The organism is Pseudomonadota bacterium (assembly GCA_013285465.1).
Lineage (GTDB): Bacteria > Pseudomonadota > Alphaproteobacteria > Micavibrionales > CSBR16-224 > CSBR16-224.
In genome coordinates, this window is record CP053449.1 from 1,288,417 (window position 1) to 1,346,087 (window position 57,671).

Below are 57,671 nucleotides of genomic sequence, written 5' to 3' on the forward strand. Positions count from 1 at the left end.
CCCTCTGGAAGTCGAGGAAATCGGCTGGAATGAGGCTTTAACCCATGGTATTTCCCTGATAGAATGGCCCGACCGCCTTGGCCCTTACTTGCCGGAGGATTATTTGCGTCTGCGCCTTGATTTTTCGGACAAAGGGGAGGATTTGCGCGATATCAGTGTCACGCCCTGCGGCGTATATAAAGACCGCCTAGCAACCAACTGGAAAATATAGTAAAAATGTCAAAAACATCCGATCATATGCCGACACAAGCCGTTATTCTTGCGGCAGGTTTCGGCAAGCGCATGCGCCCTTTAACGGAACACTGCCCGAAACCGCTGCTGGAAGTGGATGGCAGGACGATGCTGGATCGTATCTTCGATGCGCTGGTTGAAGCGGATGTGCGTGATGTGATCGTTAACACGCATTACCTTGCAGAACAGGTAGAAGATTGCTGCCGACGCCGCAAGGATGTGAATATTCGTACCTCCTATGAAACGGAGATACTTGAAACGGGCGGCGGCGTTAAGAAAGTTTTGCAACATATTGATAAAAATCCGTTTTATGTTTTGAACGGCGATGTCATCTGGCAGGATTTTCCCGGTCATGCACCCGCTTTGCAAGGGCTGGCCGGCACATGGAATCCGGAAAAAATGGATCTGCTGTTGATGGTGTATCCGCGTGAAAAGCTACCGGAAGGCAGCGGTTTGCAAGGTGATTACGAGATAGATGATGCGGGCAGGCTGCAGCACAAAATCGGCGGGCCGTATGTATTCGCAGGACCGCGCATTGTTTCCCCGGCATTATTTGACAATACGCCGGAGGGCGCTTTTTCCTTCCTTGACCTGTTTCACAAGGCGCAGAATGCGGGCAGGCTTTACGGTTTTATTCATCAAGGCGCATGGCATCATGCCGGAACACCGGAAGACCTCGCCGCGATCAACGCAATTTACCGCAACCCGCGAAAGATGGCGGCGACATGAGCACAGCCTCCTTCCACGCGATGATTGATATGCAGCGCGGGGCAGGGCGTCTGCCTGTCTTTAACATTCCCGCAGGTGTGTCTTTTGTCGATAGGCTGGCACAAACCATGCTGGACTGGGCGCAGGATGATGCCTTATCCCTGTCGCAATATCTGGTGCTATTGCCCAGCCGCCGCGCCTGCCGCAGTCTGCGCGAGGCTTTTCTGCGCCTGACGGATGGCGCGCCGCTGATCCTGCCGCGCATGCAGCCGATCGGCGATGTCGATGATGAAGGGCTGGATGTCCTGCTATCCGCAACATTGGCCGAACAGCCAGATGCGCCCGCTGATTTTCTGGATATTCCGCCTGCGATTACCCCTTTGCACCGTCAGATATTGCTGGCACGCACCATTCACGCCGCCAAAGGCGGGGCAGGCGGCATCGTACCGTCCTATGAACAGGCGCTTTCCCTTGCGGACGAGCTGGGAAAACTGCTGGATGAGGTGCAGACGGAACATCTCAGCTTTGACGGGTTGCAGGATCTGGTTCAGGAAGAAAAATTCGCGCAGCATTGGCAGTCCACCCTGACATTTCTCAGCATCCTGACCGAACACTGGCCGGATATTCTGGCCGAGCGGGAAATGATCGATCCCGCCGCACGCAGAAACCGTTTGCTGGAGGCACAGGCACAGCTGTGGCAGCAACAGCCGCCGCAGCAAAAACTGGTGATCGCCGGTGTCACGGGCTCCATTCCCGCCGTGCGCGATTTGATCAAAACCGCTGTGGCGCTGCCGGATGCGCTTATGGTTCTGCCCGGATTTGATCCTTTAATGTCCGCAGAAGACTGGCAGCATGTCACGGATGAACATCCGCAATTTTATCTGAAATTATTGCTGGAACATCTGGGTATGCCGGGCAGTGATGTTGCACTTTGGCCCGGAACGGCAGCGGATACGCCGACGGCGCGGCTGATTTCCGAAACAATGCGTCCCGCCGTCACGACAGACCGCTGGCGCGGGCTATCCAATCGCGATATCGATGAAAACGCGCTGGCCCATATCCGCAAAATCGACTGTAAAACCGCGCAGGACGAGGCGCTCGTCATTGCACTTGCCATGCGCGGCGCATTGGAAACGCCGGAGAAAACCGCCGTTCTGATTACGCCTGACCGCAATCTGTCACAGCGCGTCTTGGCCTGTCTGGAGCGCTGGGATATTGCCTGTGACGATTCCGGCGGAACACCGCTGTCGGAAACGCAGGTCGGGCGTTTTTTGCTGCTGGTTGCCGCCGCCGCGCAGGAAAAAGACAGCCCTGTCGCCTTGCTGGCCTGCCTGCGCCACAAGCTGACACATGCCGGTTTAACGCAAGAGGAGATAGATCTCTGGCGCAATTTGCTGGACAGGGAACTGCGCAAACACACGCTGCTGAATATCACAACGCGGCTGGAAGAGCTGGGAGATCACGGTGATCTGCCTTTGCGCGGCTGGCAGCATGTACATGATTGTCTGGAACATTTGCGTCTTCTGACCGGTGGCACGGCACACAGTCTGCCCGCATGGTTTGACGCGCATCTGGCGGCTGCCGAGCAGCTTGCCGCAACGCCGGAGGAGGCGGGAGCGGAGATTTTGTGGCGCGGCGAAGACGGCGAGGCTGCCGCAAGATTTTTGCAGGAAATCGCGGAGTTATCCGGTGACGTGCCGGATTTGAATGATGCGCAATATGTCGCATTGCTGCAAAATTTGATGAAAAACACCGTCATACGCCCGCGCTATAATCTGCATCCGCGTCTTGCTATTCTGGGACAGATGGAGGCACGCCTCTACAGCGCCGATCTGGTCATATTGGGCGGATTGAATGAAGGCGTCTGGCCGCATGACCCCGGCCATGACCCGTGGATGTCGCGCCCGATGCGCAAACAATACGGCTTGCCGCCCGCCGAACGCCGCACGGGAATGGAGGCACATGATTTCGCGCAGGCCGTTTCCGCGCGGGAGGTTATCATTACCCGCGCCCAGAATATCGAAGGCACACCGACCGTGCCTGCACGCTGGCTGCTGCGGATGGAAACCGTCTTGAATGCCGTCGGATTATCATGGCCGGTTCAGCGCGATATTGCGGGATATGCCGAAATTCTCGACAGACCGGAGCAAACGCTGCCTTGTGCGCGTCCCGCGCCGTCGCCGCCGGTTGCCGACAGACCGCGTAAACTATCCGTCACCAAGGTCGAGGCATGGATGCGTGACCCTTACAGCATTTATGCGCGTTACGTTTTAGGTCTGGAGGCACTCGATCCTTTGGAGCGCGACCCCGGTGCCGCGGAACGCGGGCAGATCATGCATAAAATTCTGGAGGATTTCGTGCGTGACCATTGCATGACAGGCGTGCCGGACAATGCTTATGATCTGCTGCTGGAATACGGGCAGCGGGAATTTGAAAATATGCGCCTGCCTGATGATATTTACGTGTTCTGGTGGCCGCGCTTTGAAAGATTGGCCGATGCGCTGGTCCGGCATGAACGCAAATGGCAGCGTGAAGCCGTTCCCGCATTGGTCGAAGCCTATGGCGGGCGTGATTTTGATGCGCCTGCCGGCGTTTTCAGACTTTCGGCACGTGCCGACAGAATCGATACCATGCGTGACGGCAGCGGCGCGGCGATTATCGACTATAAAACCGGTACGGCACCACAGATCGGCGATATCGTCGCCGGATTTTCACCGCAATTGCCGCTGGAGGCTTTACTGGTTGCCGGCACGGCCTTTTCAGGGCTACCGTTATCGGAAACGGCGGAATTGTTGGTCTGGCAGGTTTCAGGCGGGCATCCGCCGTTTCAGGCAAAGAACTATAAGGCTGACGATATTCGCCGCGCCATTGATAATGCCGCGATCGGTTTCCCCGCATTGGTGGCGGCTTTTGATAACCCCGACACACCTTATTACGCCGTGCCTGATCTGGATAAAGCGCCTGCCTATAACGACTATGCGCATCTGGAGCGTCTGGGCGAATGGGGATATGTTGAGAAACTGTAAAAAAAAGTGTAGATTGTACTGATTCTGTAAAAAATAGAGACGGATATCGGAAAGACTTAAGACGTGGCTGGCAAAGACGAGAATAAGAAAAAACCGAAGGATGCCGAAAAAAAGCATGCCGCCAAAGCTTTTGGGGAATCCCATACGCCTCATGACGAGACTTTGGAAGAACAGGCTGCAAAAACCGGCAGCGCCGTCAGCCTTGAACAGTTTAAAAAACGCGCCCGCGACGAGAAAATCCGTCAGGATCACTTTGAAAACCTGTCCGCCTTTATCCAAAACAAGGCGGCACAGATTTCCGCGCATTTTCTGCTGCCCGCCGGATCAAAAGTTGCTGATATGGGCTGCGGTACGGGAGAGATCACCTATGCGCTGGCGCTGCTGAATCCGCGTGTGGAGTTTCTGGGGATTGACCGCGACCCGAAATCCATCGAAACCGCAAAAAAGAATTATGATCTGTCCAATCTGGCCTTCCGCTGCGAAGCCATTGATGTCTCCAGCTTCCGTGACGAAGGGCTGGATGGCATCATCAATTCCAATATTCTGCATCAGGTCTATTCCGAACACGGCTACAGCATGCAATCGGTGACCCAAACGCTGGAAGCGCAGATTAAAAAGCTGAAACCGGGCGGTACGATGCTGATCCGTGATTACATGATGCCGCCGGCAAACGAATTTGCATTGCTGGAATTCCCGTTATCACATAAAAACGGCAAAAACGCCGTCGACATGTCCGATGCGGATTTGCTGATCCGCTTTGCGCAAACGGCACGCCCCTTCGATTCCGCCGGCTGCGAAGGCTTCTTTCTGGAAGAGCTGCATGAATTGCTGCGTGAAGATACGCGTTTGTTCCGTCTGCCGCGCAAATGGGCAATGGAATTCCTGTACCGTAAGGATGAGCGCGTACGCTGGGAAAAAGAGCTGGGACAGGAATATACTTTTTTCACCTATCAGGATTACCGCCGCGAATTTGCCCGCCTTGGCATGCGCATGGTCTATTCCGCGCCTTACTGGAACCCCTGGGTAATGGAGAACCGTTATAACGGTAAATTCCAGCTTTATACCGAAGACGGTAACCCGCTGCCGCCGCCCGCCACCAATTATTTTATTATCGCGCAAAAAGCGGGCGAAAAAGGCAGTCTGCTGTTGGAAGAACGCCGCCCGCTACAGGACAAGCCGTCCCATCTGGATATTGTCACCGTGCGCGATACGCGTAGCGGTGAATTGCATGAAATGGTGCGTGAGCCCGACGCCTATGCCGATATTATTCCCTACCGCCTTACCGAGGACGGGCGGTTGTTGATTTACGTTATCAATGGCGCGCCACGGCCTGTCGTGAATGCCGTGACCCGCGGCAATACCAATCTGGATGGCAAAACATGGTCCGGACATTTAATCGAGCCCATCACCATGTCCGTTGACGAGTTCGGCAGCAATGCCGCCGCTAATAAGCTTGCCATTCTGAAATTTGTGGAAAAACAGATTAACCTGAATCCCCGACCGCATGGCGAGGTCGAAGTCGGCCTGCCGTATTTCCCGTCACCCGACCGCATTGATGAGGCCATTGAGCCCGTCTATGTCGAAGTGCGCGCACCGAAAAAGTCGAGCTGGCGTTATCTGCCGCCGCTACAGGAAGGGGACCCTTCCTATAGCGCCTGGGGAAGGATTTGCGAACTTGAGGCAACGGATATTCTGCATGCCGCACAGGTCGGCGTGCTACCTGATCCGCGGCTTGAAATCCGTGTTTTTGAACTTATGATGCGCCTTGGCCTGCCATTCCCGAAATGGGTCGGCGAGCAAATGCCGACCAGGGGGAAAAAGCGCAGCACAATCATCGCAGAAGACGGCGTCGCAATTCTGGACGCCATCGACAAAAAAACATTCGTGGAAAGCGATGCCGCCGCCGAACATTTGCGGGCGATCCGCTCCGTATTTGTGGAGGAGGGACATACGCAGGGCACAACACGCGGACTGACCTCGCAAAATGTCGAATTCATCGTGACCGATGACGGTATTGAAAATATCGCCATCGTCCTGCCCTTGACTCATAACTGGGATGACGGCTTGCTGGTGGCGCTGGACCCGCAAATGCTGCCCGCACCGCAGCGGATGGGAGCCTCCGGCGCGATGCTGACCGCCCCGAGCTTTGTCCTGCCGAAAGATGTGCGCAATGTGCAGGAAGCCAAAGCCTTTATTGCCAAGAAATTCAATCTGGAACCTGCAGATGTCAAACAACTGGGACAAAGTTACTTCACCCATACCGGTGTAACACCGCAAAGAGTTTACCCTTTTGCCATCATGGCGGATGCCCAAGCCAGCTTACCGCCCCGCTGGAAATATTGCGCCGCAAAACGGGTGTGGATTTTGATGTATTGCTTCGGTTGTTTCAGCGGTGATTTGCTCAAAGGGCTTGCCCGCACACATATGCTGCTGGATCAAGGGCATGGTCTTGCGCCCACCCGCCGTGCGGAACTTGGAAAAACCCGTGATTTCCGTCTGTCGCTGGAAAAAGAAGAGCTCTATCAGGCCGGCATTAACAGCCCGCACCGTATTCCCTCGCGCATTTTGGGTGAAAAAAGCTATCAAGGACATATTCATCTGGATAAAACCAAAACCGTCAATTTGTCGCAGGAGCTGATCAATGCCAGTATTCGCGTTGATGTCGGCGAAAGCCTGACGGCAATTCGCGATGCTTTTGTCTCGCTGACGGAAACAAAAGATGTTCGTGCGCTGGATAAAGATATTCACGGCGTGAAAGAACAGCTGCTGAAAAACAAACCGCTGGCTGCCCCGAAACGCAACGAGCCCGGCAGCGGGCCAAGCGGCGGGTAAGGAGCTGATTGATGACGGCGCAGGGTGTTCCGCAAATTTTTGACCGCAAAACATTGCGCACAAAACGTGACCGTGCTGCGGCACAAGCCGGCGCGCACGACTTCCTGCACCGGCAGACCGCCGAAGCACTTTATGAAAGACTGCTGCCTGTCAAAACGCCGCTGGCCGATCTGTTGGTATGGGGCGGTCATTCCGGCAGGCTGTGCCGGATGCTGGCGGAGAAAGCTGATACCAAAAATATCATCTGGGCCGATTTATCACGAAAATTGCTGCAAAGCCATAATCCGGAAAATTTGCCGCAAAACTGCCGGATTGTTGCGGCGGATGAGGAGTGCGTTCCTTTTCCGCAGCATTGTTTTGATGCCGTTCTCAGCAATCTGACCCTGCACAGCGTCAATGATCTGAAAGGCGCGCTTATTCAAGCGCAGCGTATTTTAAAACCTTCCCGTCCGTTTATGGCGGCGGTTTTCGGCGGCGTAACGCTGGCTGCCTTGCGTCAGGATCTGTTACGTGTTGAAACGGAGCATAACGGCGGTGCCGCACCGCGCATCTTCCCCTTTGCCGATATCCGTGCGATGGGCAATATGATCAAGGCGCTCGGCTTTGCCGAACCTGTGATGGATAGCGAGCGTTTTGACATCAGTTACAGCAGTCTGGAAGATGCTTTGGCCGATCTGCGCGGCATGGGTGAGGGCAATATCCTGACAAACCGCCTGAAAAAGCCGCTGACGCGCAATATGCGCGATATTCTGGCGCAGGATCTGCTGCGCCAAGGCTCTCTCACCGTCGAAGTCGAGATTGTCTATATGATCGGCTGGTCGCCGAGCAGGAAAGGCACTGCCTGAAAGAAGGACTAGTGCAGTCTGAATTCAGCATCGGAGAAAGCAAATTCCTCCGGCTTGATCAGCTCTTTATGTGCCACCACGACAGAATGCAGTTTTCCCTCAATTTCACGCGCCCAGAAATCCAAAAAACGCTTTAATTCGGGAAAACGGGGCGCCAGATCATATTCCTGCCAGATATAACTTTGCAGCAGCATCGGATGATCAGGCAGGTGATACAGAATTTCTGCCGTTGTCAGGCGGTAATCTTGCAATTGGAGCTCAAGGCTTGTCATATTCTTATAACTCCCTATATATTTATCCGTAATTCTTATTATATTCGATTGCTTTTCTATCAATCCTACTAACAATATTACCAAAAAAAACTTTAGAAATCATCTATTTTATGCAGGGAAGGGAGGCAAGAGACTGTTTTTGCAAGAAACTTTTTTAAGGCCAAATATAAAAAAACAGGGCATAAAGCCCTGTTTTTCCTGTACTGTGCCTATATTTTTGTGGGTCTTACTGGCCACGCATTTTGCGTTGAACTTTCATCATCAGACCCGGCATTTTCTTGGCCATGGTCATTTTTCCTTTGATGCCGCCGTCATTGGCTGCGGCTTGAAGCTCTTTCATATCCGCACGGATTTCCTCATCACTGCAAATAGCAACGAAAGCTTTCTTCTGGCCTTCCGGCAGTTTTTCATTCGCCTGTACGATTGCGGCAAAACCATCCATCTGCTCATCAAATGATTTGTCCTGCAATGCGGCAATCTGTGCCTGCTCTTCTTTGCTGAACAGGTTATTTACCATCTCGGACAGTTGTTTCGGATCAAACATGTTTTTATTCCCTCTCATCGTAAAATATTTATGCGAGCCTTTAATCTGTAGCTCCTCTAAAAACCTGAAGTTAACATATCATTAATATTTTACTATGTCAAATAAAAAGCACGGAAAGTCCGGGCAAGAAAAAGCGGGATGCCCGAAAGCATCCCGCTTAATCTGTTCAATCCTTAGATATTAAGGATTAAAGGCCGAATTTCTGACGCATTTTCATGGCCAGCTGCATGCCTTTTTGCATCAGCTGCGGCTGCGACAGTTTGCCTTCTTGTGCAGCTTCTTCGATGTCCTTCATATCCTGACGGATTTCGGGGTCGCGAATAGCTTGCGCCATAACTTTACCTTGCGGGATTTTCGCGTTGTTTTCGAAAATCTCAGCCAGACCGTCCATTTTTTCTTCAAACGGTTTGCTTTCCAGTTCGACGAGTTTTTGTTGCTCTTCTTTGCTGAAAAGCTGGTTAAACAGTTTTCTCATATCTCCGGGATTCATAGCGGCTCCTCCTTAAAAATGGGCTGTGGTTTCGTTTTATTTTCCTTATTTTGGAGGGCAGATTAGCATATGGCATAATCACCCGCAAGGATAAAACATAAAATAATTTGATAAGGAGGGCACAGGAATTCTAAGACGCGTTGCTGGCAGCATCGGGAAGGGCGTGAGCGGAAACGGTTTCCGCCTCCAGATGGCGGTTTTGCGCCGCGGTTACAAAAAGCTGTGCCGCGCCACTATAGGCCGCATCCGGTGCAAGCGTTTCGGCAACCAGTTTCTGCACATTGTCACTGTTTTCACCCGCGGCATTATGCGCGATGGCTTTTTTGATATGCACGGTATGTGCAATCAGTTCCGCGCCGCCCATCTCAAGACATTTTGCCGCATAGACCTGCTTGATCGTCTCTTGTTCGACAATGAAGAAAATATCGTATTTCAGGGCAGGGGGCATATGTTTGGTCAAAGACAGCAAAACATCCACATCGGCGCAGCGCAGATACTGGGCGCGGTCAGCCTGCAGCCAAGCCTGTAAATACGCACCGGCAGAAGACAGATCCCGGCTTTCCGCCTGCTGCTTGCCCGAGGCCACGTAATCATCCAGAAAACGGCCGCCGTCAATCACCATCCGGTGTGCGTCCTCCAGCAGTTTATCAAAACGGATATAATTCACGCCGCGGAAACGGTAGCCGTCGAACTCTTTATAAAAAGGACCACGGTCAAGCGCGATAATATTTCCGAATTGATAACGCGCGGTCTGTTCCGATGTCTTCAGCGCTGCGCAAAAACGGATATATACACCGGCAATATCTTCCGCAGACAGGTGCTCCAGCATCGGATGTGCCAGTTCTCCCACATCACTTCCCGCACCGTCCATTGCAGGCTGGGGCAGACCGATTCCCTTAAAGCCTTCCTGAAGCGCCGCAGCAAGCGCTGTATCATCATCCTCCGCCGCCAATAATGCCTTGTCCAGCAGCAACTCCAGTGACAGGCGGTACATTTGTGTCGCCGTCAAAAAATGCGCCAGCCGTGCCTGTGCCGTTTCACCGGCACCGATATCCCAGATATTGAAATATTTATCGGAGACCAATATGTCCGCAGCAGAGCCGATAGTGCTCTGAATATTCTGCGCATCCGCATGGACGGGGATGGGCATTGTCAAAGGAGTGCGGTCATGCCGTCTGCCGCTGCCCTCCAAAAATTCACCAAGTGTAAAATAATAAGACATGTGCTTCTTAAATCTTTTGTTTTGTGGTTTCTTTATCTCCGCACGCCGGTCCTCATAATATGCTAGGCGAAAGCCTTACGATATTGTACCCTTGAAAATAGAAGAATATCAAACAGAACATCAGTTTTCTAGAATATGAGCGGTTCCGGCTTTTTCATCGATAAAACACTGACGGCGGAGACAACAAGCAAATTCTCCACGCGTTCCCGTTTTCTTATTGTTGCGGCAATCAGCATCCTCTATGGCGTGATTGCTCTTGCGATTGCCGCATTTTTTCTGAATATGAGCAGCCACTCCCTGATGGGGGTGACCGCTGTCTATATTTATGGAATTCTCGGCGGGTTGGCGATTTTGATGCTGAAACGCATTTTTGCCCGCGCCGAACAAAACCGCCAGATTCTGTTCGATGTTCTTGATCGTAGCCCGGATGCCCAGGCGATCACGGATCGTGACGGCAATATTCTTTACGCCAACCAGACATGGAAAAATCTGTACGGGGAAAAAGACGTTCTGGCTTATCAGGATGTTGCGGATATTTTCTTTCGTCCTCACAAGCTGCGTCAAACCCTGCAGGCCTATTTCACCAAACATGACGGCACACCGCCCGCGCAACAGGATTTTTCCTTTGTCGGGCGTGCAACGGATAATACCCGCTGGCTGAAGGTGATTGTTCACCCGATTACGGACTGGCCCGATCATAACCAGTGGTTTGTGCATGACGTCACCCATGAATATCAGGAACAGCAGGTTTCCGAAGAACAGTATCAGGAAATGAAAAGCCTGTTCTCCCATCTGCCTGCGGGGCTGTGCATTACGAATGAAGATGGAATTATTATTCAAATAAACAATAAGTTAAATGATTTTCTTAATGTTATAGACAAAAAAGTAAAGTTCCATGATCTCTTTGTCACGCCGCCCGAGGATAAAAGCGCACCATATTCTTTGTTTAAAGACGGCCGCAAAATCCAGTCCGGCCATTACAAGATAAAATCCGACAGCGGCGCGGAAAAACATGTCTTTTTGCTGCATTGCATTGTGCCGCAGAAAAACGGCGCCATACGCGGTTATACCGTCTTTTACGACCCGGCAGAGCAGACGGTCGCGCGGAAGCAGGGAAATGCCGAAAAACTGGCCGAGGATATCGGGGGCTATTTTCAGGAACTGTTTACAGCGGCACCTCTGGGGATGTGTACGGTTACCGCCGATCTGGAAATCACGCATTGCAACAGCGCCTTTACGCATCTGTCCGGGCGTGAGAACTGTCTGAACATGGCGCTGTCCTCCTTTGTGGTCAAAGATCAGCAGAGCCTGCTGCAGCAATGGATTGGACAGATTGCCGAAACGGACGGACGGGAGAATGCGCACGCCCTTGAAATCGGCTTTTTGCAGGAGAAGGGGCAATTGCCTGTCTGTGTTTATGCGCATAAAATCACGGAAAACGAGCTGGCGCTCTGTTTTGTCGATTTGACGCAACAGAAAAATCTGGAGCAGCAATTCAGCCAATCGCAAAAGATGCAGGCTGTCGGCCAGCTTGCCGGCGGTATTGCACATGACTTCAACAATCTTTTGACAGCGATGATCGGTTTCTGTGATCTGCTGCTGCTGCGCCATAAACCGGGTGATCCGTCCTTTGCCGATATTATGCAGATCAAACAGAATGCCAATCGCGCCTCCAATCTTGTCCGGCAATTGCTGGCGTTTTCGCGCCAGCAGACCCTGCAGCCGAAAGTGCTGGATTTGACGGATGTGCTCAGCGATTTGTCGCATCTGTTGCAGCGTCTGATCGGTGCCACAATCCAGATGAATATTAAACACGGCCAGAACCTTTGGTCGGTGAAATGTGATGAAGGGCAGCTGGAGCAGGTCTTGATCAATCTGGCTGTTAATGCGCGCGATGCCATGTCCGGCGGCGGTACGCTGGACATTATCACGGAAAACTACAGCAATGGCAAAATGGAAAGCCTGGGCGAGGATGAATTCCTGCCGGTCGGGGACTGGGTGCTGATCAAAGTCCGCGACACCGGTACCGGTATACCGCCTGATGTTATGCGCCGGATTTTCGAGCCGTTTTTCTCGACCAAGGAAATCGGTTCCGGAACGGGACTGGGACTATCAACGGTTCACGGAATTGTACACCAGACCGGCGGTTACTTGAGCGTCGACAGCGTTGTCAATGAAGGCACGACCTTCACGATTTATCTGCCGCGCCACCAGATTCAGGACAAAGGCGACAGCGCCGAGAAAGCCGAAGCCGAGAAACCCGTTAAAGACGAGGCCTCTGAAGATTTGACAGGAAGTGCAGCTATCCTGCTGGTCGAAGATGAAGATGCCGTGCGGACTTTCAGCTCCCGCGCGCTCAGCAACAAAGGCTATAAAATCGTTGATGCCCCGCATGGCGAAGCCGCGCTGGAGCTGTTGGAAAATATGAAGATCGATATCGAATTGCTGGTGACCGATGTCATTATGCCGGAAATGGACGGCCCGACACTGGCGAAACATTTGCGGCGGCTTTATCCGAAGCTGAAAATCATCTTTATGTCCGGCTATTCCGAGGACCGTTTTAAAGAGGAATTCGGCAAAAATACGCATTTCCTGCAAAAGCCGTTCACGCTGCAGCAGCTGGCGAAAAAGGTAAAAGACGTGCTGGAAGAATAGTGCGGCTGCCGCCTTAAAAAAATCCCTTGCATTTTTTTGGAAACAGGCGTATTTTCGCCTTAAGTTTTATACGTCATGTATAAAGCCTATCTCCTGAAATTGACTGCTGGATTTTGGAGGTGAGCTTCTCGAAAGCTCGCCCTTCACGCTTGGCACATTCAGGATTTAAACAATATGTTTGGAATAAAGATGAAAACGACACCGCTTGAAAAACGCATTGCCCGCATCGTTGAGCCCGTTCTGGAAGATATGGGATTTGAACTGGTGCGCGTCCGCCTGATTGGCGGTATGCATAACCCGACCCTGCAAATCATGGCCGAACCGCAGGCGGAAGACGGTATTATGGGTGTTGAGGATTGCGCGGATATCAGCCATGCGCTCTCCGCCGTACTGGATGTCGAGGATCCGATTGAAAACCGCTATACGCTGGAAGTCAGCAGTCCGGGGCTGGATCGCCCGCTGACACGCCCGAAAGATTTTCTGCGCAGTACCGGTCTGGAGGCACGGATCGAGCTTGATCCGCCTTTTGAAGGCCGCAGACGTTTCAAGGGCCGCATTATGGCGGCAAATGACAAGGAATTCACATTGGAAACGGAAGAGGGCGAAAATCTGGAGATTGATTTTGCCGCCGTTTCCCGCGCAAAACTGGTTCTGACGGATGAATTGCTGGCAATGGCAAAACAGCAGCAGGAAGCCGCACAAACAGAAAAACAACAAGACGAAACACAATAAACAAACCAACGCAAACAATAAGCAAAAGAGGACGAAAATGGAAATATTACAGGTTGCAGACGCCGTTGCGCGTGAAAAAGGCATTGAGCAGGAAGTTGTTCTGGCCGCAATGGAAGAGGCCATTCAAAAGGCAGGACGTTCCAAATACGGCCATGAATTCGACATTCGCGTGACCATTGACCGTCAAAACGGCGATATCAAACTGTTCCGTTATCAGGAGGTCATCGAAGATGATGCCGAAATGGAAAGCGAAAGCGCCCAGATTTTCCTGAAAGACGCTCTTGTTACGCATCCTGACATTAAAGTCGGCGAGTTCATCATCGAACCGCTGCCGCCGCTGGATTTTGGCCGCGTTGCTGCGCAAACCGCGCGTCAGGTCATTATGCAGAAAGTCCGCGAAGCAGAGCGCGAGCGTCAGTTCGAAGAATACAAAGACCGTGTTGCCGAAATCGTCAACGGTGTCGTCAAACGTGTGGAATACGGTAATGTGACCGTTGATCTGGGACGTGCCGAGGGTTATATCCGCCGCGACGAAACCCTCCCGCGCGAACATTTCAAAAACGGTGACCGCGTCCGCGCCTATATCTATGAAGTCCGTCAGGAACAGCGCGGCCCGCAGATTTTCCTGTCCCGTACGCATCCGGCTTTCATGGCGAAACTGTTCCAGCAGGAAGTGCCGGAAATCTATGACGGTGTCATTGAAATCAAAGCCGTTGCCCGTGATCCGGGTAGCCGTGCCAAAATCGCGGTACTGTCCTATGATAACTCGATTGACCCGGTCGGTGCCTGCGTCGGTATGCGCGGAAGCCGCGTACAGGCGGTTGTAAACGAGCTGCAAGGTGAAAAAATCGACATCATTCCCTGGACGGAAGATGTCGCGTCCTTCGTTGTCAGCGCACTTGCGCCTGCACAGGTCGCAAAAGTCGTTCTGGACGAAGATACCCACCGCATGGATGTGGTTGTTCCCGATGAACAGCTTAGCCTTGCCATTGGCCGCCGCGGCCAGAATGTCCGTCTTGCCTCCATTCTTAGCGGATGGGACATCGACATTATGACCGAGGCTGAAGAGTCCGAGCGCCGCAATGCCGAGTTTAAAACACGCTCCGCTCTGTTCATGGAAGCGCTGGATGTGGATGAAGTGATTGCGCATCTGCTGGTTATTGAAGGCTTCTCGACGATTGAGGAAATAGCGGAAACCGACATTAACGAACTGGCCCGCATTGAAGGCTTTGACGAAGATGTTGCTGCCGAGCTGCAAAACCGTGCGCAAATCTATATCACGCAGAAAGCGGAAGAGTTTGAAAAGAGCTGCAAAAAGCTGAAAATCGCTGAAGATTTGATCGGCGCACAAGGCTTGACGCGCGAAATGATCATCACATTGGCCGAAAACGGGATCAAAACGCTGGAAGATCTGGCAGATCTGGCCTCGGATGAATTCATCGAATATATCGGTGAGGAAAAAACCGATCAGGATCATGCGAATACCGTCATCATGGACGCACGGAAAGCTGCCGGATGGTTCGCTGATGAGGAAGAAGAGGCTGCGGCGGAAGAAGGCGAAGACTCCGCTCTGCTTGAGGATGCACCGCAAGAAGCATCCGGCGCCGCATAAGCCGGCCCGTAAAACTGCCGTTTTCCGCCCTGTTTGCAAAAGGACGGGGCGGGAACGGTTCAGATTATTTACTGGTTTTTGACGATGAAATGGTGTAGTGCTATAAAACTGAAATCCGGTTTTTCCGCATAAAACGGGGAACGGATGAAAAAAGAATGAAGTATTTTAAGGATTTGGATTGCTGATGGCTGCTGAAAGCAAGGAAAAAGAACGCAAGAAACTAAGCCTGTCTGACAAAGGGACGCTGAGCCTCAAAACCACGCCCCAGGCTCTGCAGGATAAAACATCCGCGCCCGCGAGAGGCGTGGCGGTGGAGGTGCGGCGTAAGCGTACTGCAGGAGGCGCGTCGCAATCCGACCAGAATGAACAAAAAGATCATCACCTGACCGATGAAGAGCGTGAAGCCCGCCTGAAAGCATTGCAGGGTGCCGATAAAAAGGACGCCTCCGAAGAAGCCGCTGAAAGCGCTTTACCCAAGCCGCCGCCGATTGCCGAAGCGGCCCGCAAGAAGCAGGAAGACGACCGCCGCCGTCAGGAGGCGCAGGAAGCGCGTGAAAAAGCCGCGCTTGAAAAGCAACAAGCCGAAGAGGCAGCCGTCGCACCGAAATCGGAGGCTGAACGCATTGCCGAGCAGCAGGCTGCCGAAACAACACTTGACCGCAAGGCCACAGGACGTAAAACCGCCGGCTACCGTGTTGAGGAAGAGGCAAAAGAAACCGATGAAAGCCGTGAAAAGAAAAAACTGGCTGCACCGGTCAAACGCAATGACCGCCGCCGTGATACCGGCCGTTTGACGGTCACGCAGGCACTGAATAAGGACTTTGACGGTACCGACCGTATGCCCAGCCTTGCCGCACAGCGCCGTGCCCGTGAAAAAGAACGGATGCGGATGAAGGCTGAAAAGCAAAAAATCGAACATACCAAACAGGTGCGCGAAGTCACCATTCCCGAAGCCATCACGGTGCAGGAACTGGCGAACCGTATGGCCGAACGCGTTGGTGATGTCGTCAAGAAACTCATGGAAATGGGTGTCATGGCCACAGCCAACCAGCCGATTGATACGGATACGGCAGAACTGATTGTCGAAGAATTCGGTCACCAAAGCAAACGTGTTTCGGAATCCGATGTTGAAGAAGGCCTGATGGGTGAAGAAGATGATCCGGCAACGCTGAAACCGCGCCCTCCGGTTGTGACAATCATGGGGCATGTCGATCACGGTAAAACCTCTTTGCTGGATGCCATCCGCGAGGCTGATATCGCCGTACATGAAGCCGGCGGCATTACCCAGCATATCGGTGCCTATCAGATTACGATGGACGGCAAACAAAAAATCACCTTCCTTGATACGCCCGGCCACGCCGCCTTTACCGAAATGCGTGCACGCGGTGCGGATGTGACGGATCTGGTTGTGCTGGTCGTTGCCGCCAATGACGGTATCAAACCGCAGACGATTGAAGCGATCAGCCACGCGAAAGCGGCAGGAAAGCCGATTATTGTCGCGGTCAACAAATGCGATCTTGAAGATGCCGATCCCGACAAAGTCCGGCAGGAATTGTTGCAATATGAAGTTCAGGTAGAATCTTTCGGCGGTGAAATCCAGTGTATCGAAGTCTCCGCGAAGACCAAACAAGGCCTGAAAGAGCTCGAAGAAGCCATTCTGCTGCAATCTGAAATACTGGAGCTGAAAGCCAATCCCGACCGTTTGGCCGTCGGTGCAGTGGTTGAATCCAAACTGGAGCAGGGACGTGGTCCCGTTGCAACAGTTCTGATTCAGCGCGGCACGCTGAAAGTCGGTGATATTTTCGTTTCCGGTCCCGAATGGGGGAAAGTCCGCGCTCTGACCAATGATCACGGCAAAAAACTGAAAAAAGGCGTCCCCGGTCAGCCTGTCGAAGTACAGGGGCTGAACGGTTTGCCGAATGCCGGTGACGATTTTGCCGTTGTGCAAAGTGAAAGCCGCGCCCGTGAAATTGCCGAATTCCGTACACGCCGCAACCGTGCCTTGGCGATCGCCAAGACCAACCGGACGGGGCTGGAGCATCTGATGCACCATATGGAGAAAGGCAATGTCAAAGAGCTGAATGTCGTCATCAAAGCCGATGTACACGGTTCGGTCGAGGCCATTATGGGCTCGCTTACGAAACTGACGGAGGACAATCAGGAAGTCCGCGTGAACATCCTGCACGGCGCAGCCGGCGGTATTACCGAATCCGATGTCACGCTTGCCCATGCTTCGGATGCACTGATTCTCGGCTTTAATGTCCGCGCCAATGCGCAGGCACGGGAGCTGGCGCGCAAAGAAGGCGTAGAAATTCGTTATTATTCGATTATTTATGAAGCAATTGACGATATCAAAGCCCTGTTGAGCGGTCTGTTGTCACCGGAAATTCGCGAAAGCCAGATCGGTTACGCCCAGATTCGTCAGGTCTTCCAAGTCAGCAAAGTCGGTAAAGTCGCCGGTTGTATGGTCACGGAAGGTATCGTCAAACGCGGTGCGGGCGTCCGCCTGCTGCGCGATGATGTCGTTGTCCATGAAGGCAAGCTGAAAACGCTGCGCCGCTTCAAAGACGAAGTCAAAGAAGTGCGTGAAGGTTACGAATGCGGTATGGCGTTCGAGAACTATGACGACATGAAAGAAGGCGACGTCATCGAAGTGTTTGAAAAAACCGAACATGCGCGCGAGCTGGAATAATCAGCTTTCTTAACTTTTCTTTTCATAAAAATCAACATGTTACGGGCAGGTTGAAAAAAACTGCTTGCGCATAATTTTCATTTTGCGCCATAATCACATGTTGGATCAACTTTAGAAAGGGCCAAAGCCAATGGTTATCTTGTTTACAAGACCCCTTGGACATTGACTCTTCTCCGCATTCCGCCCGTTTAAATTCTGTAAATTTTTGCGGCGCACCCGAACCGGAGAGGGCATGTTCAAACGACAAAGGATATTCCTTTGCAAAACATTGTTGCTTTTCGGAAAAGGCGCACCGCTGTCAGTTATTTTTGTTTAACAAAAAAACAATTATAGGCGTTCCGTCATTTCAAATAGCGAAAAGCTTTTGAAAGAAGATTGTATTTAGACGAACCAAAAAATACGGGTGTATTAAGCTATGTTGGAAGAAACAGAAGAAGAAAAACAGGAAGAAAGAGAACGCCTCGCGACTCCGGTCAGCGCGTGGGACACATGGTGCTATTTCTGGCGCTATATGATGTCAACGCCCGGCTGGGTGTTTACGGCGGTGACGCTTGTCATCATTGCCTCGGTCTGTGATATCGTCGTGCCGGTCTTTTCGGGGCTGATCGTCGAAGCACTTGCCGAAGGATATGCGGGAACGCCGGATCAGCTGCGCCCCGCCTTATGGGCACTGGCGGGCTATATCGGCTTTAACGTGTTGCACCGCGTCTTCTTTTTCGGAAGCGAGATGATCTGGATGCGCATTATCTCCGACAAGATGCATACGCTTGTCGCCGATGCGCACAGGAAAGTCCTGCGTCTGAGCACGGATTGGCATGTGAACAGCTTTGCCGGCTCGACCGTCCGCAAAATTACGCGCGGTAAATGGTCGTTCGACACCTTTAACGAAGCGGTGTTCACAGGGCTGTTGCCGACTTTGCTGGTTCTGATCGGTCTGTCGGTCGTCCAGTTCTCGCATTGGTCAACAATGGGGATGCTGTTCGTTGTCGGATTCTCGATCTATATCAGCCTGAGTGTGCTGATGGCGACGAAATTCGCGGCTCCTGCGAACCAGGAGTTCAACAAAAACGACTCCCATCTGGGCGGCTGCCTTGCCGACTCGATCACCTGTAACGCGGTGGTCAAAGCCTTCGGCGCGGAAGACCGCGAAGATGCCCGTCTTGACGGTGAACTCAGCACATGGGCACGCTTGCTCAAACGTGTATGGTTCCGCTTTGTCGTTGTCGGTACGGTGCAGGATTTCTATCTGTCAGCTTTGCTGGCCGTGATTATTACGCTGGCAATCCTGCGCTGGGGAGCAGGCATCTTTACCCCGGGTCAGGTCAGCCTTGTTATTGCAAGCTGTATGATGATCCGCGGTTATGTCCGCAATATCGGTAACACGATCCGTGTCATCCAGAAATCCATCAACGAGATGGAAGACGTGGTACGGATCGACAAGATGGAGGTTGGCGTCGCCGATAACGACGGTGCCGAAGACCTGAAAGTCAAAAAAGGCCGCATTGTTTTTGAGGACGTAACATTCCGTTACGAAAATCAGAACAAGGAGACCTATAAAGACTTCAATCTGGAGATCAAACCGGGTGAAAAAGTCGCTCTGGTCGGTCATTCAGGTAGCGGTAAAAGTACCTTCGTCAAGCTGTTGCAGCGTCTGTACGATCTTGAAAAAGGTCGTATCCTGATCGATGGTCAGGACATTGCGGATGTCACACAGATGAGCCTGCGCAGTGCCCTTTCTATGGTGCCGCAGGAGCCGATGCTGTTCCACCGCACGCTGGCGGAAAATATCGCCTATGGTCGTCCCGGTGCGAGCGAGGAGGAAATCGCCGAGGCTGCGGAAATGGCCTATGCGCATGAGTTCATTAAAGAATTGCCCGAGGGCTATCGCACACTTGTCGGTGAACGCGGTATCAAGCTCTCCGGCGGTGAGCGTCAGCGTGTTGCCATTGCCCGTGCCATGCTTGCGGATAAGCCGATTTTGATTTTGGACGAGGCCACATCAAGCCTTGATTCACTGTCGGAATCGCTGATCCAGAAGGCGGTGGAAAAACTGACAGATAACCGCACGACCATTATGATCGCGCACCGTCTGTCCACCGTCCGCAAGGCTGACCGTATTCTTGTCTTTGCAAAAGGCAAGATTATCGAGCAGGGCAGCCATGACGAGCTGATCAAGCGGAAAAACGGTCACTACCGTAAACTGCTTGAGATACAGGCTGCCGGTTTCGAGACTCCGGATGAAGACGACGCATCCGCCGGTCTCGTGGCCTAAGACGGCACGCATACCGCAAAATAAAACGCCCCTTCTGCCATAACGGGAGAAGGGGCGTTTCTTTTATCTGTTTCAAAATGCTTAAAGGTCGGACGGGCCTTTTTTATTTTTATTGCGGCGGTCAATATGCCGTATTTGCGGCGTATTGTTTTGCTGCGGTGCTGCGGGCTTGGCCGCAGGCTCATCGCAAATGATGCGTCCGACATTTTTACTATGTCCCGCTTTCAACAAGGCGCTTTCATGCGCCTCGGCAACATTCAGACTATGGCCTGCACGGACTTTACAGCCCGCGCCAAGCGCGCTGCCGTTAAAGCTGTGACCTGAGACCGCATAGGAGTTCGCGCCAAGGCGGCCAAGGCTCATACTATGCCCTGCGTCCAGCTGGGCATTCTCGCCGATATCTCCTGCGGTCAGGCTGTGACCGGAGTCAATTTCCGCATCATTGCCGATGCTTTGCGCTTGAAAACTGTGTCCTGCTTCAGCCTGCAGACTGTTGCCCGCCGCTTTCAATGTGATTTTGTGATCGGAATAAAGGGTGACATTATTGTTCGTATAGCCGTCAACCGTCAGATTGCTCTTATCAGAGCCGCCTCCGGAGATATTGCCGATGGATACATTGCTGAAATTACCGCTGATGCGGATATTTCCGCCAACGATATCGCCGCCGGAAATCGACACATTACCATTGCCGCCATCTTCAACCTTGATCGTGGCACCGTTTTCGACATCTCCCTTAACATGCAGACCGCCGTTTTTGATTTTAACCGTTGCGCCGGCACCGATATTCCCCGTCACTTCGACAGGCCCGTCATGGCTGAATATATCGCCTGCGGCAATCTGGTCGATGATTTTTGTCTCTTTTTTCGGGGATTTGCCGCCGCCATTGCCGTCGACGCGCTTGCCGTTGATATAAATGGCCATTTCACTCTCCATTTGCTGTAAAATTATTGTCATAATTTATACGCGAAGGGGATGGACTTGTCAACAGGGATTGTGATTTTTGCCCTCATGCTGTATGACTGAAGGCGCAAAAACAAACGGTAAAGAGAATATAAAGACAATGAAAAAACTGGATCTCAGCAAAGCGCGCGTCTTGACCGGTGTCAAACCGACCGAAGCGCCGCATGTCGGCAACTATATCGGTGCCATCCGCCCGGCGATTGAGCTGGCGGCGCAAGCGGCGGAATCTTATCTGTTTATCGCCGATTATCACGCGCTGAACATCATCCGCGATGCAACAGAGCTGAAAGATTACACTTATCTGGTCGCCGCCTCATGGCTGGCACTGGGGCTGGACCCTGCGCGCACGGTTTTTTACCGCCAATCCGATATCCCCGAAATTTTTGAAATCACGACGATCCTCTCTGCCGTCACGCCGAAAGGCTTGATGAACCGCGCCCATGCCTATAAAGCCGCCATTGATAAAAACAAGGAGGCCGGAAAAACAGGGAATGATCTTGATCTTGGCATCAATATGGGGCTTTACACCTATCCGATTTTGATGGCTGCCGATATTTTGACGCCGCGCGGCACAGTCGTTCCCGTCGGCAAAGACCAGATTCAGCATGTGGAAATGACACGCGATATCGCCGGTTCCTTCAACCATATCTTCGGCGATGTGCTGACGCTGCCCGATTTTTATGTGCAGGAAAGCACGGGGCTGCTGCCCGGAATTGACGGCCAGAAAATGAGCAAAAGCTACGGCAATCATATCCCCGTCTTTATGGACAGCAAAAAACGCCGCAAACTGGTGATGAAAATTGTCACGGATTCCAAACAGCCGGACGAGCCGAAAAATGCGGATGAAAGCATTATCTATCAGCTATATTGCCATTTCGCCAATGATGCGGAAAAGGCGGAAATGCGGCGCGGCTTTGAAGAAGGCGGCATGGGATACGGTGATGCAAAACAGCAATTATTCGAAGCAATTGAGCGCGATCTGGAAGAGCCGTCAAAATTGTATAACGAGCTGCTGGCCGACCGCCCGAAAATCGACAAATGGCTGGAAGAGGGGGCGGAAAAAGCCCGCGAAACCGCACAGAAAACACTGCATGACATGCGTCATGTCATTGGTCTGTCTTAATTCCGGTTGTTAGTGAAGGTATTTTTTACGGTACCGGTTGCAGGCGGCAACAAGATTGTCATACATGACTTTTTCCAGCTCGCCGCCGTTTTCACGGACATTATTATCCAGAATATGCTGTACGGCATCATGATGCGCCATCACAATATCGATGGCATCCTGATTAAAGACTTCCATGATTTCAAGGAAATTCACCAGTACATCGCAGATTTTGGAAATCAGCGGAAACTGGAACATGGCCCCCTGCGCATTCAACTGCATGGCAGGGTAGAGCATTAAAAAAACCGCATCTTCCCAATTGAGCTCAGGGTCTTTTGCGCCTTCAACGCCGTTTTCCAGCAGAACAAGCAATTTGCGCGCCAAGGGCACAAAATCAATATCATTGTAATCAATGAACATCTGGGCGCGTTCGACACGTTCGGAGGCGCAACCGCCCCGACCCAGCTTATCCTTAAGCTGGTTCTCCGGCATCACAAGCTGTGTGCCGTGCTGTTCTGTCCCTGTTCCTTTTTTCATACGCCCTCATTCATTCGCTTCTGCACGAATGCCTGTTCTCATATACATGACATACATGTATATGTATGATTTTGCTACACTTCTGTTCCATATTGTGATAGAAAACAAAGCAGTTTCATACTATTTTAGTATATATAATAAAAGTTACAAAAGCATAAAGTTACGAAACGGCGTCAAAAAATGGCCTATGATTTCAAATCAGTACGTGTACTGGTTGTCGAGAGTTCACCCCCGCTTTTCCAGCTGATCAAAGGCGTATTGGGGCTTTTCGGCGTGTCGGACATGAATGTCGATTCTGCTTTCACGGTGGAGGAAGGCTTTGAAAAATTTATCCGTAAAAATCACGATCTGCTGATTGTTGACTGGATGGATACACCGGATAGCGGTATTCGGCTTGTCCGCAAAATCCGTACACATGCCGATTCACCAAATCCTTTTGTGCCGATTCTCATGACGGCAGGTTCCGGCCACTCCAACCGCGTCATCAAATCGCGCGATGCGGGCGTGACGGATTATCTGGTCAAGCCGTTTTCCGCCCAGATGCTGGCCAAACGTATCGAACATATTGTTGAAAAACCGCGTCCCTTCGTCTTTTACACTGATGAAGACGGTAAGCCCGGATATGTCGGTCCCGACAGGCGTACAAAACAGCAGCCTTTCGAAGGGGAGGAGCGCCGCCAATCCGTCGACCCGAAAACCCAGGGCACACCGCCGCAGAAAAAGACCTCCTGATACCCGCATGCGCTGCCGGCGAAGAACATGAAATGATTCGCAATTCCGGCGCATTTTTGTTATAACGTCGGGGCAGTATTCTTTATGCTTTAAGCACGATAAACAGAAAAGGACAATCGGCAAGATGAGCTGGACAGACGAAAGAGTCGAAACACTGACAAAAATGTGGAAAGACGGCCGCAGCGCCGCTGAAATCGCCAAGGAACTTGGCGGCGTAACGCGGAATGCGGTCATCGGTAAGGCTCACCGCCTCGGCCTGTCCGGACGGTCTTCTCCGATCAAGAAAAAGGCGAAAGACGACACAAAAAAAACCGCAAAAACGACGACCGCGAAAAAAACCGCTGCCGCGAAAAAACCGGCGGCAAAGAAGAAAGCCACTGGCGAGAAAAAAGTTGCGAGCGCCGCACAACAGAAAATTATTGCCGAGGCCATTAAAGAGGCCGTTGCCGAAGTTGACCGCGAGCTGGAAGGCGGCGTTGCGCTGCTGGATCTGACGGAAAAACTGTGCCGCTGGCCGATCGGTGACCCTCAGGAAAGCGATTTCCATTTCTGCGGCCTTGCCAGCATGCCGAACCTGCCTTATTGCGAAGAACACGCCGCAGAAGCCTATCAGACACCGCGCAAGCAACAGGGATCGAAAACCCGCGGCGCATTGAAGCTTGTCGGCGATGCCAAAGCCGGCGCGAAAGGTGACGACGATGATGACGATCTGGATGTCGATGATGTCGATGTTGATGCGATCGACGATATCGATGATGATGACGATGATGATACGGATGCCCTGAAAAATGCCAAATAACGCAGTATCGGCAGAAAAGATTGTTGTTGCGGCACTTTATAAATTTGTGTCATGGGACAAACTTGCCGATAAACAGCGTGATATCCGCAAAATCTGCACCGATAACGGCGTCTTCGGTACATTGCTGCTGGCAAAAGAGGGGATTAACGGCACAATTGCCGGATCACGGCAGGGCATTGATGCCGTTCTGGATTTTCTGCACAATTATCCCGAACTTTCTGATCTGGAGCATAAGGAATCCTTTGCGGCGGAGATGCCTTTCTATCGCATGAAGGTTCGCTTAAAAAAGGAAATTGTCACCATCGGTGACCCGGATGTTGATCCGAATAAATGTGTCGGCACCTATGTCACGCCGAAAGACTGGAATGATATTATCAGCGACCCCGATACGATTGTCATTGATACCCGGAATGATTACGAGGTGCAAATCGGCAGTTTTCGCGGCGCTATAAACCCGAAAACCGGTAGTTTTCGTGAGTTTCCACACTATGTGCGTAAAAATCTGGATCCGCAAAAGCATAAAAAGGTCGCCATGTTCTGCACAGGCGGTATCCGCTGTGAAAAAGCTTCTGCCTTTATGCTGGGCGAGGGATTTGAGGAAGTTTACCATCTGCAAGGCGGTATCCTGAAATATCTGGAAGACATGCCGCAGGACAGTAGCCTTTGGGACGGCGAATGTTTCGTCTTTGACGAACGCGTTGCCGTCAAGCACGGGCTGGAACTGGGTGAACACGCGCTTTGCCGTGCCTGTCGCCATCCGTTGTCGCCTGAAGATTTGCGCCATGACAGTTATCAGGACGGCGTATCCTGCCCGCATTGCGCAGGGCAGCTGACGGAAAAACAGCGCGCCGCCGCCGCCGAGCGGCAGAAGCAGGTCTTGTTGGCTGAAGAACGCGGCGAAAAGCATATTGGCGCACAATAAAACATAAAATACAAAAGAAAATCAAAATGATAAAAAAGTTTTTTAATCTTTTTTCCAAAAAGAAAAACACAGCTGCGGATTTTGATTTTGCCTTTGCGGATGTCATGACGATTGTCAAAGCGGCAGGGGACAAAACACAGGAATTGCAGGGGCATGTCGTTGCTATTGATAAGGAAGACGGCTCTCCGGTTTCCATTGCCGACCGCAAAAGCAGCCGTATTGTCATTGAGGGACTGCGCAAGCTGACGCCTGATATTCCGGTCATTTCCGAAGAAGCCTCGAAAGAAGATAACGCCAAAGCCGCAAAATCCCGTCTGCACTGGGTTGTTGACCCGCTGGACGGCACGCGCACTTATCTGGACGGTCATGAAGGCTATGGCTGTCATCTGGCGCTGATGGACGGCGATACGCCTGTGCTGGGCTTTGCTTATTTTCCCTCCGCCGATCCGGACAAGCAGGAATTTTACTACACGGCTGAAGATGGAAAAGCCTATCTGAAAACAGGTTCCGGTGACCCTGTCCGGTTGCAGGTTAGCAAGCCATCGGCCAAAGAAACAAAACTGACCGCGGCAACCGGATGGAAAGACAAAACCCTGTCACTTGACGGCACGGAACTGGATTTAAAGCGTGCTGTCGGCGGCGGGCGGCTTTGCGTTACTGCCGCAGGAAAAACCGATATCGCCGTTTTTAACGGCTGGTTCAGTGATTGGGACCTTGCCGCAGCCCATGCCATTATCAAGGCCGCAGGCGGCGATCTGCTCAATATGGAGACGGGCAAGCCGATTACCTATAGCGATAAGAACTATGCCGTACCGCCGTCTCTCGGCGGACATCCGGAGGTCGTGAAACGTCTGCTGGATCAAGGATTCCACGAGGCCGCGCGCAGCAAACCCTATGGCGGCGCGTATAAAAAACGTCACAACAAATAAGTCTTAAGAAACGGGCAGGGTGGTTTCGACCAGATGCACCCAATAGCTGGCGCCGATCGGTGCCACCGCATCATTGAAATCATAATGCGGACTGTGCAGCTGCGCCTTTTTCTCTTCATCAGCCTGACCAAGCGCGATATAGGCGCCGGGGCATTTCTCCAGAAAGAAAGCAAAATCCTCACCGCCCATGGTCGGTACGAATTTCACATCGACATTCTCTTCCCCGACGGTTTTCATCGCCGCCGCAGCCGCCAGATCGGTTTCCGCCACGGTATTGACGACAGAAGGATAGCCGCGCGTATAGCTGAAATCCGCCGTGCAATGAAAGGCCGCCGCCGTTGCTTCCGCCATTTCGCGCATGCGGGTTTCAATCATATCGCGGTTTTCCGTGCCGAATGTCCGTACCGTACCGCCAAGACTAACCGCTTCGGGCATGACATTCAGGCTGTCGCTGCCATCCGTGCGGAACAGCGTCACGCTGATAACAGCGCCCTGCATCGGGTCCGTTGCGCGGCTAACCAGTGTTTGCAATGCCATAACAAGGCTGGAAGCCGCCGTGACCACATCAATATTCTGATGCGGCATGGCGGCATGGCCGCCTTTACCGGTGATTTTGATTTTAAAACGGTCAGAGGCGGCCGTCATCGCACCGGCGCAAATGCCCATTGTGCCTTTTTTCATGGCAGGCCAGTTATGCAGCCCGTAAATCGCTTTGCAGGGGTATTTATCAAAAAAGCCTTCTTCCACCATCACCCGCGCACCGCCTTCACCTTCTTCGGCAGGCTGAAAGACGAAATGCACCGTGCCGTCAAAACTGTCCGTATGGCGGGACAAATATTGTACCGCGCCCAGCAGCATGGCGGAATGGCCGTCATGGCCGCAACCGTGCATTTTTCCGTGATGGGTGGAGGCGTAAGAAAGGCCTGTTTCCTCGGTAATGTCCAGCGCATCCATATCCGCGCGCAGGATGACTGTGGTATTTTTATCCTTCGCAGGGCCGTTTTTGCCGTGCAAAGTCGCAACAATGCCGGTTTTTGCCCAGCCGCGGGTATAAGGCACATCCCATTCGTCAAGGCGGGCGGCGATATAATCCGATGTCCAGAATTCCTCAAAAGCGGTTTCGGGATGTTTATGCATCTCGCGGCGCCAGACGGCAATATCGTCTTGCGTTTCTTTTATTGCGGAAAGAACGGACATGGAACACAGCCTTTCTTGCTATCATTCGTGGTGATGCGTGATCAGCGGAAACGGCGTCTCAACCAGTCATCGCGGTGCTTCCTGATTCCCTCTGTCAGATCAGGCTTATCCACCGAACCATAGTCACGTTTGGCCAGATTTTCAATGGTATCCTTGAATTTGTCCAGCATCGTGCTACGCTCGAAGCTGATTTTAATTTCTTCGCCTGTCTTTTTATTTTTCAGGGTCGGTTTATTCCAGGCATCCACCATATATTGCGCCATAATCGGCAGACCTTCGACACCCATACGGTACCAGTCTTTGGAACGGTCGGTCATATCCGCCGTGCCAACGGTTTTATCAGATACTTCCTGCAGGCCCTTCGGCGGCTCACATGAACGGAAGCCAAGGCGTTCCGCCGTTTTTTGAATATATTCATGCTCCATATGGGCGACAAAACAATCTTCCGGCGGCTCAACCAGATAAGCGCGCAACGTTTGCGCCACAACCATCAGGTCAAAAACACCGGGAATGCCGTTCAGCCCCGCGATACGCGTTGAGCCGATTTCAACCCATTCCGTACGCTCGACACCGTTTTCTTCCACATTATGCGCATAGGAGATGGACGTCGCGACGATTTCGCCGTCCTCATCTTCGATCAGCACGATTGAGCCGTTATCGGCGCGCTCTTTCAGCACATCGGGGTCACGGTCGCGAACATTGTGGTGTTTATTGGCTTTGTAAAAATCGAGAATTTTATCAATATCTTCCACAACAGCCATGCGAAGATAGTAGGTCGGAATTTCTTTTTTATCTTGAGCGGGTGGCGTCGGTTTTTTGTCCTGTTCCATGGAAAACCTTTCTTTACAAAAGAATAATGGCACGAAATATTATATGTCACCCTATTAGCCACAGTATTTATAGCAAACACATGCGTGAGTCGCAAGATAATTTCACCTGCGGCATTGACATTAACACCAAAATATCAGACGCTTATGGTAAAATTAAGGGTGATTAGGGAAAAAGAGCCCTGTAAGAAAAAGAAGAAAGAAGAAGAATGACGATTTTGAAAATTTATACCGCGCCCGATCCGGTGTTAAAACGCGTCGCATCGCCCGTGGACAAGGTTGATGATGCTTTGCGCCGCCAGATGGATGATATGCTGGAGACCATGTATGATGATGACGGTATCGGTCTTGCCGCGCCGCAGGTCGGGATTTCCAACCGCGTATTGGTGATTGATCTGGAGCAAAAAGACGGGGCAGGGCTTGGCAAAAAAGGCAACCCGCTTTATTTCGTCAATCCTGAAATCACATGGTTTTCGGAAGAACACGCTGTTTATAATGAAGGCTGCCTCTCCGTACCGGAAATGTATGCCGAGGTGGAACGCCCCGCAAAAATCCGCGTCAAATATCTGGATTATAACGGAAAAGAGCAGGAGCTTGAGGCTGACGGCTTACTGGCAACCTGTCTGCAGCATGAAGTTGACCATCTGGACGGTATTTTATTCATCGACCATTTATCAGCGCTGAAACGCAACATTATCCTGCGCAAGCTGAAAAAACTGACCAAACTTTCTGAAGCGGAAGCTGTGCCGGTTTAAGCGGCATCACTGGTTTTAAAATGCCGTTTGGCCTCATCCCACAGCGCATCCATTTCCTGTAAATCCGACTGTTCCGGCGTTTTGCCGCGTTTTTTCAGTTCCGCCTCGATATAGTGGAAGCGGCGCAGGAATTTCGCATTGGTCTTGCGCAGGGCTTCTTCCGGGTCGATTTTGTGCCAGCGCGCCAGATTGGCGATGACAAACAGCATATCGCCGATTTCCTCCTCGAAATTCACCTCATCGGTGGCGTTGCGCAGCTCGTCAATTTCTTCTTCGAGCTTATCATAGACGCCGGAAATATCATCCCATTCAAAACCGACGCGCGCCGCGCGTTTCTGCAGTTTTTCCGCCCGCATCAGAGCAGGGAGGGACAGAGCAACACCGTCTAAGGCACTGCCATCACCTTCTTTTTTCTCTTTGCGCTCTTCCGCTTTGATATCTTCCCAGTTTTTTAAGACCGCATCGGATGTTTCCGCCTCTACTTCCGCAAAAATATGCGGATGGCGGCGCACCATTTTGTCGGAAATGATCGCGGCAACATCTTCAAAATCAAACAAATCTTCCTCTTTGGCCATTTGTGCATGAAACACGACTTGCAGCAGCAGATCGCCCAGCTCGTCCTTCAGCATCGCCATATCGCCTTTTTCCACCGCATCGGCGACTTCATAGGCTTCTTCGACCGTATAAGGAGCGATTGTGGCAAAATTCTGCTCCAAATCCCACGGACAGCCGTTTTCCGGATCGCGTAACTGTGCCATAATATCCAGCAGGCGGGTGATTTGTGTCTTGTCTTCGGACATTGCTTGTCTTTCTCCTTCAACTTTCTTGGAATGCCTGTTATAACGGCAAAAAAACATAAGGACAATAGGGCCGCCCGATGATTGAAGATAATGAACTGATCCGCATAGCCACCGAAACCACAAATCCGCGTGACCTGTCGCCCTCGATGGATGCCGGCGGCGTTGCCAGTGCGCTTGTCACCGAACAAGGCACGGTTTTTACGGGCGTCTGCATCAATACGGCGTGCAGTATGGGGTTTTGCGCCGAGCATAATGCCATCGGCACGATGCTGACGGCAGGAGAGAGTAAAATCGCCACCATTGTTGCCGTGGATGACGAGGGGCGCATCCTGCCGCCTTGCGGGCGCTGCCGCGAATTTATCTATCAAACCGACCCTTATAACAGCAATACGCGCGTCTTACTGCCGGGCGGGCGTGTTAAATCCATTGCCGAATTACTGCCCGACCATTGGCGTGAAGATAAAACCGCGCGCGAACTGGCCGCAAAACAGCAAGACAGTGCGTAAAATGACTTTAAAAAAGCCCCATAAGATTATATTTTTACTTATTTTTATATTCTGCACGGCGATTTTTTCGCTTGGATATCACTACCGTTATTATCTCTACCGGACAAGTCCGACATTAGATGAAGTGAAAAGCGGGACTTTGCTCAGTCTAAAGGCCGAAATTGCCGCCAAAGGCTTCACATGGGGCAGCCCGGTTTTTCTGCGGCTGTTCAAAGAAGAAAAAGAGCTGGAAATCTGGCTGCAGGACAGCGAGAAAAGCCGCTACCGCCTTTATGACAGCTTTGATATCTGCAAATATTCCGGAAAATTGGGGCCGAAACGCCGTGAAGGTGACCGTCAGGCGCCGGAAGGCTTCTATTATGTGCCGCAGGACATGCTGCACCCCAACAGTAAATTCCATCTTGCGCTTAATCTCGGCTATCCCAATGACTATGACGCCGCGCATGGCTACAGCGGCAGTTTTCTGATGATCCACGGAAAATGTGTTTCTACCGGCTGCTATGCCATGACAGATGAAGTGATTGAAAAAGTCTATCTGCTGGCCGAATCCGCGCTGCAGCAAGGGCAGGAGGCGGTGCCCGTGCATATTTTTCCGTTCCGGCTGGAGGAAGACAAGCTGAAAGCGCATAAGAATTACAAATGGTATGCGTTCTGGAATGACCTGCGTGAAGGCTATGCTTATTTTGAACAGCACCGCATTCCGCCGCAGATCGTCGTTGAGGATAAAAAATACCGCATCAAGGATGCGCAACGGGGAATATGAGCCACGCATATTTTACAGTTCGCGGCTATACGGCAGATTACGCGCCTGAACGGGGAAAAAGGGCACCCTGCTTCTCTCCTATTTTAATTTGATAATATATATTATGGAAAATACTGGATGGATTCCCAAGAGGGCTTTGCAGTATAGACAGTATAGACTATCACTGTTGTTTCTCAAAGACTTACAAAGATGCTGCTATGTTATTTTACGCGCTCACAACGCTCTGACAGTATAAAGACAGCATCAAATAAATTTTGCGCGGCGAGAAACGTCATTTTATTTTCACCGCAACACCGGATAAGAAAAAACGCGGCATCCTGTGCCGCGCTTTTCTATTTATTCTGCGTTCAGATCAAGATGCGGCCTGATTGCCCGGTTCCTCGTCATCATCTTCATCATCGGATTTATCTTCCGCTTTTTTGGCATCTTTCAGCTTGGCGTCCTTTTTCTTTTTGGCTTTCTTTTTGTCGCTATAGACAACCAGCGGATTTGCATTGTTTTTGACATGCTCGGCTTTCACAATAACTTCTTCAACATTGTCTTCGCTCGGCACTTCAAACATGGTATCCAGCAGCAAGCCTTCCAGAATGGAACGCAGACCGCGTGCACCTGTTTTACGCTCAATGGCGCGTTTGGCGATTTCATGCAGCGCATCATCTTCGAATGTCAGCTTCACATCTTCCATATCGAACAGACGCTCATATTGTTTCACCAGCGCGTTTTTCGGCTCCGTCAAAATCGTGACCAGTGCTTTTTCATCCAGGTCTTCCAGCGTTGCCAGAACCGGCAGACGACCGATAAACTCCGGAATCAGACCGAAACGCATCAAATCCTCAGGCTGAACTTCGGACAAAACGTCACCAACGCGGCGCTCATCCGGCCCTTGCACATCTGCGCCGAAACCGACGGTCAGATCACCGCGGCTGCGCTGGGAAATAACTTTTTCCAGCCCTGCAAAGGCACCGCCACAGATAAACAGGATATTCGTCGTATCCACTTGCAGGAATTCCTGCTGCGGATGCTTACGACCGCCTTGCGGCGGAACCGAGGCAACCGTGCCTTCCATCAGTTTCAGCAATGCCTGCTGAACACCTTCACCGGAGACATCGCGCGTAATCGACGGATTATCGGATTTACGGCTGACTTTATCGATCTCGTCAATATAAACGATCCCGCGCTGTGCGCGTTCCACGTTGTAATCAGATGATTGCAGCAGTTTTAATACAATGTTTTCAACATCTTCACCGACATAACCGGCCTCGGTCAGCGTTGTCGCATCGGCCATGGTGAACGGCACATCCAGAATACGCGCCAATGTCTGCGCCAACAGTGTTTTACCGCAACCTGTCGGCCCGATCAGCAGAATGTTTGATTTGGCGATTTCGATATCGCCGTTACGCTGCATTTCTTCCAGACGTTTATAGTGGTTGTGAACCGCAACAGACAGCACGCGTTTCGCGCGTTTTTGTCCGATAACGTAATCATCAAGAACGCCGTTGATTTCAGCAGGCGTCGGAATGCCGTCGCTGCCGGATTTGACCAGTTGGTTTTTGTCTTCTTCCTGAATGATGTCCGTGCAAAGCTCGACACATTCATTGCAAATAAACACGTTCGGTCCCGCAATCAGCTTGCGTACCTCGTGCTGGCTTTTGCCGCAGAAAGAACAATACAGTGTATTTTTTGAATCGCCGGAACCTGATGTTTTGCTCATTTTTTCTTTACTTACCTTTTTTTTGTCTTCAATAATGACCGTGTGTTTGAACAGGCAAAACCAGCGGTCTTATACCCTCAGAATAGAACAGTCATTCTGCCTTGCCAACTCCAAAAGTAAAGAAAAAAGATAAATAACTTCTAAAGAATTGCGAAAAACATGAACGTCGAAGAATTGCTGGAAAATTTTGCCTTATTTGAAGACTGGGAAGACCGCTACCAGTACTTGATCGAACTCGGCAAAAACCTGCCCCCTATGCCTGAGGATTACAAGACTCCCGCCCATAAGGTCGAAGGCTGTACCGCGCAGGTCTGGATGGTTTTTATTCCGACGGAAGACGGAAAATTCGACTTTCTGGCCGACAGCGATGCCCATATCGTCCGCGGGCTGATCGCCATTTTACACATTCTTTACGCCGGAAAAACCGCCGCAGAAACCAAAGGTTACGATATTGAGGATATTTTTACCCGCCTGGGCCTGCAGCAGCACTTAAGCGTCAACCGCCGCAACGGTTTTTACGCCATGGTCGGTCGCCTTCAACAAGCGCTGGCCGCGCATGGATAATGCATAAAATGCTGGACAGCCTGCGTTTTTACCTTTAACGTCAGCGCAATCCTGTCGGGGTGTGGCGCAGCTTGGTAGCGCGCCTGTTTTGGGAACAGGAGGCCGGAGGTTCGAATCCTCTCACCCCGACCATTTTTTCAGCCAATTCCTCCTCTATACAAAATCTTAACCTCTCCGGTGTTATGATAAACACATTCTTGTCTACAACATGAGGGGGAATACCCGATGAAACGTCACGGTATTGTTGTCAAACCCGAAGGTGATCTGGGCGCAACCTTTAATCCGGCCGCCGTCGAGGACAGTCCCGGCCATTTCCTGATGCTGGTGCGCTCCGTTCCCAAAGGCTACGAGAAAATCGGCGCGGTGAATGCTTTTGACGACAATTACACCTCACATTTAAGCCTGTGGGAAGGCAAATGCCCCGACAGCTTCAAATTAAAGACCGAACGCGCCCTCGCCCCCGGCGAGACCTATGATAAATTCGGCGTTGAGGATCCGCGCATCACCAAAATCGGCGATAAATTCTATATTTGCTATACCTCGCTTGCTAAAGGCCTCGGTCAGCCCGATGCCGGTGACGGTATCCGCATTGCGCTGGCCTCGACCAAGGATTTCAAGACATTTGAAAAACACGGCGTCATCGGCCCCGACCGCCGCTGCAAGGCCGGCATTCTGTTTGAAAGCGGCGGCAAAAACTGGTTCATGTGGAAGGATGAGGAAAGCGTCGAACGCACCATGATGTCCCCCGCCCCGGACAATCCCGAGGATATGGAGGCATGGAAAAGCTTTTGGCAAACACATGATATTGAAGAAGACGAGCTGATGGGTCCGCAGGAAGGTACTTACGAAGATCTGGGTATTGAGCCGGGCGCACCGCCGATCGAGATTGACGAAGGGCTGCTGCTGGTTTATTCGAGCATTTCATCGGATTTCAAATGGACGATCAGTCTGATGCTGCTGGATAAAGACGACCCGACGCGGATTATCAGCAAGACAGAAGCGCCCTCCCTTGCTCCCGAAGCGGATTACGAGTTGGAAGGCGATGTGAATAATGTCGTCTTTCCCTGCGGTGCCTTGGTACAGGATGACAAGCTTTACGTCTATTACGGCGCGGCGGATACGATCTGCGCGGTGGCCAGTGAGGAAATGGACACGGTACGGAAATCCCTGAAAAGTTTTGAAAACAAGCCCGTGCGCAAGCCCCATCATCCGCAAAGCGGTACGGGAATGTAAAGCCGTTAATAATAAACGGTTTGTGTGCGGTGGCGCGGTTTTGACTGATATTCGGGGCGGTGGCTGTGGTCCCAGATATAATGGTCAAGATTCATTGCCGTCACGCCGGTCTGCCCTAATGCGTGCAAAGCCGCCACAATCATATCACCGGCATGAATAGCGGCAGCACGCAATTCGACTTCCTCTTCCGATCCGGCTTCCAGCAGCTCTTCTGCATCAATCTTTGCTGCCAGTGCCTCGGAATATTCCAGCACGCCTTCCATGCGCAGCACATGCGGCACGGCGTTATCGGCAAAAATCGTCAGTTTTGCCAGATCAGACAGTGCCCCTGCCCGCTGCCCTTCAAAAGCCAGATAAATATCGGCGGCGGCAATTTGGGCGCGCTTGTAAAACGGCACCGCAAAACCATGGTAATGTGCAATATCGGCATATTGCGGGAATTTGGCCAGCGATGCGGCAATCCCGACCGCGGAATGATCGGCGGATATCACCAGATTAAGGAATTTGCCGTCATAATGTTCCAGAATTTGCCGTCCGGTTTCGCTCATGGCTTTGGCAAAACGTTCCATCAACTCCAGCATTTCAGGATTGGCAATATTCTGATGAAAAATATCGGCACACAGTTTTGCCGACATATTTTTTAAATCATGCGCGGTCAGCGGGTTCTCCTGAAAGCGGTCAGTCAGCCATGAGGCAATCGTGGCATAGCCGGACATGCCCTCACGTTTTTCCAGTGCCGAAAAATAGCCTGATCCGAAATTGATGCTGTCCAAAGTCAGAACATAGGCGGCAAGCGCTTCGTCACTGCCGCTGCGAAAATGCCAGCCCGCCGCATGCCACAGATTTTCGTAAGGAAAATAGCTGCTGATACGTTCCGCATAAGCGGGAATGAAATCTGAACGGATCTGCACATGCCGCGCCTGTTCCATCACCCGTGCACAACCCGTACGTACGGCATCTGTTAAACAGCTTTCTGTTCCCGGCACATATTCCGCCGTTTTTTCCGTGGACATGGTTTCTCTTCCGTTGCGCTTATTCGTTCATATTGCCGTCTTATAACATAACCATGCCGCAGACGGCGAGAAAAAAGCGCGTTTTCAGGCTTTTTGCGCCGTCACTTTGCCTTTGAATTCCAGCGATTCAATCACCGTATTCTGCGCCTGCAATGTTTTATGCACGGGGCATTTATCGGCAATTTCGATCAGTCTTGCGCGTTGTTCATCACTTAAACCGTCACCATGCAGGCAAATCTGGCAATGAAACACATCTTGTTTACCGTCTGCGCCATCGGTTTTATCATGCGTCACGCAAATATCCACGCCTTCCAAAGGCCAGCCCTTATGGTCGGCATACATGCGCAATGTCATGGATTTACACGCGCCCAGCGCCGCTTGCAGCAAATCATAAGGCGCGAGGCCGGTATCATCACCGCCAAGCTTCACAGGTTCATCCGCCGTTAATTCATGTTTGCCTGCCGTGATATGCTGCTGGAACTTTCCTTTGCCCGTTGACCGGACGACAACACTCCCGTTTTTATGCTCCGCCATTTTTTCCTCCTGCTTTTTCTTTCACGGTAGACTATCCTGCATAAGATAGACAAGCACGAATGGATATCAGCAATGACACAAGAAAAAGACATCACCCCCGCCCTGGAAAAACTCGATGCTTTCCGCCGCGAGAAATACGCCGCCTATCAAACCCATAAAAAAACGGCGGCGCTGCTGGCGCTTGTGCTGGTACCGGCTGCGTTGCTGGTCGATTCCAATATGCTGCGTGATACGGCTTTCCCCATTGTCACAATCTTTGTCCTGCTGCTCTTGACGATTTGGGCACTCGCGCCAAAACTGGGTTACGCCGCCGCCTATAAAAAACAGGCATTGCCTGCCCTCGCCGCGCTGCTGGGGGATTTCACCTATCAGGAAAACGGCAGTATTCCTGCGGAAGAGATGCGTCCCTCAAAAATTCTGCCGCATTACGACCGCATTACAAGCGAGGATTATTTTAAAGGGCGCTATAAAAACACAGATGTCTGTTTTGCGGAAATAAAGCTGGAGGAAGAACGCCGCACCACAAAATATGAGCGCGGCAAATATGTTGAAAAAACCGAATTTGTCATTGTCTTCCAGGGAATCGCCGTGCTGGTGACTCTGCCGGAAAACAAATTTTACGGCCACACGATTGCCGTACAGAACCGCGGCAGCATTGCCGAATATCTGCATGAAAAGGCCACAGGGTTGAAGCGTGCTGATCTTGTCTCCCCCGCTTTTGAAAAAGATTATGATGTCTATACCAGCGATCAGGTCGAAGCACGCTATCTGATTGATCCGCTGATGATCGAACGTATTCAGGCCTTAAAGGGATTTTATGAGACGGAGGGGATCTCGCTGGCTTATTACGATAACCGTTTTCTGGCGCTGATCCCGTCTAAAAAGAATCTGTTTGAGCCGCCCAAAATAGATATTCAGACACTGCATCCTGAAACGCTGCTGGCTCTAAAGGAAGAAATTGAAAATGTGCTGCACATCGTTGACCAGTTAAAACTGTATGATCCGCGCAAACACCGCGATTAACGCATGCCACCCTGACGCGCTTGCGGTTTTGTGATGATTTTCCGCGACCCGTCCGGCGCGACTTTTGCCAGCTCGCATAACACATCCAGCACCGCGCGGCTTTCGTCTTTCATGATCCAGAGCACATACATGGATTCCACCCCGACGAAAACATTGCCTTTTTGCACCATATCGCGCCGCATCATATCGGTTTCGGCATCCCAAAGGTCACGTTCCTTGCCGTGCATGGCGCGGAAAACCTCCAGATAATCGGCCGCATCGCGCATCAGTTTGTTATCGCCGAAAATATCTTCATCCGTTTGCGGTTTTGTGACATCCTCCAGATTGACGACAAACTCCTCCTTGATACGTGTGCAGGCCTCCGTTCTGTCATCATCCATTTTTACCGCCCGCGCTTTCAGATAAGCGCTGTCGCGGAAATAATGGCTCAGTAATTTGGTATTATAACGATTGCGTAAATCCTGACTTTCCATCCGTCCTTTATAGGCAGCCGTCGCTCCTGCCTTCAGACATTCTTCCTGCGTTTTACCTTCCGCCTCGGCACTTTCAAAAGCCTCCTCAAACATGAGGCCGACTTCACTATAAGCCTGCGCACGGGAACGCAATGTTTCATCCTTGATATCGCTGGGATCTACAACAGACTGCCAAACACCCGGATAGCCGTTCAACTTCATTTCATAAGCCATGCGCATTTGCGCCGCCACTGCGCCGGATTCCAGATAGAGCGAGCGTTTCAGGTGGCTCCGCACATCCCATTCATTGCTGTATGTGCCGCCTTTATTATCAAATTGCACCCCATGCATCAGCTCATGCGCGATCAAATGCACCATGGTATTCAGCGATGCGGCATTCGGATTAACGCGCACCATCCGGCTGCCTGCCGTAAATGATGCCAGCGCATAAGAATCTTCAAAACGGAATTTTACCTGACGGCGTTTTGCCCAGTCATACAGCTCTGCTCCCAGCGGGCTGTGATTGCGCATTAGCTCCAGCGCTTCCAGCATCAGCGGCATGTGAATGCGCATATGAAACGGATCATCCAGAGACGTGTATCTAGCGGGAACGGGCTTGAAGGCATCATTCTCCGGTCGCGCATCCGCGATTGTTGCTTTTTGCGGCTTTCTTTCCTGCATTTTACACCCCTGTTCTTCACCTCAAGTAATTTACATAATAAACTATTTAAAAGGAAAAAGTCAAGTTTTTCCTGTAAAAAAGGCGTCAATATCAGTTATTTGGAGCTTTGCGAACCGTCAATCAGTACGGCAAGGTCATGGGCGATGTCTTCGGCGCGGTCACTTTCACGGAACATCGCCAATTTGCCGTCAGGAGAAAGCAGATAAAAATAAGACGAATGGTCAATGACATAACCGCCTTCGGCATCGGCATTTTCCGTCTTTTTGGCATAGACACGGAACAGCTTGATAAGATGCTCCGCCTGTTCCTCGCTACCTGTCAGCCCGATGATGGCGCTGTCAAAATCCGCCAGAAATGCCTTCATCACCTCCGGCGTATCCCGTACGGGATCAGCCGTGACAAAAAGCGGGGCGATTTGCGCAGCTGTTTCCGCAGGCAGTTTTTCCAACACATCGCCGATTTTGACCACCGCCCCCACGCAGATATCCGGGCAATGGCTGAAGCCGAAAAACAGCAATTTATATTTGCCCGGCCAGCTGTCTTGCGTCACGGTCGCGCCGTTATGGTCAAGCATCGTGAAATCACCGCCGTAATCCACATTCGGACGCACGGCAACACGCAAATCCGTAGCAGATTGCTGACTGCCCTGTGACTGTGACAATGATGGCGATAACGCATTCTGTGATGCGGGACGCAACGCAACAAAGGCGATCACCCCTGCACACACCGCGGCGAGCATTAAAAAACCGAGAATAAGTTGCTGTTGTTCCTGTTTCATTTACAGGTTTTTTATCCCCTTTCCTACAGCGTGTCAAATACCGAAATCTGAATCGGTCGCCGTCAAGGTGCTTATCCCGGGGACAAAACGAGTTCATAAAAAGCCAAGCCGGCAATCAGCAATACGTAGAATACGGGTATGGCAATCCGCCTGAACCAAAACAAAAGCCCCGTCAATGCAATAGGAACAGGTAAAGTCAGCGCCTGATACCATGCCGGAAAATCATCAAATTTCTCCCCCAACCCCAGTTTTATCCCGATATTTATGCCGATTTCTAGCGTACCGCCGAACAGCGCAAGAAACGGAAAGGCCAGAATCAGAAAAATACCGATTTTATGCCCGGCGCTGGTCATTTCCCCCGAATATTGCTGGCGGTTCAGGTTTTGTTTCTGACTTTCCTGCATACGCTTGCGGGCCAGCAGTCCTTCAGCGGCACCGGCTTTCGACATGTCCGCGACCCCTGTTGATCGCGCTTTCTCATATTCATCCATGACTATTATTTCTTTCCGGAGATTAAGAACATTCAATTCCCATTATACACTCGCTTGACATATTTTCAAAAAAATATGCGCCCTTCGCACCCGTTTTTAAAAACGCGGTTGACAATATGGAAATATGTGTTATATCTTGTCGGCAGATGATGATATGACAATTATTATCCTGAAAACGGCAACATATTTTATTTAGAGGACGGCAATATTATGACGCAGACACTCACGGATCAATTCCCGAAAAAAGACGAACCCACATTGATGACCCCGGATACGTATCGCGCAACGCTTGAAAAACTGCTGGCCGAAGGCGAAGGCCGCGGTAAAACAGTCAATGTCGGCGCCTATCTGCTGAAAGACATCAAACTGGTCACGGAAACCAGCAGCGGTAAAGACGAAACCGCCAAAACCGTTAAAGTTGAAAAGCTTTATATCGTTATGGATCTGGACCAGTATAAAAGCGAGCATGTGCGCGGTCTGGTCGTGAAAGACATCGCCAAAAACTGGGGCGGCAAAACCATCGGTGAACGCGACCTTGATTCGGCTGATTTCAAAGGCCCGGGCATCTGGACCATCAAGCAGGGCTCTTTTGAATTTGATTATCTGAAAGCCGATGCGAATGACCGCAAAAACAGTCTGCATGTCCCCAACCCAGACGCTTTCCGCGTTTGTGACACGGTCGATGAAACCGTCATCATCCCCGTACAATGGGGCACATTCACGGTAGAAGCCGGCGGTACGCTTGCCATTCGCGAAAAAGACGTTGCGGAACTGGCAGAAGCGCTGCAATCCATCCGCGCCGGCAAAGCGACAGCGGAAGAAGCACTTTACACGCAAGATGACAAAGGCAACACCGTCGCCCGTTTCGATATTTACGGCATGGAGCCCGGCTTCCTTGAAAACAACTATGACCTCGTGGAACTGAAGCAGGAAACAAAAGCCGTGACCGCCGCCTTTAAAACCGCACCGAAACAGCCGCAAGCCAAGAAAAACACTTTCGGCAAGTCCCGTTAAACGGAAAATCCTGTCAAAGATGCATGAATCAGGGGCTTTTTACAGCCCCTGATTTCTTTTGTCTGCCCTCCTCTGCCCGTCAAGAAACAACGCGCAATAATTGACATAATTATGTTTTGCGTGTTATATTGGGAACACAAGTTTTAAGGCGGTTTAAAAGGGTAAAAGGTCTTTTTTATGCGTGAAACCAATCTCGCGGAAGTGTTTGCCGAGCGCGCACCGCCGCCGCCCCTTATGGCGGCGAAGGACTATCACGCGTTGCTGGAAACGCTACTGGAAGACGGCTCCGGCTATGGCAAGACAAAACCCGTTGCCGCCTATCTTTTGCGCAATCTGCGCCTGATGAGTGCCGATTCCGGCGAAGAATCGGAAGTCGAGATCAAGCCGCTTTACCTTGTTATGGATCTGGAGGAATGGCCGAATGAATATGGCCGCAGCCTCGCCCTGAAAGACCTTTGGGAGCAGTATATGTCCCGCATGATCGGCGAACAGGATATGAATGCCCCCGATTTCAACGGCCCCGGTCTGTGGACAACCAAGCAATCCTCTTTTGATGAGGATTATCTGCGCCGCGAAGGGCTGGATGAAAAAGGCAACCGCTATAATCTCTATGACCCCGACCCCGAAGCCTACCGCCTGTGTCTGACAGTCGAAAAACGCATCACCATCCCCGTACAATGGGGCACATATACAATCGGCAAAAACGGTACGCTTGCCATGCGCGAAAAAGATGTCGCCGAACTGACCGCAGCGCTACAATCCATCCGCACAGGCAAAGCCACGGTCGAAGAAGCGCTTTATACAAAAAACAAGAAAGGCGAAACCGTCGCACGTTTCGACGTCTACGGCATGGAGCCGGGCTTTCTTGAAAAGAACTATGGTAGCGTCACATTAAAACCGGAAACGCAGGACATTCTGGCCGCTTTTACCCATCGCCCCGGCGCTTCGGAACAACAGAGAAAACGTCCCGGCCGCCGCCGCTAGGGTGTTTGCCTTTTACCGCGTCTTTCCTCCGGTCCGGCAGGTCCGGGCGGGCGGTCTTTTTTCGGGAACAGCAGCCGCACCAGCCCCAGCAGCATTCCGATAAGAAACCAGCGGAACACGGATTGCAAACGGTCAAAAATGCCGCGGTCAATCCGCGCGGTTTCAGGATCATCCTTCAGATACAGCAGCTCCGCCTTATCACCTTTAGCCAATGATAGCCCGTCCAAAGCCGTGATGCCGTGCGTATCACGCAGCATCGCACCACCACCGTCCCTTTTCACAAAAAAGGCCAGAGGCTCGGAAAAAAACACCCCGCTTGTCACAAAGCCCGTAATTTCGCAAGCCACACGCACACCGTCCCGTTTCAGCGTTTTCATGTGATGGGCTTCGTAACGGTCTGTCATGGCAACCAAAGCGGCGATAATCACGAAAGCCGCCCCCAGAGCAAGCCGTGCAGATGTGCCTGCGGCAAAAACCGTCATCAGCTTTCGTATCTGTTCCGGAGGTTTTCGTTGCCCATGACGGTATTTCAAATACAGAAACACTCCCGCCGCCAGCGGCAGAATAAACAGAAACAGCCAGCCCCAGCCGATGCCGTCATAAACCGTCACGACATGTTCCTGCACATAGCTTTCAAGCGCTTTACTCTGCAAACTCTGCCAGCGCCGCTCCATTGCTGTCGCTACCATTGGTTACGGCACCTCCGGCTGTGTCGATGGACTGTCGCGGTATTTATCAGACGCAGGAGGTTCCGGCACAATCACCAGCTCCGTCGGTGCGGCAAAGAAAACCATTACGCATGTTCTGACTGTAAAGACTCTCTGCATTTCTCCGGCAGGGAATGCCGTGCAGGCCTCCGGCGATTCGCTGCGGTAAAACAATTCAAAACGACTGCCGTCAGATCCCGAAGCCGTCACAATTGCGCCCGTATTGCGTTCATATACCGCTTTTTTATAGGACAGAACTTGTGCGGCGCTTGCATCCTGCCAATCCGTGAAATGCCGTTCGACTTTATTTTGTAATTCCGTATCCTGCGCAGCATCATAAAAACGGCACGCCGCAACGGTGATATGCCGTTCTTTCGGCGGAAAGGCCGGGCAACCCGCATAAGCGGCCTTACCGGAGAGCAACAAAAACAGCACAACGGTAAAAGCAGCATATAAACTTCCCGGATAAGGCATCTCTTTTATTTCCTGTGAAAATAGATTACTTTAGCTCTTGTATTATACGGCATCATCCATTTTTTGACAGGAGAATACTAATCGCCATGAAAGCTTTTGCATCCGCATTTTTTATCGCTGCCTTAACCATGACCCTGCTGTCCGGCTGCGTCACCACCGGCAGTAATGCCAATGACAAGCGCAAAGAGATCAACAGCATGCGCAACCGTGTCATAAGTGACCTGTACGGATATCATCCCGCCGCCCGCAATTTGATTGCCAGCTCCCCCGGCTATGCGGTTTTCAGCAATGTGAATGTGAATGTGGTTCTGGCCAGTTTTTCCGGCGGTCAAGGCGTTGTCCGCGACAACCGCACAGGCAAAGACACTTATATGAAGATGGGTGAAGCCGGAATCGGTTTGGGGCTGGGCGCAAAGGATTTCCGCGCCGTTTTCGTCTTCCATGATGAAAGAACAATGGAGCGCTTTGTCAATCAGGGCTGGGAATTCGGTGTTCACGCCGATGCTGCGGCCAAAGCCAGCGAAAAAGGCGGCGCGATCGGCGGTGAAATTCTTGCCGATAACATGACGATCTACCAGTTGACGGAAACGGGACTCGCCTTGCAAGCCACCGTGAAAGGCACCAAATACTGGCGCGATTCCAACCTGAACTAACTTCCACAGCGCATTGTTTTAAATAAGGTTTTTAATTTTAACTGTGCGGCGACTTATTTTTATGTTAATATCCCCGATATTTTATTCGGGGAGAATACCGGGCCATGCGTGACCCAAAAGAATATTATCTGCTGGCAAAAGAGCATTTAGGCAAATCCGCAAAAGAGCTGTCGGAAAAAACCCGCAGCTTTGTTCACGGCAACTGCGACTGGTCGCTGTCTATGCCGCTGGCCATCATCAGCCGCGGGGTCGGCATTGTTCTTGGGGCAGCCCTTGTCGCAGCGGGGCTGGCCTTTTACGGCTTGATTGTCTTTCAGATGACAAAATTTGTTGTGCACGGTGTCGGCGCCGTCGCCGATTTTATAAATAGCAAACGCCAGACCGCATGGACGAACCGTAGCGGTCAGGACATTCAGTCCACCGTCTTACAGAAAAAAGTCCTGCAGCGCGGCGAGAAAAGAATCGCGAAGGTTTTTCATTCAAAATCCGTCAAAAGGAAACACAACCCTTATAAGATCGAAGCGCAATATGCTAACGTCTGCGAAAAAATAAAAATCGTTGATGCCCAAGGACAGCATATATCAAACGCCTGTTTCCAGTTTTCACGCAACGCGCTGCCGCCCGGCAAAATCACCGCGTTAAAACAGCAGGTTTCAAACAGCATTTCCCGCCTGACCCCGCTGAAAAAAACAGCCGCCGCCACACAGCAGCAATAGAAAAGCTTTTGACTGCTTTGGCTTATTAACTTTTTCGTAACCAAGATTCGATACCCTGCCCTCAACAACAAAAATAGCAAGGGTGACGTAATGATGTTTTCTGAACACGGACAAAATCCGTCTACAGGCAAGACGGGCAATCAAGCAACAAGTTTATCGGTCAAACTGATCGGCGAGCGTCCGGCGCAGCACCGCCATATGCAGGCTGATCTGGGCAATACGGTGGTCTCCGCCGCCAAAAGCGGTGATATCTCCTCTATGCGGCGCTTCCACCGCTATGGGCTGGATGTCAATGTCGATCACGGCGAATTAATGGCCACAGCCGCCGAAAACGGGCATCTGGAATTGCTGACCGTGATGTGCGAGGAAATGGGCGGCATTCTGACCGGCAGCAAATGCGATTATCCGTTCTTTCGCCGCGGCCTGAAGGAAAATGTCAGGAACTATCTCGATAACCGCATCGGTTTTGAAGCGTTGCATGATATGCGCCGCCGCCCCGGGCGGATCAAACGCAAATTGGCGATTTTCCGCATCGCGGATTCCAAAATACATTAAAAAACGACGGTATCTGTTTGATATTAAATTTATATTGGAAGAAAGAAAGAGACTTCGATATCATTTTTATAATGTTTGAAAAACAGCCGTTTTTCCTGACGGTTCCATTCGAAGCCTTGCTTTGTGAATGGATTTTTTAACGCCTCCGGCGCACGCTCGGTATAAATTTCGATATATCCCGGTGCCGCCTTATCTTTTACAATTTGCAGCCCCAATAGCGCCATACGCCAGCGCGCAGAAAGCGTATGCATGCTATAGATCATACCCTCTCCTTGCATGACACCGTGATACAGCAGGTAATAAAGCGCATTTGTAAACGGATTGCCGGGATCGACCACAGCCAGCGCCAGTAACTCGTAACGGTGCGTTCTGCGTAAAGAACATGCGTGGTGCCGCGCAGGCAAAAAATCAGCCGGTGTCCTGCCGAGAATCATGGCCGGGATCAAGCATTCATACAGGCGGTTGCGCGTATTGCCGCCACCGCCGATAATGGACTGGAAAATCGGTTCACGCAGCGCCCAGTCATCCGCCAGCAAACGGTCAGCCAAAAACGGCGGCTCAGCGGGGTTCAGCGTCAAAACCGCGACAGCATCATCATAACGGTCCATCACGGCCTCGGGCGCATGGGATAATATCTCCTGAAAGCTGTTAAAATGGCTTTGCGCGATTAGCATATATGTTCCCTTGTCTCGCAGTGATGCCGGCGATTCCAGCATCTTGCGGTAAAGCCGCATATAATCAATCCATTCATCTACCGCGTCTTCCGCATAGCCTTGCGATGCCAGATAAACCAGATGCGCCGATTTGACGCGGGCGATATCCGCCAATGCCCTGCGGTCAAAACGCCCGCCGCCGAATTGCGGCGGTATGGAAAAATTCTTATGATGCCGCAGCGCTTCGAAACGTTCCCACAAGACATGATTGTCCCAAATCATGCCGCTTATATCCGCATTCTCCAAACAGGCTTTGCGCGTTTCATTATCCATCTGAAAAAAAAGATTAAAGCAGTGCAAAATATTGGCATCACCATAAAAGGCAAGACGATTTTTCCGCGTCAGCGCAGTATAATCCGCCGGTTTCTCAACCTGCGGCACCGTATAATCCGGGCTTATCCCTTCCTGCACCAGCAAACGGCGGTAAAATTCCGCAGCAGTTGCCGTGCGGTAGCGTCCGTAACCGTAACTGTCTTTTATCTCAGGCGGTGCTGTCAGCCCCTCCAGCGCGAAATAGGCATTATCCTCCCACAGGGCGGACTGCTGCCCGTAAAGAAGCGCCTGATAATCCGGATGTACGGGAGGATCACGCAAAATCTGTACCGTCAAACCGGCAAAAAACAGCAATAACAGCAAATAGCTGCCTGTCTCGATCAGCATTCGCAACGGCCTGACGGCATTACGGAATCTTGATTCCCGCAAGGCTTCAATGCGACTGAACGCCTTTTTATTCAGGCGCATTTCCGTCCCGCTTAAAATATCCGCCAGATTACGCCGCGTTCCCAGAAAAAACAGCGGCAAAGTCCAGACCATCTGCACTGCGACCGTCACGATGACGGCACTTGTCGTCACATGAAAGTCAAGCGCCGTGTGCAGCAATTTCAGCAACAGATAACCGCAAAACAGATGTGTCGGCAGATAACGGATGATGACATACCACAAGGCCCGCGGCGTACTGACATCGGCACCGCCAACACGGTGCAGGTCAATCCCTGCCGCTTTCAGACCGATGCTGGCGCGGCGTGACGGCAGTAGAAAACAGAACAAATGAAGCAACGTCATGCACATCCATGCTGCAACAAGTGCGGGCCAAAACGCGGCACCGCCGCAAAATCTTAATAAAGGGAAATTCAGATAGCTGGGGGCATATTCAGGGATATCTTTGGCAAGCACGCCGATAAAACAATAATCATTCCGGTTTTCCAGAAAAAACAGCGCAATCAGAAACCCGGTCAGCAGCCACCATAAAAAGCAATCGACCCATTCGCCGATCCTCCGGTAATTCCACAATGCCCAAAGCTGATATTTATCCAGAACCTGTTTCACGCATCCCCGCTATAAATCCTCTTGTATCATACACAAGACGCGACATAAAAACACCCGTCCTTTATCTTAGCTTTTCCCTTGACAGAGCGTGGGTTTTACGGTCTTTTCTGGGGTGCCAATCAACTTTGAGCAGACTTAAAAGGAGCAAGCCACATGTCTTCCGAAGCCGCAAAAATCGAACAACCGCAAACCGTCACCCACAGCGATATGGCCAATGCCATCCGCGCCCTTGCCATGGACGCCGTCCAGCAGGCAAATTCCGGTCACCCCGGCATGCCGATGGGTATGGCGGATGTTGCCACGGTGCTGTACACGCAATTCCTGAAATTTGACCCGAAGAACCCGACATGGCAGGATCGCGACCGCTTTATCCTCTCCGCAGGACACGGCTCTATGCTGCTTTATGCGCTGAATTTTCTGACGGGTTACGAAAAGATCACGCTGGATGATATCAAACATTTCCGTCAACTGCACCGCGTCACCGCAGGCCATCCCGAATACAATCTTGAGGCCGGTATTGAAACCACAACGGGTCCGCTGGGGCAAGGCTTGGCAAACGGTGTCGGTATGGCGCTGGCCGAAGAAATTTTGGCAGCGCGTTTCGGACGCGAACTGGTCGAACATTACACCTATGTCATCGCCGGAGACGGCTGCCTGATGGAAGGCATCAGCCACGAAGCCTGCTCCTTCGCCGGCCATCTTGGTCTTGGCCGCCTGATTGTGCTGTATGATGACAATCAAATCTCGATCGACGGGCCGACAGATCTGTCCTTCAGCGAGAATATCCCGGAACGCTTTGAAAGCTATGGCTGGCACGTTCTCAGCATTGACGGACATGATCCCGATGCCATCAGTCGTGCCATTGCCGAGGCGCAGATCCATAAAGATCAGCCCAGCATTATCTGCTGCCGCACCAAAATCGGTTACGGCGCTCCCAATAAGGAAGGCAGCTCGTCCTGCCACGGCTCACCGCTGGGTGAAGAGGAAATCGCAGGCGCGCGTGAAAGCCTCGGCTGGCCGCATGCACCGTTTGAAATCCCCGATGCCGTTCTTGATGCCTGGCGCGGCGTCGGTCGCAGCGGACAGGAAGAACGCAAATCATGGCAACTGCGCCTTGATACGCTGGAAGGTGAAGACCGCGAATTATTCGACCGTTTCCACAGCGGCAAGGTTTCCCATCTGATTACGGAGACACTTGAAACATTCAAGAAGAAAATCAGCGAAGAAAAGCCGAAGCTCGCAACCCGTCAGGCATCCGGTAATGTGCTGGATGTCATTATTCCGCGTATCTTCTCGCTGATCGGCGGCTCTGCCGATCTCACCGGCTCGAACAACACCTTCGTCAAAGACCATATGCCGATCGTCAGCAAAGATAATTTCGACGGACGTTACATCCATTACGGTGTTCGCGAACACGGCATGGCCGCAATTATGAACGGTATGGCGCTGCATAAAGGTCTGATCCCCTATAGCGGGACATTTCTGTGCTTTGCCGATTACTGCCGTCCGTCCATCCGGTTGTCCGCACTGATGAAACAACGCGTTGTTTATGTGATGACGCATGATTCCATCGGACTTGGTGAAGACGGCCCCACCCACCAGCCTGTTGAACATCTGGCTTCGCTGCGCGCCATGCCCAATCTTCTGGTCATGCGTCCTGCGGATGCGGTCGAGGCAGCGGAATGCTGGCAGATCGCACTGGAGGAAATGGAAACACCGTCTGTCCTGTCCCTGACACGTCAAGGGCTGCCGACGGTGCGCACGCAGCACAGCAAAGAAAACCTGACCCGCAAAGGTGCTTATGTCCTTGCGGAAGCAGGCAGTGCGCTGAAAGTGACGATTTTCGCCACAGGCTCCGAGGTACATCTGGCACTGGAGGCCCGCGAGAAACTGGAAAGCGAAGGAACAGGCACGCGTGTCGTTTCCGTTCCCTGTTTCGAGCTGTTCTTTGCACAGGATGAGAAATACCGCGACGAGCTGATCGGCAATGACAGTGTCAAAATTGCGATCGAAGCCGCCTGCAAACAAGGCTGGGAAGCCTTTATCGGCACAAAAGGCAGCTTTGTCGGCATGAAAAGCTTTGGCGATTCCGCCCCTGCGGAAGAATTGTACAAATATTTCGGCATCACCAGTGAAGCTGTCGTCAAAGCCGCGCATAAAGCCCTTTAACGAAAGCCGGAGCCATGGGCAACGATACGGGTCCCGTTACACCGCCGAAACCGGTGCCGAGCTCTACCTCCATCAAGACGGAGGCAAGAGACGCGCGCGCCGCGGCGGGGAAACAGGCAGGAAAACAGGAAGGGCAAGAGCGCCCTGCCCCGCGTCCGCAGCCTGTAGAAATTATCCTGCTGCCGCCGACATTGGAAAGCCTGCCGCGTGATGCCCGCCTTGAGGGCGAAGTTCTGCGTATTGATCCCCGCACACAGCAAATCTATGTCCGCACGCCGCAGGGCGATATCGTGCTGGCGCTGCCGCCTGTGGAAGACAAGGCACCGCAACAGCCTGCCGCTCCCGTCAAAGGGCAAAAGCTGAGCGTCACACTATCTGCCGGAACGCCGCCGGAAAGCGCCAGTATTCAAGTCACGCCGCAGGAGACGGCCACCGCAACACGGGAAACAGCAAAACCGCAAGCGCCTGAGCCGGTCGCAGCACTGCCGCAAAAACCGCTTGCCGCAGGTGAAACCGTGACCGCGATTGTCACCCATGCGCATGCTCCTGCCGCAGAAGAAGCCGCCATCAAAGCCTCGGAACAAATCCGCACGGCCTTGCTGCAGCAAGCGGAGAGCATTGCCGTAAACGCGCCGCTTCCGGAAGCGGTTGATCTGCAAACCGCCGCTGTTATTGCCGCACATGCATCAACGGCCGTTGTAAAACCTGCTGAACCCTCTGCGCAGACCACAGAAACACCGCAACCACCCGCCTCTCCTTTACTGGCAGTTTTATCGGTTTTACAGGACGGGTTATTGGCAGAGCAGAAAACACCCGCCGCACAAAAACCGCAGGCAGATTTACAGCATCTGCGCGGGCAGATTTTTCGTTTTGATATTATTGACGTGCAAGCGCCGCAAAAGCAGACAGCGCCTGCCGTAACGGAAACCAACACCGCGACCGCAGAAAAAACGCCGCTGACCGTGACCGTGACGGAACACAGTCCCGCAGGATTGCCGATTGCCACCGTCACAACCTCGAATATTCCCGAATTGCCGCAAGGGGCACAAATTGTGCTGCAAACATCCCATATGGCGCCTGCCGGGACAGTCCTCAGTGTGACGGCAACGCCGCTCACGCCGGAGCAATTCGTGCAGCAACTACAGACTCCGTCTTTTGTGCCGCAACAGGCGGGTGCGGTGGCCTCATCACTGCCGCCGCTTGTACCGCTGCTCAGCACGTCATGGCCTGCATTGGAAGAAGCGCTGCAAATTTCCAATGCCATCGCTCCGGATGCCGCCGCAGCTTTACGTGGTACAATCCCCTCCCCGACCTCTCCCGCGCGACTGGTACCGACCGTACTGTTTTTTCTGGCGGCTTTGCGCATGGGCAATCTGGAGGGCTGGCTGGGCGAACGCAATATGGACACACTGAAACAAAGCGGCCGCCGCGATGTCATCTCGCGGCTGACATCGGACTTCCGCGGTATCGCGCGTCAGGCACAGGAGGTTTTATCCGGCGACTGGCGCGGCATTTCCCTGCCGCTTTTAGACCGTGATGATATTGATATGATCCAGTTTTTTACGCGTCAGCAGCATGTCGAGGACGAGGACGAAAACACAGAGTCTAAAGACGGCGAACGTGGTGACGGAAAAGCCACGCGCTTTCTGCTGAACCTGCGCCTTAGCCGTCTCGGCGATGTCCAAATTGACGGTTTCCTGCGCCATCAACAAACGCTGGATGTGTTTTTACGTACCCGCACGCCGCTTCCTGCCGATACGCGGCAGGACATCCTGCGCGCCTTCCATGACGGGTTGGAACAGGCCGGACTATCCGGCGGACAAATAGCCTTCCAAACCGGAGAAGATCATTGGATGCATGTCCCCGCCGCCTCCGGCCAATCCCCGCTCTTCGCTTGACAGCTTTCTTATATTATGTTAAATTCATTGCTATTATATAGCACGATCCTATCGTAAAAAAATGGCGGATATCAAAGATGGCAACAAGTTTGACATACCACGCGAAACTCGCAGGTTATCACATTGGAAGACACGTAACACTTGGCGCAACCCCTTTCTTTATGGCGACTGTGGCTAGCCTTTGGGGTGGTACAGCAGTGTTTGACGCAATCAATAACGATCTTGACCCGACGGGTACAACTCTACAACAACAAACAGTCGAACAATTGCAGACACAAAAAGCTTCCCTGCTGACACAAATCGCCGCATACCAAAATTTACAGCGCCAAAATTATACCCTCAAAACTGATAAAGCCACACTTCAAACCGCTAAAACCTCTTTACAGGAATCCACGATGCGTTTTTTCGCCGATCTTGTGGGCAATGGCTCCATGCAGGACGGGCTTGATGTCGGAGAAGCAGATGTCAAAGCCATCTTGGAAGAGCTGAAATCCGGTGCCCGCGACTTCGATTGGCAACAGCATGTCAACAACTCCATTCCGGATATGATTGAATACGGAATCGATTATGCCAATAATTTGGATGAGGTACGCACGCTTCATCGTCATGAAGGAACAGAACCGCTTACCCAGCGGTTTTCCATCGCGAAAGATATAATCAAAGAAGCCAAGCAACGCGATGAAATGAATTTCATGCTGAGCCTGATAGCTGTCTTGGCCACTTCCGCGCTGGGGGGACTCAGTGTCTTTACGGTTCTGGAAGCTGGCGGTAGAAAGATGCGCCTTACACCAAAACCGACGCCACCACCACCACCACCCAAACATTAATCTTTCAAAACTATTCCGTTTTGATGGGAATGCCCGGATCGTATTTGCAGAGCTTCACCGTCAGCGAGGATTTGACATGGCTGACATTCGGTGCCGCCGTCAAATGCTTCGTCAGGAACTGCTGATAATCATCCCAATCCGCAGCAACGATTTTCAAAAGAAAATCCGCCTCACCCGCAACCATATAGCATTCACGCACTTTCGGCCAACCGCTCACCATCTCGATAAAGCGGTTCAGATCGTTTTCCGACTGATTCCCGAGTCCGACCTGCGCAAAGACCGTCACGCCGTAACCCAGCGAGGCCGCATCCAGATGCGCATGATAGCCGAGAATAAGTTTGTTTTCCTCCAACGCGCGCACACGACGCAGGCAGGGAGGCGCGGAAATGCCGACTTTCTCGGCCAAATCCACATTTGTAATACGTCCATCGTCCTGCAATTCCTTAAGGATTTTGCGGTCGATACGGTCCAACTTAACTTTTCCCATGATGTGTCTTCTTCTGTGCTTGAAAAAATATCTATCGTAAAATAAAAGGGTATGTTTTCCCTTCCCTGTGTAATAATATTACCATACAGCAAATGCAATAACAAACTTTAGAAAATCGAAAAAAAATGACGCAGCGCAACATATCCTGTTGGGTGGTGAGTGAAGGACTTGCAGGAACAGAGAACCAATGTCTCGGAATCGCGGATGCGCTGGGGGTCTCTCCCACGGTCAAACGCATCAAATTGCGCTTTCCCTGGAAACAGCTGTCCCCTTACCTGCGCTGCGGGCATCAATGGGCTTTTGACAGTGCGGGTGACAGCCTTGCACCGCCTTGGCCCGATCTGGTTTTGGCCAGCGGCCGCAAAAGCATCGCCGCCGCCTTGCATATCAAACGACAAAGCAACGGAAAAACACTGGTCGTACAAGTGCAGGACCCGCGCATCCCTGCCCGGCTGTTTGATCTTGTCACCGTGCCCCAGCATGACCCGACTCGTGGTGACAATGTTATCATCACCACAGGGGCCCTGCACCGCGTAACAGTTGCGAAGCTGGCAGAAGAAGCCGCGAAATTCCCCCTGTTACAGGAACTGCCTGCACGGCGTGCTGCCGTCATGATCGGCGGCAACAGCAAAGCGCATCGCTTAACGGAAGAAAATGCCGCAGCACTGGCGGCAAGATTACAGGAACTGGCAGAAGATTACAGCCTGATGATCACGGTATCGCGGCGCACCCCGCCGGCCTGTCTTGATATTCTGCAAAAGACGCTGGCGGATAATCCCCGTGTTTACTTCTGGGACGGCAGCGGCGCAAACCCCTATTTCGCCTTTCTGGAGTGCGCTGATATATTGCTGGTAACGGAAGACAGCGTGAGCATGACGTCAGAAGCGATTTCAACAGGCAAACCCGTTTACACCATCCCGATGGAGGGCGGCGCCGCGCGCGTCAACAAGTTCCATCACCTCTTGCAAACACAGGGTTATACGCGTATCTTGCCTCAAGAAGGCACACTTGAATCATGGCATTACACGCCACCGCAAGATACGGCGGCAATCGCCGCGAAAATACAAGCATTACTGGAAGAAAGGGTGAACACATGACAGACACGAAACATAGCAAGGTTTTGATTATCGGCTCCGGCCCCGCGGGCTATACGGCAGCAATTTACGCCGCGCGGGCCAATCTTTCTCCTCTGCTGGTGACAGGCATGCAGCCCGGCGGACAAATGACGATTACGACCGATGTCGAGAACTATCCCGGCTTTGCCGATGTGATCCAGGGCCCGTGGCTGATGGAACAAATGCAGAAACAGGCTGAAAATGTCGGCACGGAAATGGTCATGGATATGATTACCGCGGTTGATTTTTCCGGCAATCCCAAAAAAGCCATCGGCGATTCCGGCACGGTTTACACTGCCGATACCGTGATTATCTCGACAGGCGCACAAGCCCGCTGGCTTGGGCTTGAAAGCGAACAAGCCTTCAAAGGCTACGGCGTTTCCGCCTGTGCAACCTGTGACGGATTTTTCTACAAAGGTAAAAAAGTCGTTGTCATCGGTGGTGGTAACACCGCTGTGGAAGAAGCGCTGTTCCTGACCAATTTCGCCGAACATGTCACGCTGGTTCACCGCCGTGACGAGCTGCGTGCCGAACGCATCATGCAGGAACGCCTGTTCAACCATGAAAAAGTCTCCGTTATCTGGGACAGCGTCTTGGAAGACGTTGTCGGCAACCCGCCCGGCGGCAGCGATGCCGGTGTCACAGGCGTCAAGCTGCGCAATGTCAAAACAGACGAAGTCAGCGATCTTGATGTGCATGGTGTCTTTATCGCCATCGGGCATGACCCCGCCACCTCTGTCTTTAAAGGACATGTCGATATGGATGGTGACGGTTATATCCTCGTCAAATCCGGATCGACCGCGACCAATATCTCCGGCGTATTCGCCGCAGGCGATGTCTGCGATCATATTTACCGTCAGGCGGTTACAGCCGCCGGTATGGGTTGCATGGCTGCGCTGGATGCCGACCGCTGGATCGCCAAAAACGGCGGCAGCATGAAACAGGAAAATGCCGCGTGAGTGAAAGCCCGCAAGAGCTTGCAGTCACTATTCCCGAAAATCTGGATGGCGGGCGGCTTGATGCCGCCCTCGCCGCCGCACTGGTTACAGAAGATTTGTCGCGCGCACGCATTCAGGCGTTGATTGGTGACGGACAGGTTTTCAAAGACGGCAAAGCGGTCACCCGCAGCTCCGGCAAGGCGAAAGAGGGCGAAACCTATATTTTGCGCATCCCTCCCGCCGCACCCGCCACCCCCGTGGCCGAAAATATTCCGCTGACGATCCTTTATGAGGATGATGATATTATCGTCATCAACAAAGCCGCCGGCATGGTGGTGCATCCTGCCGCCGGACATGCGCAAGGCACATTGGTCAATGCCCTGCTGGCGCATTGCGGCGATACGCTCTCGGGCATCGGCGGTGTGAAACGGCCCGGCATCGTCCACAGGCTGGACAAGGATACTTCCGGATTGATGGTTGTCGCCAAAAACGATGCGGCCCATAAAAATCTGACGGCACAGCTGGCCGCACATACTGTCCGCCGTGTTTACCGCGCGATTGTCTGGGGTGTTCCCACGCCCCTCTCCGGCATCATCGAGGGCAATATCGGACGGTCATCCTCCAACCGGAAAAAAATGGCCGTACTCGAAAACGGCGGCAAAGAAGCGATTACGGAATATGAAGTCGATACGATTTTCGAAGGCGGTGTTGCAAGTCTTGTCACCTGCCGCCTGCATACGGGCCGGACGCATCAGATTCGCGTCCATATGACCCATATCGGACATTGGCTGATCGGTGACCCCTTATACCGCCCCAACAGCTTCAAACGGCTGCGCAAGGGCCCTGTCGGGCTTTTTGATATGCTGCACGGCTTCCCGCGACAGGCGCTGCATGCGGCAGCTCTTCGTCTGCGGCACCCGCGCACGGAGGAAGAAATGTCATGGCAGGCCGATCTGCCCGAAGATATGCAGAATATCCTCTTGGCGGGTGCGAAGCAGTCGTGTAGCATGGAAACGTAGTTTTGAACTCTTAAGAACCATCTGAAGATAACGGAGAATATCATGGTCAGCGACGAACTCGGTCAACCTTTTGATCCTTTTGCGGCAGAACAGAAAAAAGAGGAAGAGGAAGCCAGACAAAAAGCCGAAAAAGCTGAAAAAAAAGCAGCTGAAGCAAAGTTCAGCCCTGAAGAACGGGAAGCGGCAGAGAAAAAAATGGCCGATACCGAGACCGCGCGCCTTGCCGACATCGAAAGCCAGATGATTCCCGCCTTCGACCTTGAAAAAATTGACTTAAAAAGCACCGATACTTCCGGCTCAAAATCTGTCGGCAAAGAGGAAGAACTGAGTCTGGAACTGGAAGGCGGCGCGAAACTCAACAAAGTTCTGATCGGGCTGGGCTGGGATGCCCCTGAAACAACAGGTGAAGGCGATGAATTCGACCTTGATGCCAGCGTTTTTCTGCTAACCCCCGATGGTAAAGTGAGCGATGATACGGATTTCGTCTTCTACAACAATCTGGCAGCTGCAGGCGGTGCCGTACGCCATCACGGCGACTGCAAAACCGGGCGTGATGATGACGGTGATGACGAAATCATTACCTGCCTGCTGGATCAAATCCCTTTCCGTTCCGACAGAGTCGTGATTGTTATCACCATCCATGAAGCCTATGAGCGGCTCCAGCATTTCGGCCTAGTTGAAAATGCCTATGTCCGCTTGGTTGACCTTGATTCCAATAAGGAACTTGTTCGTTATAATCTGACCGAAAATGCCGATAAGAAAGATGCGATTATCATTGGCGAGCTGACGCGTAGCACAACGGCATGGGTTTTCCGCCCGCGCGGAGAGACGTTTGAGGGCGGCTTGTATCAGGTCGCCAGAAGCTTTGGCGTCTACGTCGCTCCGACCTAATCCGTTGCATTAACATTCACCGGCAACAATATGTTTTTAAATGATTTACTGTGTGGGATATAGCGCAGCAGCGATGCGGCGCTCTTCCGCCAATAATACATTATAGGTACGACAGGCTGCGCCGGTATCCATTGATTCCACCGCCAGACCTTGCGCGTTTAGCATCTCGCGGATATCAGGCGGCAAAAACACTGCTTTCTCTCCGCCGCCAAACAGCACAACATCCACATCATCCGCGCCAATCAGCGGCGCAAAATGCGTGATTTCAAGATCTTTAGGTGTTTCAGGCACATCCCATGCCGTTACCAATGACGGGAAAACCAAAATCGGCCCGGTAAAATTCTCGTTGCTGATTTTAAAACCGTTTTTGCCGTAAGACTGGATGACCTTCCGGTCCGCCGTGACCATCGGCGTGACGTCAACCATTGGTTTCGCTTTCCGGCGTGTTGGTGACGACGCGGTTTCTATCGCGCGGGCGCACATACAGCAGCAACGGTGTGGCAATAAAGATTGACGAATATGTTCCGATAAAGATACCGAAAATCAGCGCCGTGACAAAGCCGCGGATAACGGCACCGCCGAACTGCCACAATGCCAGCAGAGCCAACAATGTGGTCAAGCTGGTCATTAATGTCCGCGACAATGTCTGGTTAATCGACAGATTGAACAGCTCACGCAGAGGTTTTTTCTTATATTTGCGCAAATTCTCGCGCACACGGTCAAATACCACGACCGTATCGTTAATGGAGTAACCGGCGATCATCAGGACTGCCGCGACCGTTGCCAGCGTAAATTCCATTTGCGTCACACCGAAAAAACCGACGGTAAAAAGAATATCATGTGTCAGCGCCAGCACTGCAGCCACGCCGAACTGCCACTCAAAGCGCATCCAGATATAAGCCAGCAATCCGGCCAGCGCATAGAACAGCGCCTTGCCGCCGGCCTCGATCAGCTCTTCCCCGACCTGCGGACCGACAAATTCCACGCGGCGGTAATCTTTAACAGAGTCGTCGATTTTTGCGCGCACCTGTTCCATGACAACTTTTTGCTGCGCTTCATCACGGTCCTGCTGCGGGATACGGATCATAACCTCATTCGGGGCGCCGAATTCCTGCACGCTCACAGCGCCGATATCCAATGTACTGAGCGCGCTCCGCAATGCGGTAAGATCAGCGACATCGTCCTTGGTCTGGATTTCAATCAGCGTCCCGCCGGTAAAATCAATCCCGAAATTCAGACCTTTCTGAAAGGTCAAAAACATGCCTGCACAGATGACGATAACCGATAAGCCAAGAGCAATTTTATGCCATCCCATAAAATCGCAATTCGTCTCGTCCGGAACCAGTTTCAGAATGCCACGCATCATTATACTCCTTATTATATCGGCAAGGTTTGCGGCTTTTTCGCTTTCAGCCACGTCACCACCATCAAACGCGTCAGCAGAATTGCCGAGAACATTGAGGTCATGATACCGACCCATAATGTCACCGCAAAGCCTTTGATCGGCCCCGTCCCGAAAGAAAACAGCATCAGGGCGGCAATCAGCGTCGTCAAATTCGCATCAACAATTGAGGACATTGCCTGTCCGTATCCGGTTTCGACCGATGACAGGATCGAACGACCGTTGCGCAGCTCTTCACGGATACGCTCAAAGATCAGCACATTCGCATCCACCGCCATACCGATCGTCAAGACGATACCGGCGATACCCGGCAGTGTCAGCGTTGCCTGCAACACCGACA

55 protein-coding genes and 1 tRNA gene (2 of these 56 only partly in view) are annotated in these 57,671 nt (G+C 51.9%); 34 read left to right on the plus strand and 22 right to left on the minus strand.

Features of this window, described 5'->3' with window-relative positions:
• From tsaE to HND56_06320, 5 genes are all read left to right on the plus strand, one after another.
• A protein-coding gene (gene tsaE / locus HND56_06300) for a tRNA (adenosine(37)-N6)-threonylcarbamoyltransferase complex ATPase subunit type 1 TsaE (GenBank protein QKK05317.1) crosses the window boundary here: on the plus strand, window positions 1–211 show its 3' portion. 272 nt of this gene lie to the left of the window's left edge; the window shows 211 of its 483 coding nt (coding positions 273–483); its start codon lies beyond the left edge, outside the window; it ends in the stop codon at window positions 209–211.
• A 5-nt stretch (window positions 212–216) separates the two neighbouring features.
• Window positions 217–960, plus strand: coding sequence for a nucleotidyltransferase family protein (locus tag HND56_06305; GenBank protein QKK05318.1), 744 nt, complete (start codon window positions 217–219; stop codon window positions 958–960).
• A complete protein-coding gene (addB, locus tag HND56_06310) occupies window positions 957–3,965 on the plus strand; it encodes a double-strand break repair protein AddB (GenBank protein ID QKK05319.1) in 3,009 nt (1,002 codons plus the stop codon). Before HND56_06305 ends, addB begins: the two co-directional genes overlap by 4 nt.
• A gap of 63 nt (window positions 3,966–4,028) precedes the next feature.
• Window positions 4,029–6,797 (plus strand): methyltransferase domain-containing protein, encoded by a 2,769-nt coding sequence (locus tag HND56_06315; GenBank protein QKK05320.1) that lies wholly within the window; start codon window positions 4,029–4,031, stop codon window positions 6,795–6,797.
• Window positions 6,798–6,808: 11 nt separating this feature from the next.
• Window positions 6,809–7,642, plus strand: a complete 834-nt coding sequence (locus tag HND56_06320) for a methyltransferase domain-containing protein (protein ID QKK05321.1) — start codon at window positions 6,809–6,811, stop codon at window positions 7,640–7,642.
• Window positions 7,643–7,650: 8 nt separating this feature from the next.
• Here HND56_06320 and HND56_06325 read toward each other — a convergent pair whose 3' ends face one another.
• From HND56_06325 to HND56_06340, 4 genes are all read right to left on the minus strand, one after another.
• A complete protein-coding gene (locus tag HND56_06325) occupies window positions 7,651–7,914 on the minus strand; it encodes a hypothetical protein (protein ID QKK05322.1) in 264 nt (87 codons plus the stop codon).
• A gap of 226 nt (window positions 7,915–8,140) precedes the next feature.
• Entirely contained in the window at window positions 8,141–8,458 is a 318-nt protein-coding gene (locus HND56_06330) for a hypothetical protein (GenBank protein ID QKK05323.1), read from the minus strand.
• Window positions 8,459–8,645: 187 nt separating this feature from the next.
• Window positions 8,646–8,948: a hypothetical protein gene (locus HND56_06335; protein QKK05324.1), complete on the minus strand. Its 303-nt coding sequence runs from the start codon at window positions 8,946–8,948 to the stop codon at window positions 8,646–8,648.
• 130 nt (window positions 8,949–9,078) lie between these two features.
• A complete protein-coding gene (locus tag HND56_06340) occupies window positions 9,079–10,170 on the minus strand; it encodes a hypothetical protein (GenBank protein QKK05325.1) in 1,092 nt (363 codons plus the stop codon).
• Between the two features lie 135 nt (window positions 10,171–10,305).
• Between HND56_06340 and HND56_06345 the strand changes: the two genes are divergently transcribed.
• From HND56_06345 to HND56_06365, 5 genes are all read left to right on the plus strand, one after another.
• On the plus strand, window positions 10,306–12,825 hold the full coding sequence (locus HND56_06345) for a response regulator (GenBank protein ID QKK05326.1): 2,520 nt from the start codon (window positions 10,306–10,308) through the stop codon (window positions 12,823–12,825).
• Window positions 12,826–13,014: 189 nt separating this feature from the next.
• A complete protein-coding gene (gene rimP / locus HND56_06350; protein ID QKK06581.1) occupies window positions 13,015–13,557 on the plus strand; it encodes a ribosome maturation factor RimP in 543 nt (180 codons plus the stop codon).
• Window positions 13,558–13,594: 37 nt separating this feature from the next.
• Complete coding sequence (nusA, locus tag HND56_06355; protein ID QKK05327.1) at window positions 13,595–15,169, plus strand: transcription termination/antitermination protein NusA; 1,575 nt, start codon at window positions 13,595–13,597, stop codon at window positions 15,167–15,169.
• Window positions 15,170–15,353: 184 nt separating this feature from the next.
• Window positions 15,354–17,861, plus strand: a complete 2,508-nt coding sequence (gene infB, locus HND56_06360; GenBank protein QKK05328.1) for a translation initiation factor IF-2 — start codon at window positions 15,354–15,356, stop codon at window positions 17,859–17,861.
• Between the two features lie 415 nt (window positions 17,862–18,276).
• Window positions 18,277–20,133 carry an ABC transporter ATP-binding protein gene (locus HND56_06365; GenBank protein QKK05329.1) on the plus strand — a complete coding sequence of 619 codons (1,857 nt, stop codon included), beginning with the start codon at window positions 18,277–18,279 and terminating at the stop codon, window positions 20,131–20,133.
• Window positions 20,134–20,214: 81 nt separating this feature from the next.
• On the opposite strand, the gene HND56_06370 is transcribed toward HND56_06365, so the two are convergent.
• Window positions 20,215–21,054 carry a hypothetical protein gene (locus tag HND56_06370; protein ID QKK05330.1) on the minus strand — a complete coding sequence of 280 codons (840 nt, stop codon included), beginning with the start codon at window positions 21,052–21,054 and terminating at the stop codon, window positions 20,215–20,217.
• Window positions 21,055–21,193: 139 nt separating this feature from the next.
• Here HND56_06370 and HND56_06375 point away from each other — a divergent pair, with 139 nt between their 5' ends.
• The gene (locus tag HND56_06375) at window positions 21,194–22,216 is read left to right on the plus strand and encodes a tryptophan--tRNA ligase (GenBank protein ID QKK05331.1); all 1,023 of its coding nucleotides are present in this window, start codon (window positions 21,194–21,196) and stop codon (window positions 22,214–22,216) included.
• A 9-nt stretch (window positions 22,217–22,225) separates the two neighbouring features.
• Here the strand turns inward: HND56_06375 and HND56_06380 are convergent, their stop codons facing one another.
• Window positions 22,226–22,732, minus strand: coding sequence for a hypothetical protein (locus HND56_06380; GenBank protein QKK05332.1), 507 nt, complete (start codon window positions 22,730–22,732; stop codon window positions 22,226–22,228).
• Window positions 22,733–22,912: 180 nt separating this feature from the next.
• Between HND56_06380 and HND56_06385 the strand changes: the two genes are divergently transcribed.
• From HND56_06385 to HND56_06400, 4 genes are all read left to right on the plus strand, one after another.
• Window positions 22,913–23,464 (plus strand): response regulator, encoded by a 552-nt coding sequence (locus tag HND56_06385; protein QKK05333.1) that lies wholly within the window; start codon window positions 22,913–22,915, stop codon window positions 23,462–23,464.
• Window positions 23,465–23,588: 124 nt separating this feature from the next.
• Window positions 23,589–24,263 (plus strand): GcrA cell cycle regulator, encoded by a 675-nt coding sequence (locus HND56_06390; GenBank protein QKK05334.1) that lies wholly within the window; start codon window positions 23,589–23,591, stop codon window positions 24,261–24,263.
• Entirely contained in the window at window positions 24,253–25,185 is a 933-nt protein-coding gene (locus HND56_06395) for a rhodanese-related sulfurtransferase (protein QKK05335.1), read from the plus strand. Before HND56_06390 ends, HND56_06395 begins: the two co-directional genes overlap by 11 nt.
• Before the next feature lie 26 nt (window positions 25,186–25,211).
• Window positions 25,212–26,114: a hypothetical protein gene (locus tag HND56_06400; protein ID QKK05336.1), complete on the plus strand. Its 903-nt coding sequence runs from the start codon at window positions 25,212–25,214 to the stop codon at window positions 26,112–26,114.
• A gap of 3 nt (window positions 26,115–26,117) precedes the next feature.
• On the opposite strand, the gene HND56_06405 is transcribed toward HND56_06400, so the two are convergent.
• Together HND56_06405 and HND56_06410 are read right to left on the minus strand one after the other, a co-directional pair.
• On the minus strand, window positions 26,118–27,311 hold the full coding sequence (locus HND56_06405; protein ID QKK05337.1) for an amidohydrolase: 1,194 nt from the start codon (window positions 27,309–27,311) through the stop codon (window positions 26,118–26,120).
• Between the two features lie 41 nt (window positions 27,312–27,352).
• On the minus strand, window positions 27,353–28,141 hold the full coding sequence (locus HND56_06410) for a hypothetical protein (protein QKK05338.1): 789 nt from the start codon (window positions 28,139–28,141) through the stop codon (window positions 27,353–27,355).
• A gap of 206 nt (window positions 28,142–28,347) precedes the next feature.
• Here HND56_06410 and HND56_06415 point away from each other — a divergent pair, with 206 nt between their 5' ends.
• Entirely contained in the window at window positions 28,348–28,893 is a 546-nt protein-coding gene (locus tag HND56_06415) for a peptide deformylase (protein ID QKK05339.1), read from the plus strand.
• Here HND56_06415 and mazG read toward each other — a convergent pair.
• On the minus strand, window positions 28,890–29,693 hold the full coding sequence (mazG, locus tag HND56_06420) for a nucleoside triphosphate pyrophosphohydrolase (GenBank protein ID QKK05340.1): 804 nt from the start codon (window positions 29,691–29,693) through the stop codon (window positions 28,890–28,892). The two genes, HND56_06415 and mazG, sit on opposite strands and share 4 nt — an antisense overlap.
• Window positions 29,694–29,770: 77 nt before the next feature.
• On the opposite strand from mazG, the gene HND56_06425 reads away from it, so the two are divergent.
• The gene (locus HND56_06425; protein ID QKK05341.1) at window positions 29,771–30,199 is read left to right on the plus strand and encodes a cytidine deaminase; all 429 of its coding nucleotides are present in this window, start codon (window positions 29,771–29,773) and stop codon (window positions 30,197–30,199) included.
• Between the two features lie 61 nt (window positions 30,200–30,260).
• Entirely contained in the window at window positions 30,261–30,962 is a 702-nt protein-coding gene (locus tag HND56_06430) for a murein L,D-transpeptidase (protein QKK06582.1), read from the plus strand.
• Between the two features lie 352 nt (window positions 30,963–31,314).
• On the opposite strand, the gene clpX is transcribed toward HND56_06430, so the two are convergent.
• On the minus strand, window positions 31,315–32,673 hold the full coding sequence (gene clpX / locus HND56_06435; GenBank protein ID QKK05342.1) for an ATP-dependent Clp protease ATP-binding subunit ClpX: 1,359 nt from the start codon (window positions 32,671–32,673) through the stop codon (window positions 31,315–31,317).
• Window positions 32,674–32,832: 159 nt separating this feature from the next.
• Here clpX and HND56_06440 point away from each other — a divergent pair, with 159 nt between their 5' ends.
• The 3 genes from HND56_06440 (at window position 32,833) to HND56_06450 (ending at window position 34,470) form a co-directional block, all read left to right on the plus strand.
• The gene (locus tag HND56_06440; protein QKK05343.1) at window positions 32,833–33,237 is read left to right on the plus strand and encodes a SufE family protein; all 405 of its coding nucleotides are present in this window, start codon (window positions 32,833–32,835) and stop codon (window positions 33,235–33,237) included.
• A gap of 55 nt (window positions 33,238–33,292) precedes the next feature.
• A tRNA-Pro gene (locus HND56_06445) sits at window positions 33,293–33,369 on the plus strand.
• A gap of 93 nt (window positions 33,370–33,462) precedes the next feature.
• The gene (locus tag HND56_06450; protein ID QKK05344.1) at window positions 33,463–34,470 is read left to right on the plus strand and encodes a hypothetical protein; all 1,008 of its coding nucleotides are present in this window, start codon (window positions 33,463–33,465) and stop codon (window positions 34,468–34,470) included.
• Between the two features lie 5 nt (window positions 34,471–34,475).
• On the opposite strand, the gene HND56_06455 is transcribed toward HND56_06450, so the two are convergent.
• Together HND56_06455 and HND56_06460 are read right to left on the minus strand one after the other, a co-directional pair.
• On the minus strand, window positions 34,476–35,483 hold the full coding sequence (locus HND56_06455) for a hypothetical protein (GenBank protein QKK05345.1): 1,008 nt from the start codon (window positions 35,481–35,483) through the stop codon (window positions 34,476–34,478).
• A gap of 84 nt (window positions 35,484–35,567) precedes the next feature.
• Entirely contained in the window at window positions 35,568–36,017 is a 450-nt protein-coding gene (locus HND56_06460) for an OsmC family protein (protein ID QKK05346.1), read from the minus strand.
• Between the two features lie 72 nt (window positions 36,018–36,089).
• Between HND56_06460 and HND56_06465 the strand changes: the two genes are divergently transcribed.
• On the plus strand, window positions 36,090–37,040 hold the full coding sequence (locus HND56_06465; GenBank protein ID QKK05347.1) for a DUF3137 domain-containing protein: 951 nt from the start codon (window positions 36,090–36,092) through the stop codon (window positions 37,038–37,040).
• On the opposite strand, the gene HND56_06470 is transcribed toward HND56_06465, so the two are convergent.
• The 3 genes from HND56_06470 to HND56_06480 all read right to left on the minus strand — a co-directional run bounded on the left by HND56_06470 (window position 37,037) and on the right by HND56_06480 (window position 39,443).
• The gene (locus HND56_06470; protein QKK05348.1) at window positions 37,037–38,173 is read right to left on the minus strand and encodes a hypothetical protein; all 1,137 of its coding nucleotides are present in this window, start codon (window positions 38,171–38,173) and stop codon (window positions 37,037–37,039) included. The genes HND56_06465 and HND56_06470 overlap by 4 nt on opposite strands.
• Before the next feature lie 95 nt (window positions 38,174–38,268).
• Window positions 38,269–38,952, minus strand: a complete 684-nt coding sequence (locus HND56_06475) for an SCO family protein (protein QKK05349.1) — start codon at window positions 38,950–38,952, stop codon at window positions 38,269–38,271.
• A gap of 71 nt (window positions 38,953–39,023) precedes the next feature.
• Window positions 39,024–39,443, minus strand: a complete 420-nt coding sequence (locus HND56_06480; protein QKK05350.1) for a hypothetical protein — start codon at window positions 39,441–39,443, stop codon at window positions 39,024–39,026.
• Between the two features lie 210 nt (window positions 39,444–39,653).
• Here HND56_06480 and HND56_06485 point away from each other — a divergent pair, with 210 nt between their 5' ends.
• Window positions 39,654–40,457 (plus strand): hypothetical protein, encoded by an 804-nt coding sequence (locus HND56_06485; GenBank protein QKK05351.1) that lies wholly within the window; start codon window positions 39,654–39,656, stop codon window positions 40,455–40,457.
• 177 nt (window positions 40,458–40,634) lie between these two features.
• Window positions 40,635–41,441: a hypothetical protein gene (locus tag HND56_06490; GenBank protein QKK05352.1), complete on the plus strand. Its 807-nt coding sequence runs from the start codon at window positions 40,635–40,637 to the stop codon at window positions 41,439–41,441.
• Here the strand turns inward: HND56_06490 and HND56_06495 are convergent.
• Together HND56_06495 and HND56_06500 are read right to left on the minus strand one after the other, a co-directional pair.
• Entirely contained in the window at window positions 41,438–42,130 is a 693-nt protein-coding gene (locus HND56_06495) for a hypothetical protein (GenBank protein ID QKK05353.1), read from the minus strand. The genes HND56_06490 and HND56_06495 overlap by 4 nt on opposite strands.
• A 3-nt stretch (window positions 42,131–42,133) precedes the next feature.
• The gene (locus HND56_06500) at window positions 42,134–42,622 is read right to left on the minus strand and encodes a hypothetical protein (GenBank protein ID QKK05354.1); all 489 of its coding nucleotides are present in this window, start codon (window positions 42,620–42,622) and stop codon (window positions 42,134–42,136) included.
• 86 nt (window positions 42,623–42,708) lie between these two features.
• On the opposite strand from HND56_06500, the gene HND56_06505 reads away from it, so the two are divergent.
• The 3 genes from HND56_06505 (at window position 42,709) to HND56_06515 (ending at window position 44,546) form a co-directional block, all read left to right on the plus strand.
• A complete protein-coding gene (locus HND56_06505; protein QKK05355.1) occupies window positions 42,709–43,275 on the plus strand; it encodes a hypothetical protein in 567 nt (188 codons plus the stop codon).
• A 104-nt stretch (window positions 43,276–43,379) separates the two neighbouring features.
• Window positions 43,380–43,991 carry a hypothetical protein gene (locus HND56_06510; GenBank protein QKK05356.1) on the plus strand — a complete coding sequence of 204 codons (612 nt, stop codon included), beginning with the start codon at window positions 43,380–43,382 and terminating at the stop codon, window positions 43,989–43,991.
• 90 nt (window positions 43,992–44,081) lie between these two features.
• Entirely contained in the window at window positions 44,082–44,546 is a 465-nt protein-coding gene (locus tag HND56_06515) for a hypothetical protein (protein ID QKK05357.1), read from the plus strand.
• A gap of 29 nt (window positions 44,547–44,575) precedes the next feature.
• Here the strand turns inward: HND56_06515 and HND56_06520 are convergent, their stop codons facing one another.
• Window positions 44,576–46,585 (minus strand): hypothetical protein, encoded by a 2,010-nt coding sequence (locus tag HND56_06520; protein ID QKK05358.1) that lies wholly within the window; start codon window positions 46,583–46,585, stop codon window positions 44,576–44,578.
• A 153-nt stretch (window positions 46,586–46,738) separates the two neighbouring features.
• Between HND56_06520 and tkt the strand changes: the two genes are divergently transcribed.
• From tkt to HND56_06535, 3 genes are all read left to right on the plus strand, one after another.
• The gene (tkt, locus tag HND56_06525; GenBank protein QKK05359.1) at window positions 46,739–48,754 is read left to right on the plus strand and encodes a transketolase; all 2,016 of its coding nucleotides are present in this window, start codon (window positions 46,739–46,741) and stop codon (window positions 48,752–48,754) included.
• A gap of 14 nt (window positions 48,755–48,768) precedes the next feature.
• The gene (locus HND56_06530) at window positions 48,769–50,652 is read left to right on the plus strand and encodes a hypothetical protein (protein QKK05360.1); all 1,884 of its coding nucleotides are present in this window, start codon (window positions 48,769–48,771) and stop codon (window positions 50,650–50,652) included.
• A gap of 77 nt (window positions 50,653–50,729) precedes the next feature.
• Complete coding sequence (locus HND56_06535; protein QKK05361.1) at window positions 50,730–51,479, plus strand: hypothetical protein; 750 nt, start codon at window positions 50,730–50,732, stop codon at window positions 51,477–51,479.
• A 10-nt stretch (window positions 51,480–51,489) separates the two neighbouring features.
• Here HND56_06535 and HND56_06540 read toward each other — a convergent pair whose 3' ends face one another.
• A complete protein-coding gene (locus HND56_06540; protein ID QKK05362.1) occupies window positions 51,490–51,966 on the minus strand; it encodes an Lrp/AsnC family transcriptional regulator in 477 nt (158 codons plus the stop codon).
• A 125-nt stretch (window positions 51,967–52,091) separates the two neighbouring features.
• Here HND56_06540 and HND56_06545 point away from each other — a divergent pair, with 125 nt between their 5' ends.
• From HND56_06545 to HND56_06560, 4 genes are all read left to right on the plus strand, one after another.
• Entirely contained in the window at window positions 52,092–53,063 is a 972-nt protein-coding gene (locus HND56_06545) for a hypothetical protein (protein ID QKK05363.1), read from the plus strand.
• Complete coding sequence (gene trxB, locus HND56_06550; protein ID QKK05364.1) at window positions 53,060–54,040, plus strand: thioredoxin-disulfide reductase; 981 nt, start codon at window positions 53,060–53,062, stop codon at window positions 54,038–54,040. The genes HND56_06545 and trxB overlap by 4 nt, the downstream gene beginning before the upstream one ends.
• On the plus strand, window positions 53,992–55,038 hold the full coding sequence (locus HND56_06555; protein ID QKK06583.1) for an RluA family pseudouridine synthase: 1,047 nt from the start codon (window positions 53,992–53,994) through the stop codon (window positions 55,036–55,038). The genes trxB and HND56_06555 overlap by 49 nt, the downstream gene beginning before the upstream one ends.
• A 240-nt stretch (window positions 55,039–55,278) precedes the next feature.
• Entirely contained in the window at window positions 55,279–55,929 is a 651-nt protein-coding gene (locus HND56_06560) for a TerD family protein (protein QKK06584.1), read from the plus strand.
• 45 nt (window positions 55,930–55,974) lie between these two features.
• Here HND56_06560 and HND56_06565 read toward each other — a convergent pair whose 3' ends face one another.
• The 3 genes in view from HND56_06565 to secD are tightly spaced (at most 14 nt apart) and all read right to left on the minus strand, a layout consistent with a single transcriptional unit that may run on beyond the window.
• Complete coding sequence (locus HND56_06565) at window positions 55,975–56,337, minus strand: hypothetical protein (GenBank protein QKK06585.1); 363 nt, start codon at window positions 56,335–56,337, stop codon at window positions 55,975–55,977.
• 10 nt (window positions 56,338–56,347) lie between these two features.
• Complete coding sequence (gene secF / locus HND56_06570; GenBank protein QKK06586.1) at window positions 56,348–57,292, minus strand: protein translocase subunit SecF; 945 nt, start codon at window positions 57,290–57,292, stop codon at window positions 56,348–56,350.
• Between the two features lie 14 nt (window positions 57,293–57,306).
• Window positions 57,307–57,671, minus strand: partial view of a protein translocase subunit SecD gene (gene secD, locus HND56_06575; GenBank protein ID QKK05365.1) — the final stretch only. The gene runs 1,204 nt beyond the window's last position; 365 of the gene's 1,569 nt are visible here — the last part of the coding sequence; its start codon lies off the right edge, out of view; it ends in the stop codon at window positions 57,307–57,309.

Coding starts and splice junctions, on each gene's coding strand:
- HND56_06305 (QKK05318.1), top strand. CDS start 217: ATGTCAAAAACATCCGATCATATGCCGACACAAGCCGTTATTCTTGCG.
- addB (QKK05319.1), top strand. CDS start 957: ATGAGCACAGCCTCCTTCCACGCGATGATTGATATGCAGCGCGGGGCA.
- HND56_06320 (QKK05321.1), top strand. CDS start 6,809: ATGACGGCGCAGGGTGTTCCGCAAATTTTTGACCGCAAAACATTGCGC.
- HND56_06325 (QKK05322.1), bottom strand. CDS start 7,914: ATGACAAGCCTTGAGCTCCAATTGCAAGATTACCGCCTGACAACGGCA.
- HND56_06330 (QKK05323.1), bottom strand. CDS start 8,458: ATGTTTGATCCGAAACAACTGTCCGAGATGGTAAATAACCTGTTCAGC.
- HND56_06335 (QKK05324.1), bottom strand. CDS start 8,948: ATGAATCCCGGAGATATGAGAAAACTGTTTAACCAGCTTTTCAGCAAA.
- HND56_06340 (QKK05325.1), bottom strand. CDS start 10,170: ATGTCTTATTATTTTACACTTGGTGAATTTTTGGAGGGCAGCGGCAGA.
- HND56_06345 (QKK05326.1), top strand. CDS start 10,306: ATGAGCGGTTCCGGCTTTTTCATCGATAAAACACTGACGGCGGAGACA.
- rimP (QKK06581.1), top strand. CDS start 13,015: ATGAAAACGACACCGCTTGAAAAACGCATTGCCCGCATCGTTGAGCCC.
- nusA (QKK05327.1), top strand. CDS start 13,595: ATGGAAATATTACAGGTTGCAGACGCCGTTGCGCGTGAAAAAGGCATT.
- infB (QKK05328.1), top strand. CDS start 15,354: ATGGCTGCTGAAAGCAAGGAAAAAGAACGCAAGAAACTAAGCCTGTCT.
- HND56_06365 (QKK05329.1), top strand. CDS start 18,277: ATGTTGGAAGAAACAGAAGAAGAAAAACAGGAAGAAAGAGAACGCCTC.
- HND56_06370 (QKK05330.1), bottom strand. CDS start 21,054: ATGGCCATTTATATCAACGGCAAGCGCGTCGACGGCAATGGCGGCGGC.
- HND56_06375 (QKK05331.1), top strand. CDS start 21,194: ATGAAAAAACTGGATCTCAGCAAAGCGCGCGTCTTGACCGGTGTCAAA.
- HND56_06380 (QKK05332.1), bottom strand. CDS start 22,732: ATGAAAAAAGGAACAGGGACAGAACAGCACGGCACACAGCTTGTGATG.
- HND56_06385 (QKK05333.1), top strand. CDS start 22,913: ATGGCCTATGATTTCAAATCAGTACGTGTACTGGTTGTCGAGAGTTCA.
- HND56_06390 (QKK05334.1), top strand. CDS start 23,589: ATGAGCTGGACAGACGAAAGAGTCGAAACACTGACAAAAATGTGGAAA.
- HND56_06395 (QKK05335.1), top strand. CDS start 24,253: ATGCCAAATAACGCAGTATCGGCAGAAAAGATTGTTGTTGCGGCACTT.
- HND56_06400 (QKK05336.1), top strand. CDS start 25,212: ATGATAAAAAAGTTTTTTAATCTTTTTTCCAAAAAGAAAAACACAGCT.
- HND56_06405 (QKK05337.1), bottom strand. CDS start 27,311: ATGTCCGTTCTTTCCGCAATAAAAGAAACGCAAGACGATATTGCCGTC.
- HND56_06410 (QKK05338.1), bottom strand. CDS start 28,141: ATGGAACAGGACAAAAAACCGACGCCACCCGCTCAAGATAAAAAAGAA.
- HND56_06415 (QKK05339.1), top strand. CDS start 28,348: ATGACGATTTTGAAAATTTATACCGCGCCCGATCCGGTGTTAAAACGC.
- mazG (QKK05340.1), bottom strand. CDS start 29,693: ATGTCCGAAGACAAGACACAAATCACCCGCCTGCTGGATATTATGGCA.
- HND56_06425 (QKK05341.1), top strand. CDS start 29,771: ATGATTGAAGATAATGAACTGATCCGCATAGCCACCGAAACCACAAAT.
- clpX (QKK05342.1), bottom strand. CDS start 32,673: ATGAGCAAAACATCAGGTTCCGGCGATTCAAAAAATACACTGTATTGT.
- HND56_06440 (QKK05343.1), top strand. CDS start 32,833: ATGAACGTCGAAGAATTGCTGGAAAATTTTGCCTTATTTGAAGACTGG.
- HND56_06450 (QKK05344.1), top strand. CDS start 33,463: ATGAAACGTCACGGTATTGTTGTCAAACCCGAAGGTGATCTGGGCGCA.
- HND56_06455 (QKK05345.1), bottom strand. CDS start 35,483: ATGTCCACGGAAAAAACGGCGGAATATGTGCCGGGAACAGAAAGCTGT.
- HND56_06460 (QKK05346.1), bottom strand. CDS start 36,017: ATGGCGGAGCATAAAAACGGGAGTGTTGTCGTCCGGTCAACGGGCAAA.
- HND56_06465 (QKK05347.1), top strand. CDS start 36,090: ATGACACAAGAAAAAGACATCACCCCCGCCCTGGAAAAACTCGATGCT.
- HND56_06470 (QKK05348.1), bottom strand. CDS start 38,173: ATGCAGGAAAGAAAGCCGCAAAAAGCAACAATCGCGGATGCGCGACCG.
- HND56_06475 (QKK05349.1), bottom strand. CDS start 38,952: ATGAAACAGGAACAACAGCAACTTATTCTCGGTTTTTTAATGCTCGCC.
- HND56_06480 (QKK05350.1), bottom strand. CDS start 39,443: ATGGATGAATATGAGAAAGCGCGATCAACAGGGGTCGCGGACATGTCG.
- HND56_06485 (QKK05351.1), top strand. CDS start 39,654: ATGACGCAGACACTCACGGATCAATTCCCGAAAAAAGACGAACCCACA.
- HND56_06490 (QKK05352.1), top strand. CDS start 40,635: ATGCGTGAAACCAATCTCGCGGAAGTGTTTGCCGAGCGCGCACCGCCG.
- HND56_06495 (QKK05353.1), bottom strand. CDS start 42,130: ATGGTAGCGACAGCAATGGAGCGGCGCTGGCAGAGTTTGCAGAGTAAA.
- HND56_06500 (QKK05354.1), bottom strand. CDS start 42,622: ATGCCTTATCCGGGAAGTTTATATGCTGCTTTTACCGTTGTGCTGTTT.
- HND56_06505 (QKK05355.1), top strand. CDS start 42,709: ATGAAAGCTTTTGCATCCGCATTTTTTATCGCTGCCTTAACCATGACC.
- HND56_06510 (QKK05356.1), top strand. CDS start 43,380: ATGCGTGACCCAAAAGAATATTATCTGCTGGCAAAAGAGCATTTAGGC.
- HND56_06515 (QKK05357.1), top strand. CDS start 44,082: ATGATGTTTTCTGAACACGGACAAAATCCGTCTACAGGCAAGACGGGC.
- tkt (QKK05359.1), top strand. CDS start 46,739: ATGTCTTCCGAAGCCGCAAAAATCGAACAACCGCAAACCGTCACCCAC.
- HND56_06530 (QKK05360.1), top strand. CDS start 48,769: ATGGGCAACGATACGGGTCCCGTTACACCGCCGAAACCGGTGCCGAGC.
- HND56_06535 (QKK05361.1), top strand. CDS start 50,730: ATGGCAACAAGTTTGACATACCACGCGAAACTCGCAGGTTATCACATT.
- HND56_06540 (QKK05362.1), bottom strand. CDS start 51,966: ATGGGAAAAGTTAAGTTGGACCGTATCGACCGCAAAATCCTTAAGGAA.
- HND56_06545 (QKK05363.1), top strand. CDS start 52,092: ATGACGCAGCGCAACATATCCTGTTGGGTGGTGAGTGAAGGACTTGCA.
- trxB (QKK05364.1), top strand. CDS start 53,060: ATGACAGACACGAAACATAGCAAGGTTTTGATTATCGGCTCCGGCCCC.
- HND56_06560 (QKK06584.1), top strand. CDS start 55,279: ATGATTCCCGCCTTCGACCTTGAAAAAATTGACTTAAAAAGCACCGAT.
- HND56_06565 (QKK06585.1), bottom strand. CDS start 56,337: ATGGTCACGGCGGACCGGAAGGTCATCCAGTCTTACGGCAAAAACGGT.
- secF (QKK06586.1), bottom strand. CDS start 57,292: ATGCGTGGCATTCTGAAACTGGTTCCGGACGAGACGAATTGCGATTTT.